Here is a 57,671-nt window from a genome sequence, read left to right as displayed (position 1 = left end):
TTTTCGGCAGAAGAGGGCATTTTCTGGCAAAATCCTAAGAACGGTCAGTTTGAAAAGCTGGACTTCTGGTTTAAGCTGGTGCCCTGGGAATCTATAGCCGAAGATGAGCCGGAACTGATTCAGATCCTGACCGAGATTGTGCGCAAGCGACTGGCCGTTGTGCTGAATCCGGCGTATACATTGCTGTTTCAGTCGAAATACATTCTGAAAGTCCTGTGGGAGCTATACCCAAATCACCCCCTGTTGCTCGAAACCGATACGAGGCCATTAACCGGAAAGCCTTGCGTTGAAAAAGTATTGTTTGGGCGGGAAGGTGCCAACACCCGTATTCTAAACCCGGACGGTAGCGAGCGGCAGACCACTGAAGGTGACTATGGCGATTATCCCAAGATTTATCAGGAATACGTCGATTTCCCGAAAGATTCGGCCGGCAATTCATACCAGGCTGGTGTTTTTTATGCTGGAGAAGGATGCGGACTAGGTTTCCGGCGTGGGGGGCTCATTCTGGACAACACGGCCGGTTTTGTGGGGCATATTGTTGAGTAACGCGTCAAAGTCAAGTTTATCGACTAGCTTAGTACGGCTCTGGCAAGTTTGCCAGAGCCGTTATTTAAACACGCATGTCTAACCTAAGCCTTTACATTCAGGCCGTTGTGTATATCGCTGCCGGGCTGAATCACTTTATTAGTCCCAAAACGTATTTGGCCATTATGCCGCCTTACATTCCGGCACACAACCTGATGGTTATTGTAAGCGGCATTGCCGAAGTCCTGCTGGGCGTTGGCTTACTTTTCCCAGCTACCCGTTCGCTATCCGCCTGGGGGCTTATTCTGCTGCTGATTGCGATATTTCCGGCGAATGTGTACATGGCCACGTCCAGCCGATTCCTTAAACTACCCGCCTGGATTCGCTGGGGGCGGTTACCGCTTCAGGGTCTGCTGATCTGGTGGGCCTATCAATATACGTAAGGACTACAACTTTGTTTGTAACGCTTCAATAGCTGCCGCAAGGTAAACCAGCGGGGCATTCCAGTTAATGGCAATCTCGTTGGAGGCATACGAACATGAATCATCCAGAAGCATTTCGTCGGCCGAAGTGGCGGTGTATCCGGGGCATTTGTCCTGCTTCGGTGCATTGCCGTTCGGTCCGCCCGATAATAGGCCCGGTACCGGTTCGGTGATTCCGTCGGCTACGGACGGCCGGTGGTGCGGATTCATAACCGGCTTATCACCAAACCCTGTTAGCAATGAATAGCCCGTTGCATTACGGCCTAATAGATAGTCGAGGTTGGTTAAGGCAAAGCGCAGGTAGCGGCCATCTTTGGTGAGGTTATACGCCTGAACCAACGCAATACCCTGGTTAGCGGCTACGGCACTACTTCCCCAAATATAATCCCGCGCCGATTTGCCCATTACCGTGCCATAGGCCTGCTGGTCTGTTCCCTGAATAAGGTCATCGGCAAAGGCAAGCAATTGCTTCTTCACCGACTCGCTTCCCTGTTTACCAAGGGGTGTAACCTCATTGGCAAAGCGGGCGAGCGTGTAATACCCCAACAGGCGAACCTGATTCCAGGAGGGTAAGCTCAGCTTCTCATCAAATTTTAGCTTCGCAGCCGTATAATAAGCATCATCTTTTGTTGTCACATACAGTTCAAGCGCGGCCCAAACCCACTCGTCGCTCGCATCGCGGTCTTCGTAACTCCCCGTTACCACATCGGGGTCGAACTGCGTATTCATCTCGTTCTGCCGATAAACGGCGTTGGGGTTTTGCTCAGCCCATTTCCAGGCTTTGACAGCCGCCGTCCGGCAAGAGTCCGACAGGCCGGGCAATGCTTTGTTGTACTGTTTGAATACCCGGCTAGCCTGGGCTAGTACAGCAGCAAAATCAAGGGTTGCGGTAATGCTTTTCTGGATCACATACCGGTCTTTTGTGGCTTTGTCGGGCATAACCATCCCATCGAAGCTTGGATTCGTCAACTTATGGTAAACGCCCCCATCGGCCGGGTCCTGCATGGTTAGCATCCAGCGGAGGTTCCAGAGCACTTCGTCCAGCAGATCGGGAACGGCATTGCCTGTTTCCGGAATATTGGTGTCGAACGATTTGGCATAGGCCGGAAAATCTTCGTACAGGGAAAGCAGCGTCCCCACCGTAATACCCGAATTGACAATATACTTATTGTAATCACCCGCATCGTACCACCCCCTGGGCGACGAAATAACCGTACCCACCGGGCGCCCCGGCGAAACAGCTGACGGATGAATCAACACCCTCGTGTCTGGATGCCCGGCCGGACGGGCCCATTTACCGGCATACCTGGCAGGTAGTTCGGTAGACACACGCTGGTAATAAAATCCTTTCAGGGCACCAATTGCCACGGCCCGGTGTACGTCCGGCCGAATCTCGACCGGATACGAATGACCCAAACCGGGTACGGCTAAAATGTAGGTCCCCTTCTGTTTAAAAGCCGAAAAATCAGCGAACTGGCTTACTTTACCCGAAATCTGGTTCTGTTTAGGGCCACTCAACGTACCCGTAAAGACAACCTTTTTATGGTCGGGAGTCATAAGCTGAAACTTGCCGGGCGCGGTAGATGCCCCTGCATCATGTACGATCACCGCCACTTTTACGGCATTAGGGTAAAACCCAACCTGATTAAGCCTAATATTTGTGGACAGAGATTGTCCATTGACCAGTTTGGTGGCTAATAAGAGAAGTATGATTAGAGAAACTCGCATTCGCTTTGCAAAAAAGAATGTTACACCAATAAATAAATCCTTAACAATGCACAGGCATTTCTAAATAGGGAGCAACATATGGTTCTATTTTACTTGTTTGTCTGCCCTTTATATTGGAGCCATATTTACTTTTTAGACTGAGACACATTCGGTCTCCGTCAAAAGTACTAGTTATAAGCCAGTTAGAACTCCGTTTGTCCTCTTGCTAAAGAAGGAGTTAGAAAAATGCTGATTTACTTATCATTTATCAGAGCTTATTATTGCGTAGAAATAGTAGAATTATATATACCAAATCTAAAATATATTTAATAAAAATTTACACTTATAAAGCACTGTGTCTTAAGTCGAAATCATGCCGCTTTCCATATACAGATACCTATATTCTTAAAATATAAATAGTCAGTTATTTGACTATCGATAAGTAAATAGTACAAAACAGTACATAAGAGCAAACACGCTACACACGCATTTGCCATAGAGCCTAGCCACCTTACTTGTTTAAATAAATAGTTTATAGTTATTTTTTTACTTACAGGATTCCACACTCGACCCAAACAGTGACCTAAAGTGACTTTTCTTACCATCATTAGTCAAAGAGGTGACATGTACTTGAATTACTGAACTATTATGCAGACCCCCATCATGGATAAGGATGAAAAAATTAGACGAAATCGCGCAAAGACCACACAGCGCATTGTCGAAGCTCTAGAAGAAGTCATAGCCGAACGCGGTATAGAGGGCGTAGGCGTAAACCGCGTTGCAGAAAAAGCAAATGTCAGCAAGGTACTGATATATAGGTATTTCGGCGGCATGGAAGGCTTGTTCGAATATTATGTAAAGATGGGGAAACTGTTTCCAATATTCACACCTTCTGTTTTGGATCAGATACGTCCACTACACGAATCGGATATTGCCCGAATCTGGTATCGGCAGGTCATCCAAACATATCGGTATTTCCGTACGTTCAAAGCCGCTCGTGAGATCCTCAAGGCAAGTGTTATCGAGAACGACCCTATCGCCGAAACAACGGCCCGCGCTCAGGATGAGGAAATGACGCGACTCGTTAGCCAGCTTTCTTTTGTAAAGGGAGCTGACACGCAGGCAATCTCAGCTATTATTCTCGGTGCGATGACGTACCTAACCATTATGGCGCAAAATGACCGGACTATGGTGAGTATCGACCTCCGGAGTGAAGAAGGCTGGAACCGCATTGAGAACGCGGTGAAAGCTATCTATATTTCACTCAATAAGATGGCGATCCATACCAAAGACGTTGAACTTGAACTCCAGTCTTCTCATTTCCCGGTAGCCCAATGGTAGTAACCTATAAAGCCGTTTACGGAGAGGCTGCGCCGTTATCACGAACGCCCGGCCCACCTGTAAACGGCTTATTTTTTATTTCAGTTGAATGGGCTTCATTCGTTCAAAGCGATATTCGAGCATTGACTTCGCAATTTCAGGCTTGAGCATCAGAATTGGCGGGTACATCCAAAGCTCGGTATCCCAGAATCCGTGACCATTGTAACCCAGGCCCGACAACCCCTTTGGCAACAGGCTGTAGCCGGTACCTTCCCGCACAAACGAGTAAAGACGATACCGAGCCTACCACGCTAAACCGGTAGGCTTCCTCCGCCTTAAGCCGCTTCTTGAACTTGGCGAGGTGCATGTTGTAATCCCAGTCTTCATGAATTACATCGGGTTCCTGCCCATGTGGTTCTTCGAAGATAAAACTATTGGAAGCCGCCACCGTATGCCGGCCGGATGGACTCTTGGCCACGGATGTCAGCAGGCGGATAGTTACGTGCGACCGATCTATTTCCGAATAGAAATTCTTGACTTCTTTCAGGTTTTCCGGCGTTTCAATTACGCTCATCGGAATGATCTCGCAGTCTTTCCTGGCTGTAATTTCTACCATTGTCAGTTGCGAAAAGGGCAGATGCCGCAGGGCTATCATCGTTTACTGAACACTTACTTTGTCTTTGTAGTCGAAGGTTGTGTGAGAGCAGCCTTCTGCATATCGAGCGTCTGCCGATAGTTGGCAATGTCTTTCGGACCAAGCAGTTGCCCATCGACATTGAGATTCATGTTGGCAAAGTTGAATACTTTCAGAATGTTCGACACTCGTCCGCGACCGTAGGTATCGAACGCGCCATTGAGCACCACATCCTTCACTTTCATGGGCTCCGGCGAAGACACCAGCCCAATCATACCGTTGGCAACGGTAATACCCTAATAATTAGCCGCATTTATATTCTGACCAACGATCTGCCAGGCGGCATTGTCGGGCTGATTCTGCGCTAGCACAGGTAGCCAGCCCGATGCGATGCACAGGCTGAGATGTACTATTCTTTTTATCATAGGTAGTTCTGGTTAAACAAAGACTAAAAATAATTCCATTTAGGCATAACCTATCGGCTGTATCCGCTACCACACGAACTTATTGGTTCTAACATGGAAAGACCTCTGCTAACAGTGTCGGCAGAGGTCTTTCCATGTTAGAACTAATAAACTTAGCGTTGTGCCACGGCTGACTTACGGGTATGTATTTTTTCGAGCACCCACTTGCCGACCTTTTCACCCTCAACCTGACCATTATCCAGTGCTGACCGATAGTGAATACCACCGTATAACCGGCTGATCGATGCTTCGTCAGCAGCGGCCCGGATAGATGGGAACGACCGCACACCGTGTCCATACGGGAACTCCGTAGAATCTGTAAAGGCGATGTTATCCCCCATAAGGCTTGTCAATACAGTAGCGGCTGCGGTAGAAATCACACTGTGCCCGCTTGGATACTCCGGAAACGGGGGCGTTTGCAGAAAAGGGGTCCACTTGGGATCAATCAACTTGTTGATAACCGTTTCGGGCCGGACGGTTTTACTGCGGTATTTTTCATCCCAGCACGAGATGAAGCCGTCGCTCAAGGCAAACGACGTGAGTGCGTAGGCTTCAACCGTTTGCATCATATTCAGTTTTTTCTTGCGGGAGATGGTCTGTGCAATGGCCAGCCAATGTCCGCCGGGTGTCATTTTCTTACTGGCGTACATCACATGCCCGGCCACGTTCATAACAAAGGCGTTATCGTCCCAGAAATAGGCAATATCCTGTTTCTGTTTATCGACGTTCTTTCCTGTCTGGTAAACCTCATCGAGCTCCTTTTCATAAGGGCTCCCCTTAACGAGGCTATATGGATGGGGGCGGGGCGGCATAAACTGGTTGCAGGTGTCCATGGCCCAGCAGCGTAGTTTGTTCCACTGCGGTTCGGCAGCGTCCATGTAAGCGGGCGGAGTAGGCACCCACGATCCTTCTTCGTTGGTCACGGTATGCTTAAACCCACGGGTTTGCTTGTAGCTATCCTTAGCCGCATAGTCCAGAATATGCTTGGCAACCGCTTCGCCATAGGCTATTGAGCGATCATACACCTCATCTGGAACTCCGTCTTTCTTGTACTGCTCGTAAAATGGTTTTTCGAAAGTATCGTAAAAGTCAACCGAGAAGGTCAGCGCACGGGCTACAGTCAGAAAAGCGCGGGTGCTGGCTAGCGGGAAACAATACTCTTTACCCGGCTCTGGCTTCGGCCCGCTCTGGAACCGCTTCAGCTTACCGCCCAGCGACTCATATTGCGCATCGAACGGTACTAATGCCTCGTAGCCAGCCAGATTGGCGTAGGAATAAATTCGACTGGCAACGGGGGGTGAGAAAATGTCGTGAATGACAACTTCCGTCAGTTTGTTCAGCGCCGAATTGTAATATTCGGGATTGGCCGCCTTTGCGTTATACTCAGCCGGGGATGCAGGCTTCTGGCAAGCGGTCAACCCAACCAGCACTACTGCCAGCAGATAGCCAAAGCGAAGCGAAACGTTCATACGATTAAATAGCAAGTTAGAGTAATAAGCAACCGCAAAGCTAATTGCCTAGAATTTACAAAATTAACGGAAAATATCAGACAAAAAGGAGATTAGTATCAACTACAGCGATTTGAATACCTGCATACCGGCGTCGTTCCGCGTTACAACGATGCGAACACCCTGAGCCGAACGTACGGGGCGAATATCCCGTATCTCTCCGTTGAGCAGGAAACCGGAATCTACGGGCGACAACGCACTAAAGTTTCCTTTGCCACCGTTCAGTAGCACCAGCCCATAACTGGCATCGTATCGGCCCTGATAGGTGCTGACCCCGTAAAAATTGCCTCCTCCCAGTATATCCAGATCACCATCCCGGTCGAAGTCGATGGCCTGTAGGGCAAATAACTTCGACACCTGCGCCATCATGGGCAGTTCATGCACAACAAACTTGCCGTTTTTATTCTCTAAATAGATCGAAGCGAACTCGTTAATAGTAAATTCATCGGCTCCTTTCAGCTCTTCATCAGTCAAAACATCATCAAGCGGCTTCCCGGCGAAGGAGACATAGTCGGTAAAGCGTTTGTTGATAATACTAGGCATTTGCTTGCCCAGCTCGTCTTTAAAGGCGAGTGGGTACCAGTCATCTCCGCGATTGTACGAAATGATCTGCTCAATACTCTGGTTGTTGTCCACATCCTTCACCAGCATCCGCAACTGCGAATCAGGCGTTTTACGGAATTTGGTGTTGGTGCCGATGTTCCCTGCTACAAGATCAATATCACCATCCCGGTCGAAGTCGGCGGCAATAAGGCGTTGAAAAAAGCCGTTGAGCGGGGTATCGGTAATGGATTTCACTTCTTGGAATTTCCCTTTGTCGTTGGCGAAAATGCGAATCGGCATCCAGTCGCCCGACACGATCAGGTCCTGGTCTTTATCCCCGTCATAATCGGCCCAAACGGCGTCGGTAACCATACCAACCGTTCGGAGGCCCGGTGCCAGCTTATCGATCTGATCGGTAAACGTGCCCTTGCCGTTGTTGATCAGCAGGTACGAATTAGGTGATTTGCCGTAGCCAAAACCCACTACACGCCCACCCACAAACAAATCCAGATCGCCGTCGTTGTCGACGTCGAAAGGACGAACACAGCTTTTGTTATCGTACATGGCAGGCAGCGCATTCATCGAACGGGTAAAACCTCCTTTCCCGTCATTCAGGTAAATTCGGTCGAACTGCTCCGGCATTTTGTTGTAAAACTCGTTGCCCCCCGACACAACATACAAGTCCAGGTCTTTGTCGCCATCGGCATCGAAGAAAACCGCGTCGACGTCTTCATAAACAGAGTCTTTCTTGAAGTCGGCCTGTACCGATGGCTTGAACGTTCCGTTCGCTTGCTGCACGAGTAAGCTACCGGCCTGCCACTTGGCACCACCGGCGTACAGATCGTCCAGACCATCGCCGTTTACATCCCCAACGGCCAGATGCGGCCCCTCGGTCGACACTTTGAACGGCATCAGCGACTCCCGCACGAAATCGAAATACTCCTTATTCTCCTTATGCTGGTACGGAATTGTATCGGCGGTTGATACATCCGCAAACAAGGGCTTTATGGGCGGATTTGTATAAACGAATCCGGCACCATCGAGTTTGGCATCGGCCTGTTTCAGCGTTATCGACTGATTCGTTTTTACGTTAGTGCGCACCTCCATTTGCTGATTCGGCCAGATAACGACCAGCGAATCAATGCTGGCCCGCTTGCCTAATCCAAACAACAGCTCCGGTGCCACCGACGACTCGAAGCCCCGCGTTGGCATCAGCTGCTGCATCATCAGGCTGTCTTTGCCGTATTTCAGGATGACCTTTGCTCCTACCCCAAAGGTGTTGGGCGAATCGCCTTTCAGCTTTATGGTCAGGTGGGTATTATCGGGAAACAACGTCGTGGCTTCATTGCGGTACAAACTGGCCGGGTCGTTGATGTTGTTGGTAATAAGATCCAGATCGCCGTCATTGTCGAGGTCGGCGTAGGCGGAGCCGTTCGAGTAATTGGGCAGTTCGAAACCCCAGGCCACCGATTTATCTTCGAAGCGCAACGAGGGTGTTCCCCGGTACAGGTAGTTATGCACTTTGCCTTCGGGCATGAGTTTAGTAGCCCGCTCATCGAGCGATTTCGAAGTCTCCATGGCATAGCGCAGGGAATCGTCAGCCGCAAATTTCACGTACTCCAGGTTGTTAGGTCGCCGGACAATGCCGTTCGTGATGAACAGGTCTTTAATCCCATCGTTGTCGTAGTCGGCCAGTAACGGCGACCAGCTCCAGTCGGTGGCCGCTACCCCCGACATGGCGCCGATGTCCATAAATTTTTTACCCGAAAGACTCAGTTGCAAACAATTCCGGCTGTACTGGTTCATGTAGCCGTACGCCAGCTTGTAAGTATAAATATCCAGCGGGTCTTCGCCCAGCGATGATTTCTCGACTGTTTCATCTTCGGGATACATATCGAGCGTGACTACATCAGCAAAACCGTCGTTGTTCACATCCCCAATATCGTTCCCCATCGAGAAGCGGCTGGTGTGCTGAAACGCTTTTTTTACGCTTTCGGTAAAGGTCCCATCGTGGTTATTGACGTAGTAATAATCGTCTTCGTGGAAATCGTTAGAGACGTAAATATCTTCCCAACCATCGTTATTCAGGTCAGCGACCGAAATTCCTAATCCATAACCCATTGCCGCGCCAAAGATACCCGCTCGTTCACTTACGTTCTGAAACCGGGCTATTTTCCCCGCAGGGGCTTTCCCGGATTTGGTTATGCTTTGGTTCTCGTACAGGTAATCGCCTGATTCGTTGTTCCTTAAATTACGGGCCGAGACGCGGTCGTAACTGCGGGAGGTATGAATGGCGTGATTGAGCAGGTAACAATCCAGATCGCCGTCGTGGTCGTAATCGAAGAAGGCGGCCTGGGTCGAAAAACCCGTAAAGTCCAGTCCGTAATCAGCGGCTTTCTCGGTAAACGTATTGTCGCCGTTGTTAATGTACAGTTCATTAGACCCTTCCTGACCCCGAAAATTGCCCACCGCGCAGACGTAAATATCAAGCAGTCCGTCGCCGTTGACATCGGCCATTGTAGAGCCTGTTTGCCAGTCCGCGAACCCTTCAACCCCCGATTTGGCGGTTATGTCTTCGAACTTGAAATTGCCTTTGTTGAGGTACAGCTTATTCTTCCCCTGATTGGATACAAAGTACAGATCGGTGAGGCCATCGTTATTGATATCGCCCGCCGAAACGCCCCCGCCATTGTAGAAATACAGGTAATCTAAAATATTGAGCTTTTCGGTCGGCACCAGTTTATTCACAAACCCTACGCCCGTCTGGGTCGAATCAAGCGACTCGAAAAGGGTTTTTTCCGATTTGAAGGAGTTACAGCCCGTCAACGCCACCGCGCCGACAAAAAGAAAGAGAGCAATTTGTTTCATGTGGTAATAGTGAGGAGTGAGGAACCAGGAATGAGGAGAAGACCACCGGATGGGTCCTGACTCCTCACACCTCGCACCTAACTACTTTAAAAAGAACACTTGTGCCTTGTCGTTATTTTTGGCGAGAATAATTTGCCCCTGTTTTAGTTGGGCGATGTGCCGAACCTGCCCACGGACGAAAAAGCCGGATACCGCCGGATTGACAGATTCGTACCGGATAGTGCCGTTGGCCGCTTTTCCCTTGTTGTGCAGGGTGACGCCATAACTCGCGTCGTAGCGCCCGATTTCGGGGAGTACATCCAGAAAGTTGCCGGTCAGCAGCAGGTCCGTGCGTCCGTCGTGATCATAATCGGTGAAGAGGGCACCACATACGGGCGAAAACTGAGCCTCGGCCGGTAAAGGCTGCAACGTTAGGTTTCCCTTTCCATCGTTCAGCAGAATGACAGTTTCACCCATGAATGCCTGTTTGATAACCGCCTGCTTCCGCTGATCCTCATCCAGCACATCAGTGATTTTCTTGCCCGCGTAGTCGACGTATTTCACATATTTCTTTTTGATCGTCGGCATGGCTTTCTGTAACTCCTGCTTCAGCACCATCGGGTATAAAGCGCCCGTTTCGTCGGCGCAGTTAATGATTTGCTCAACGGTGCCATTGTGGTCGAAATCGCCGGTGTAAAGTTCGGCGGGGATTGTCTGACTGGCTTTTATGCGGGAATTTGTGCCCAGATTGCCGATCACCAGATCCAGATCGCCATCGCCATCGGCGTCACCGGCGGTTACGCAGTTCCACCAGCCATTCGTTTTCAGGACATCACCCTGCGCGTTTTTGATGGTAAATTCGGCATTTTGACTTAGTTTTCCCCGCTTATTTTCGAATACCCGCACGGGTCCCCAATCGCTTACCACCACCAGTTCGGGGTACGAATCGCTGTTGAGATCGGCCCAGGTGGCATCGGTTACCATACCCAGTTGCTCCACGTCGGCCAGCGAGCGTTTTGTATAGTTTTTAAAGTTGCCAGTGCCGTCATTCGACAATAGGTAACTGGCCGGGTCTCGCCCGTACTGGCCGGGAATCATTCGGGAGCCGACAAACAGGTCGATGTCGCCATCCCGGTCGAAATCACCGGCCGCTACGCAGGAGCCGTTGGCTTTCAAATTGGGCAGCGCAGTTTCCGAACGGGTGAAATTCCCCTTGCCATCGTTGAGGTAAAAACGGTCCAGCAGCTCGTCAGTTTCTTCGCCAAACTCGTTGCTGCCCGATACCACATACAGGTCCAGGTCTTCATCGCCATCAGCATCGAACAGGACGGCGTCGACCGCTTCAAAGGTGGTATCCTGACGCATGGCCACGGGCGTTTTATCCACAAATCGCCCGGCGGTCTGCTGCACGAATAAGTGGCCCGAGTGCCCGCTGGCCCCGCCAAAGAACACATCGTCAAGCCCGTCGCCGTTTACATCGCCGGTTGCCAGTGCCGGGCCCTGGGTCGACAGTTGTTGCTTCAGTAAAGCATCCCGGTTGTAGTCGACAAAGGGGCTTTCCTGATGCAGATAGCTTAGTCCCGAAGCGGCAGTATTGTCCTGAAAAGAGGGTGTCTGACTGTTGACGGCAGGTTTCCAGAGCAGATTGGCATCCTGTTGCCGAAGTGTCAGCATCTGGTTGGCCTTCGGCTTACGTACCGTCTGCATTTTATCGTCTGGCCAGATAACAACGAGCGAATCAATTTGAGGGCCGGCCCCTAAACCAAAGAGCAGATTAAGGTCAACCGACGACTCAAAGCCCCGGTTCGGCATTTGCTGAAGCAACTGCGTCTGGCCGGGCTGGTATAAAAACACACGGGCTCCAATGGCGTTGCGGTTCATGCCGGTGCCTTCGAGCTTTATTTTCAGGAAGTTGGTGTTGTTTTTCTCGACGGATTGATTCTGGTAAATGGCCACCGGCGCATTCATGTTATTGACAATCAAATCCAGATCGCCATCATTATCCAGATCGCCGTACGCGGCTCCGTTGGAAAAATCGGGCTCCGACAGTCCCCAGTCGAATGCTTTGTTGGTAAACTGCAAGTTCCCTTCGTTGCGGAATGCGTAGTTCGGTACCCCTTCCGACGGGGCTTTGTCCAGAAACTCTTTGAAGTTAAAGGCCCGCTGCCGGGCAATCTGCGCCATGTTCTCGCGGTCGGCCAGGAAGTTAACAAAGTCCTGATCAGTTACGTCTTTGGCAATGCCGTTGGCTACGAAAATATCTTTCTGGCCGTCGTTGTCCATGTCGAACAGCAACGCGCCCCAACTCCAGTCGGTAGCCTGCACGCCGGCAAAGCGGGCGATGTCGCTGAAAACCGGCAGTCCCCCATTTCCCGGCTGGTTACCCTGATTCAGGTGCAGCATGTTCTGCATGAACTGGTAATGAAAATCCCGGCCCACTTTAATCTGCTCCAGATCGTGACTTTCGTAGCTGGAAGTACGCTTCAGCCGCCGGTCGTTGCCGGGCAGCATATCGGTAATGAAAATATCCAGTCGACCGTCGTTATTCACATCAGCCACATCGGCGCCCATGGACGACAGACTCGTGTGCGGCATCGACTCCTTAATCGACTCCCGGAACGTACCATCGTGATTATTGATGTAGAGGTAATCGCGTTCGTAGAAATCGTTGGAGATATAAATATCCAGCCAGTTATCGTCGTTTACGTCGCCAATGGTGATGCCCAGCCCAAAGCCAATCAAACTCCCATAAATCCCGGCCTTCTCCGACACATCGACAAACACCGGACCAGAGCCTATCTTAGCACTCTTTTTCTCTCCCTCATTCTTTTTACCGCCACCGGATGGCTCCTCGCTCCTATTTTCAAACAACTTATGTCCCCCCAGCGAATCGCGCTGCGACCGTAAGTTGGCATATTGCAGTTTCCCGACGGGCATGAAGCTGTTATTCAGCAAATACATGTCCAGATCGCCATCGCGGTCGTAGTCGAAGAAGGCGGCATGGGTGGAATAGCCCCGATCGTCGAGACCATATTCGGCGGCCCGTTCGGTAAAGGTGGGAATACCACTGGCATCGTTACCGTTGTTGATGAAGAGTTCATTAGCCCGGTCGTCGCCATCGCGGTTACCGGCATTACAGATATAAATATCCAGCCGACCGTCGCCGTTTACATCGGCAAAGGTGGCACCCGTACTCCACGCCCGTTTACCGGCCACACCGGCTTTAGCGGTAATATCCTCGAACTGGACTCCTCCCTGTTCGGCACCCGCTTTGTTCGTCGCTGTTCGGTTCAGATATAGTTTATTATCGCCCATATTGGCGATCAGGAGCACGTCCGACAGGCCGTCATTGTTCACATCGCCGATAGCGACCCCTCCGCCATTGTAAAAATTACGATAATTGAAGACGTTAAAGTCTTTGTCGTCGGTAATGGTATTACTAAAATTAACGTGGGTTTCTTCGGCGGTTAATTTTCGGAACAGGGGGTCTGCTGGTTGTTGCTGTTCAGAGCGGCAACCGACAAGCAGGCCTGTTGCCAGTACTAGTAAACTGATGCGCATTAGCACAGGTACGTGAATTATAAGAAAGTTATCGTTAAGACAAGTTATTTTTCAGGAGGGTTATTTTAGGAAATCGGGACTACAAAGATAACTAATTGGATAAGTTCTTACACGGCACAAATATGATTAATAGGCTTTTAATCAGTCAGAAATGAAACGAGCAGACCCGAATGAGCCTGCTCGTTTTCATTCCATATCAGGAAAATTAGTAACCAGGATTCTGTTTCAGGTTCGGGTTCAGCGACAGCTGATCCTTTGGTATTGGGAACAGTTGACGGAACGCCTGCGAAGCAGGTTTGAAGCGCCATGCCTTGGTGAACTGTCCGAAACGGATCAGATCCTGACGGCGGTGTTGCTCCCACGCCAGTTCACGACCACGCTCAGCGAGAATTTCGTCCAGTGTCAGGGTAGCGCTGGTATAATCCGGCATACCCGCCCGCTTGCGAACAATGTTGAAATCGGGCAAAGCAGCGCCCACATTGCCTAAACGGAAGTTAGCTTCCCCACGCATCATGTACACGTCGGCTAAGCGGTAGACTACGAAATCGTTGTCCTGATCGGTAAATGAGTTGTTCTTCTGGATTTCGTATTTCTGGCTACGAGCACCGGCCAAACGACCATTGGCACCGGCATCGAATGTAAACGATTCGATTTCGGGACGGAATACCATGTCCAGGGCGTCATCCTTCAAGGGTTTACCGGCAGCATCAAATTGCTGACCAACGATCCACTGCTTCTTCCGGACATCCTTATCATCAAACGAGTTATAGAACTCCGTTACCGTTGCCCAGCCGTTCCAGGGAGCTGTACCAATGTTATAGGTCAACTGGTTCAGGTAGTGAAGCGTTTTCATTTGTACGTTCATCCCGCCCCGTTTTGATTTATCAAAAGGAGTTGCCAGAATCGTTTCCTGAGAATTCTGGTTCTGGGTAGAGAAGTTACTGAGGTAGTCTCCGGAAATCTGGAATTTACCCGACGAAATTATGCTCGTGCAGCGCGTGATGGCATCGGCCCAACGAGGGGTACCCGTATATACCTGTGCGTTCAAATACATTTTAGCCAGAATCATATCGGCTACGTACTTGTTCATCCGTCCATAATACGAACCACCTGATACATCACTCAGGCTTGGATAGACCGCCAGCAGCTCTTTTTCGACCCAGGCGAATACATCGGCCCGTGTGCTTTGCTTCGGTGTAGCAGCGCCAACGGCGTCAGAAATAATGACATTACCAAACAGGTCCATGGCCTGATAATGGAAAAATGCCCGCAGAGCCCGCAACTCAGCTTTGGTATTGACATCCGTAACAGTACCTAACTGCTGGTTGATACTGGTGATGTTGTTGTAGCACCAGTTCCAGGGGCCGTTGAACTGACCGTTGTCGGTAATGGGGTCCCAGGTGTGCTGATACAAACGTTTCCAGTTATCACCGTCTTTCCAGTCACCACCCCGGGTTGGCACGATCTGCTCATCCGTGGTTGTATTCAGGTTGGACATGTTTCCGTAATAATCACCCAGTCCGTTGTAGAGAGGACCAATCAGTGCAGCCGCCTGTGCGGGTGTGCTACCGAAGGTGCTGCTGGTTGGAATAACGTCGTAGGTTGTCTCGGTCAAATCCGTACAGGACTGGCCTGCGAGCATCAGCGCCGAGCAGCCCAGAAGCAATTTTATATTTATTTGTTTCATAGAAGTTTTTGATGGTTAACTAGTTACAGCGTCAGTATATAAATAGGTACTAACGATGAGTCTACGCAAACAGAGTTAATAGACTGGCCATTTCTTTCACATAACAGCCAGCCTATTAACGGATTAACTTAGAACGTCAGGTTAACGCCTAACTGGAATGTGCGTGTTTTTGGATAAACGATGTTTCCATATCCACCCCCATCCATACCAACTGAGTTAGGGGCCTGCTGAATGACACCGGCATTATTCGTTTGCAAATCGGCCTTCACCTGTAGTTCAGGATCAATGCCTTTGTATTTGGTAATGATGAACAGGTTGTTACCACCGGCATAAATCCGGGCGTTCGTGATGTACTTGCTGGCTGGCAGAGGAATGTTGTAGCCAATCTGCCAGTTATCGAAGCGAACAAATGAACCGTTTTCCAGCCAGTTGGTCGACAGCACGTTTACGCCGTAGTTTTTAGGATAATCCGTTACACCTTTCAGCATGTTGGTTTCCAGAATCGAACCCGGAATGAGCAGGTTAGACCGGATGGCATTCAGGATCGTATTCCCAAACGTACCACGCACCTGGAAGTATACGTCAAATCCTTTGTAACGGAAGGTGTTGATAAACGAAGCGTTCAGGAACGGCTGTGGGTTACCCTGCTTCAATGGGTTTCCGGCCGTTACAGCGGCAGCGGCATCGGCTTTCGACACGTCCGTTACCGGTGTATCGCCCGAGGCAGCTTTCAGCAGGGGCTGGCCATCAGCCGAGTAAGCGCCCGTAAAGGTAGGCACGTTGTTGAACTCGCCCAGCGACTGACCCGGTGTCAGGTAAGATGCAAACACATCGGACAGACCACGACCGTTGAACGCGTTAAAACGAACCTGTCCATTGTTAAACTGATCATTCGAGAGCGAAACGATTGTGTTTTTGTTGTAAGCACCTACAACCCGTGAGTTCCAGGAGAAATTACCCTTCTGGATTACATCACCGCCGAAAGACAACTCAAATCCGCTGTTACGCATCGACCCTACGTTGGCCAGGATCGTGTTGGTGAAATAGGTAACACCATCTGCGGGTACCGAGTAAGGGTATAGCATGTCTTTGGTCAGCTTGTTGTAGTACTCAACCGTACCCGAGAACCGGCCACCCAGCAATTGGAAGTCTAGACCAATGTTCGAGGTGGTCAGTACTTCCCACTTCAGGTTGGGGTTAGCATTCTGGGTAATACCATAGCCTGGCAGAAAGTCGCCCAGCGTACCATCGTAATAGGTACCTTTCTGACCATACAACTGAATGGAGTTATAGGCCGCGATACCTTCCGAGTTACCCGTTTGTCCCCAACCGGCACGCAGTTTCAGGAAGTTAAGTGTGTTGCCTTTTGGGAAGAACGACTCGTTGGTGATGGTCCAACCAGCACCAACCGATGGGAATACGCCCCACTTGTTGTTGGCACCGAATTTAGAACTGCCATCCCGACGAATCGTAGCGGTTACGTTGTATTTATCGTTCAGATTTAACGCAGCCCGTCCAAAGAAGGAAATCAGCTTCGAGTTGTTGCGGTAAGACGTAGCGTAGTTGTTACCAGGGTTCACCAGCGTACCCGAACCTAAGCCCAGGTTGCTATAGTTGATATCGCTGGTTACAAAGCCTGAGTTAGCCGCCGTAAAGCCATCGTTATCAAAGTTTTGGAACGAGTAGCCACCCAGTAATGAGTAGTTGCTGTTTTGATTACCAAATCCTTTGGCGTAGTTAGCCGTTAACTCCAACAATTTTGTATTGCTTTCTTTAAAAGTCCGGCTTGCACGACCATTGTTGGCGGCATAGGCTTTGATTGCTGGATTGGTGTAGAAGTTATCAACGGTATTGTCCCGCTGTATCTGACCGTTTACGCCCACCGTCAATCCGTCCAGAATCTCGTAGCGCAGGTTCATACCACCCTGCAGATACCGTTGTACGCCGTTGTTGATGACATTTTCCAGCATAGCCACCGGATTGAAGAGGTCAAAGCTGCCGCCTACTTCATAATATGAGCCATTGGCATTGCGTACAGGCAAGGTTGGCAGGAACGTAACGGCACGGCCAATGATACCGCTGTCATACTTCTTGTTGGTTTCTGAGTACGACAGGTTATACTGAACGTTCAATCGGTTGTCGAATGCCTTCTGGTCGAGGTTGATACGCCCCGTTAAACGATCCAGACCCGTTTTTTTGATGATACCGTTCTGGTTGATGTAGTTGAGCGATCCCCGGTAGCTGAACGTTGGTGAACCACCCGCAATCGACAGATCGTGGTTGTTAACGGTTCCGTTCTGCGTAACTTCCTTCGTCCAGTCGGTATTGTAGTTACCGTCCGGAAAACGCTGCTTATCGTTTAACGAAGCCGCGCCTTTGATTTGCGAAACAGCATCCCGATATCCCTGGGCGTCCAGCATTTCATACCGGCGGGAAATAGTCGATACACCTACGTAGTTATTGAACGAAACCGTTGTTTTACCCGACTTACCACGCTTGGTGGTGATGAGGATAACGCCGTTAGCCGCCCGTGAGCCATAAATAGCGGCTGCAGAAGCGTCTTTCAGTACGTCCATCGACTCGATGTCGGAAGGAGAGATGGTGTTAATAGGTACACCAATCATACCATCCACTACATACAAGGGGTCCGAACCACCCGCCAGCGAGGTATAACCGCGCAAACGAACAGTTGGCTGCTGGTTGGGGTCGCCCGAAGGTGACGTAATAACCAGGCCGGCCACTTTACCCTGAATGGCTTGCAGTGGGTTAGGGTTAACGCCTGCGTTAAAATCTTTTGCTGATACCTGCACCACAGAGCCGGTCAGGTCTTTCCGTTTAGCCGTACCATAACCCACCACGACAACTTCGTCGAGTGCTTTGGTGTCGTCCGATAATTTTACGTCAACCGTTGACCGGTTTCCTACAACAACCTCCTGCGAGGTATAACCAATAAAGCTCAGAACAAGCGTTGCATTGTCTGGCACGTTGGCCAGCGAATACTTGCCATCAGCGTCGGTGTTGGTGCCACGCTGCGTACCTTTCAACTGCACACTCACACCGGGCAACGCTGTACCCGCCGGATCGGTCACTTTACCCGTAACAGTACGGCCTTGTGCCCATGCTGCCGAATTGCTCAGCAGTAGCACCATTACCAGCATCGACAGAAAGCTAACCAACGCTTTCCGTTTGACTGACTGGGGTTGGCGTTCACCAACCTGACCTACGTAGCCACAAAAGTGGTTCATTTTGTAGGAGTTGTTCATCATAGGTTTTTTGTAAAAATGAATGGATTGTGATTCCTGATTCAGGAGAAGCATATTCTATAAACACTGTTTAGTTAGTAGTATAAACTCCGAGGCATTTGATGAATTTGCCATCCTATTTCTATCAACTTGGCTAGAAATTATAGAACTAATCCTTAATCAATCTGCGAATTACATCATGTTAATACGGAAATACAAATCTAAGTAGTCAATATTAGCTCAGACGACGTTAATATTGAGTCATAAATAATGTTAAAAATTATAACATAAACAGGATTATGCTTATATTAAATATCTTTTATATGCTTGATTAACAAGAATAACTATAGATTTTAATAAATTTTATTTTGTGTTTTTTATATAAATATCAGAGCCTTATATTTTAAGTATTTCCTGTAAACTTTTTTTAGGGTTTACCCTAAAATCAGCTCACTGTATACGTATACGTTTATTATGAGTCTAAATCACAATAAATGTATACCATCCGCTATTTTTCAGTGGAGCGTAGTTTCGGTCAATTCTACGCTGATAGTGAATTGGTAAGCATAACATATCACTGGATACAAACAATGGTTACACCTGCTCATGACAGGCTCCAGAACATCACCCACATACCATCGATTCTAGTTTCCTTTTAAGGGTACAAAAATTTGCGCTTTATCGTTATTCTTCGCCAGTACAACAAAGGATTTTCCATTCGCACCGCGCCCGGCGGTCATCCGGCGAACTTGCCCTCGTACAAAAAAGCCGGTCTGAGCGGGTTTTGTCGCCACAAAAGCACCTTTACCATCACCGGTTAAGAGCAAGCCATAATTGGCATCATAGCGCCCTACTTCGGTCAGTACATCGAAGAAATTACCGGCCAGCAGAATGTCCTGTTTGCCATCGCCATTATAGTCGCCGGTGAGAATGGCATGAATCGGCGAGGTTTGCGCCTGCACGGGTAACGCCTTCCGTGTAAAGTTTCCCTTACCATCATTGATCAGCACCGATGTTTCGGCCGTTTGTACCGTTCTTACAGTCATTCCCTGCCGTTGCTGAGCAGAGAAAATATCGTCAAAACTTGCTTTGGCGTAATCAACATGCTTGAGGTATTTGGTTTTAATGGATGGAATACGCTTCTGTAAATCTGGCTTTTGAACCATTACGCATTCGCGGGTTTCTACTGTTCCATCGCGGCCATCGGTAGTAGGTCTAAAGCAGGTGATGATTTGATCGTACGACCCATTCTGATCAAAATCATTGCTGTACAAGTGAGCCGGTTCAGCGACCGAGGCCACCATACGGCTATTAAGGCCCAGATTTCCAACTATGAAATCTGTATCGCCGTCATTGTCCAGATCGGCCGCATGTATGGTATTCCACCAACCACCCGAATTGGCCAACGTTTCGCTATCAACCTGTTCGAACCCTTTTCCTCGCTTGTTCCTCAGAACGGTGATGGGCATCCAGTCACCCACCAGTACTAGATCTGGGTAGCGATCATGATCAATATCGGTCCAGACAGCATCCGTAACCATACCGATGTTCGCCGAAAAGGGCATCAGCTCCCTGGTTGCTTTTCGAAAGTTGCCCTTGCCATCGTTTACCAACAGCAACTGGTCTGGACTTTGGCCGTATCGACCCGAATTCATACGCGCTCCCACAAACAGGTCCTGATCGCCATCGAGGTCAAAATCTGCCGCAACCACGCAGGAGTTATTAGCCAGGGTTCGGGGCAGGGCCCTGTTCCAGGTAAGATTCCCTTTTCCATCGTTGAGGTATAAACGGTCGGCCGTATACGTCGAGTCGGCAAATTCATTACCCCCAGTGGCTACATACAAATCCAGGTCTTTGTCGCCATCAGCATCGAAGAAAGTGGCGGCTACATCTTCGGTATAAATGGCGTCCAGTAAAAAGGGCTGTTTCTGAAGATAGAATGTTCCATCAGCCCGCTGAACATACAAGGAACGGGGCATATCGACGGCTCCGCCCAAGAATACGTCATCGAGCCCGTCGCCATTGATGTCGCCAACGGCCAGCGCAGGGCCTTCGCGCGATAGCATCTGCTTTAATAAACCGTCGCGGTCATAATCGACAAACTCGTTTTCTTTATGCACGTAATTCAGCTTCGATGACTCTGTTATGTCCTGAAACAGCCGTTCTCCCGGTATGGCTGGTGCGTTGAATAACGCTCGTTGATCGGCATTTTTATACGCCAGCGACAGGGTCGTGTTGACTTTAGGCTGCCGGATGAGTTGTTTCATATCGTCCGGCCAGATAACGACCAGCGAGTCAATAGCCGGGTTATTATCCAGTCCAAAAACCATCGTCAAATCGACCGACGATTCGAAGCCCCGGTTGGGCATTTGCTGCAAAAACTGCGTTTGTGGCTTTCCGTCAGCCCCTTTCTGATACACGTAAACTTTGGCACCAATGGCATTCCGGTTGTAGCCATAGCCATCAAGTTGTACGCGCAGAAAGTTTTTATGATTCTTCTCAACCGACGTATTGGCGAAGATGGACACGGGCGAATCGTTATTATTGACAACCAGGTCCAGATCGCCGTCGTTATCCAGATCGCCATAGGCTGACCCGTTCGAAAATGAAGGTTCACCTAGTCCCCAGTCGGCAGCTTTGTTTTCGTATTTCATGCCGTTACCCTCATTCCGGAAGGCGTAGTTTGGCAACGGACGCGACCCCATTTTATCGACATATTCTTTATAGTCGAATTTTTTTGTGCCTTCGATCATGGGCTGCAAATCGGGGTTACTAGCCAGAAACGCCATGTAATCCTGATCGGTCAGGTCTTTCAGGATACCATTAGCCACGAAAATATCCTTCCGGCCGTCCATATCCATATCGAACAGTAAAGCCCCCCAGCTCCAGTCGGTAGCCGATGTGCCCGCCATTCGTCCGATTTCCGAGAATGTACCGTCGCCGTTATTCAGGTGCAGCATATTGCGCGAATCCTGATAAAAGAAATCGCGTGACTCCTTGAGTTTACCCAACTCATAGCTCTCAAAAGCGGTAGTCGTTTTGAGCCGGTAATCGTCATCGGGCAGCATGTCCGTTACAAAAATATCGAGGTTGCCGTCGTTGTTCACATCGGCAATATCGGCGCCCATAGAGGCCAGACTAATGTGGCCCATTTCGTTCTCGATATCTTCCTTGAATGTGCCGTCGTGGTTATTGATGTAGAGGTAATCGCGTTCGTAGAAATCGTTGGAAATGTAAATATCCAGCCAGTTATCGTTGTTCACATCACCGATGGTAATGCCCAGCCCAAAGCCAATCAAACTCCCGTAAATCCCAGCCTTCTCCGACACATCCACAAACAACGGACCAGAGCCTATCTTGGCACTTTTCTTCTCACCCTCATTCTTTTTACCGCCGGATGGCTCCTCACTCCCGGAACGCCGGCCGCTAACTCCTAACTCCTCACTCCTGTTAAGAAACAACTTATGCCCTCCCAGTCGATCCCGTGTTTCGCGCGTATTGGCGTACCCCAGCCGATCCATTGGTGTGAAGCTGTTGTTGAGCAGATACATATCCAGATCACCGTCGCGGTCATAATCGAAAAAAGCCGCGTGAGTCGAAAAACCCCCATCCCACAAACCGTATTCCTTTGCTTTTTCGACAAAGACGGGAAGCCCATTCTTCACGCCCTCATTGATGTACAACTGATTGCCCCGCTCATCGCGACTGCCGGAGTTGCAGACATAGATATCGAGTAGCCCGTCGCCGTTCACATCGGCAAAGGTGACGCCCGTTGACCAGAATTTCTTGCCGATAATACCCGCCTGCTTCGTCACATCGGTGAACTTCATTCCTCCTTTGTTTAGATAAAGTTTGTTCTCCTCAAAATTGGAGGTCAGAAACAGGTCGGGCAAGCCGTCGTTGTTCACATCGCCAATAGCCACCCCCCCACCGTTGTAGAAGTTGCGGTAGTTGAAGATATTGAAGTTCTTCTTATCCAGACTCCGGTTCACAAAATCGACACCCGTTTCTTCGGCGGTCAACTTCACAAACAGTGGGTCCGGTTGTTTGTGGCAGGCGATCAGGGTAAAAAGGGTGATGGTGAGTAGAATGAGTTTGTTGATCATGGGTACTGTAATAACGAAATTTTGGGGTGAATAGATTACCCCGCTACGAAAAGCAAACAGCAGCCCACAATCAGGCTGCTGTTTAACAATGTATGTAACAACTAACCCGATCAATAGCCCGGATTCTGTGGTTGCAGGTTTGGGTTGCTGTCGATAGCCTGTTGCGGGAATGGGAACAGTACAGCCGTGGCGGGTGACGTCGTTGGACGCTGATCGACCGGGTTCAGGAACGTACCAAAGCGAATCTCGTCGCTCCGGCGCCAGCCTTCCCAGTATAACTCACGACCGCGCTCAGCCAGCACCGTGGGCAGATCAACTGTTGCAGCAGTCGAAGCTCCACGCGTTGTCCGGAGGTCATTGATGATCGTAGCCGCTGTTTGACTTTGTGGATCGGTTCCTCCGCGCAGAATAGCCTCCGCTTTCATCAGCAGCACGTCCGCATAACGCAGGAATACATAGTCGTTGGTAGGGTTATTGTACGTCAGCGGGTTAGGCAGGTACTTAACGACCCGGATACCCTGCACCTCGTTCGCCAGCCCAAGGTTAACTTGTGGTGTGAACACCAGCGGATTACCACTGCGGTCTTTCAGGGCGACAGGACCGGCAGGACCAGTAGGACCATATTGCTGACCAACCTGAAAACCAGCTGTAATACCCGTTTTGGGCGTTAAATCGGAAGGTTGAGCACCCCGACGTTCATCCGTTGCTTCGAAGCTATTGTAGAAATCAGCCAATGTCGTGAAGCCGTTCCAGGCACCAATGTACTGGTTGTAGTGCTCCGTCATGAAATAACGGTTCTGCACACTGCCCGGCTGCGCCGTTGACGTGTTCTGAATGGTGAAGATCAGCTCTTTCGACCGCTGGTCGTTATCCCAGTGAAAGTTGTCGTAGTAGCTGCCTCTTGGCGTCAGCGCAAACTTGCCGGAAGCAATCACCTGATTGGCAAAGTATACGGCTGAGTCCATATCAGTTTTCACAAACGTGAATGGCCCTGCCGGAGTCGTTGGCGTTTGGTTATATACCGCCCGGTTCAGATACACTTTCGCCAGCATGGCCGCAGCTGCTTCCTTGCTGGCTACGTTTGCCGTTGTTGGCGTAACGGATGGCAATACATTGAAAGCAGCCCGTAAATCGCTGATGACGAAGTTGGTAGCTGCCTGCCGACTCAACACTGCCGGATTGGCATCGGCCGCATCCGTCACCTGACGAACGGGCACGCGCCCCCAAAGGTCAACAATCTGCGAAGTAAAAAAACCGCGTAAGAACTGTGCCTGAGCGACTAACTGCGCATTGGAACCCGCTGCGAAAATAGCCTGCGAGGACCGGAAAGCACCCGTATTCAGGTCATTCCATGCATTCAGGATCTCCACGTGCTGAGAGTCCCAGGTATGTTGGTGCAGCTTACGCCATACGCCAAAATCGTCCCAGTCGGTACCACGGGTTGGCCCCATCATCTCGTCGGATGGGTGTTCCTGCAAGGCGTACGCATGGCCCTGGTTGGTAGCAATGGGGTTAAGTGCCTGATAAGCACCCTGAAGGGTAGCCACCGGGTCGAGCCGAATAGAACCCTGTGTAGCATCAGTTGATGAGAGCGACCCGAACACCTTGTCGTCCAGGTTGGTACAACCATTGATGCCCACACTACCCACCAGCAGCGTAGCGGTCAATAGGCCAATAGTCTTATAATTAAATGAATTCATGTCGTTGAAAATTGTAAGTAGTCTGTTGTCTTCGGCCCGTGTTTACGCTCGAAATGGTGTAAACACGGGCAAGACGCCTGATGGTTGATTAGAACCCAACATTTAAGCCTAAAGTCACTGTGCGGGGCGTTGGATACGGCGTGTAGTCGATACCCAGCGATGGAATTCCGTTTCCGTTTCCGTTATAAGTCACCGTATTTACATCCGGGTTCAGGCCGGTATAGCCCGTAAAAATGAACAGGTTCTGACCCGTGAGCGACAGCGATAACGACTTGGCAAATCCGCCCTCCGGCAGGTTGAACCGGCGCGAGATGGTCAGGTTTGTAATCCGTACGTAATCACTTTTCTCCAGGAAGCGGGTCGATACTGATGCCGGATTCAGACCATTTTCCGTGCTGTTCGCTACGTCGTAGGTCACGTTGCGGGCATTTTTGAGGGCACCTTTCGCAAACAGGGCGTTGGCCGTGTTGTTGTAGATTTTGCCGCCAAACTGACCGTTTACGAACAGACTCGCCGTCCAGGCACCAAACGTAAAGTTGTTGGTCAGCCCTAAACGTAATTTGGCAAACGGGCTGCCCTGATAGCTCGACCGGCTATCATCCGCATAAGTCGAGTAGCCATTGGCATCGTAGCCCGTGAACTTGGGAACGAAGAACGCAAACGGTGGATAACCGCTGGTGATCCGTTCGGCATAAGCACCCGAAAGACCCTGACCGCTAATGGCACCCACGGCCTGATCTGTACCAATGTTCTGTGCCTTAATATCAAGCGTAGTTAGGTTGAATACAGCCTCCCAGCCAAACTGCGGCTTCTGGAAAACCTGATAGATCAGGTTCAGTTCAATTCCCTGACTTACAATCTGACCCGGCAGGTTGATCCATTTGTAGTTTACCGGAGCAGGCTGGGCATAGAACACCTGTAGCAGAGTGTTCGTACCAGACCGGTGATAGTAGTCGATCGAACCGGATAGATGGCCTTTCAGGATGCTAAAGTCAATCCCCGCACCAGTTGTGGTGTTTTGCTCCCACTTCAAGTCCGGGTTTGGGTTGTTCTGCTGAATCTGTGAGCCGGAGCTGTTGTAGGTATAAATAATTTTGGATGCGCCCCCCGTAAAATCCTGGTTACCTACAATACCGTAGTTTGCCCGAATTTTGAGGTCATCGAAAATATTCTTCGGAATAAAGCTTTCCTGCGATATCCGCCAAGCACCCGCCACCGATGGGAATGTACCGTATTTATTGTTTACCCCAAAACGCGATGAGCCATCTACCCGAACGGTTGCCGTTAACAGGTATTTCTCCTTGAAGTTATAGTTGGCCCGGGCAAAATAGGATTGTAAATCATTTTGCCCGCGCGACGAACCGCCCCCAATGGCCGTGCCGGTTAACGTATTGGCCGCTCCGATGTTATCCGTGTACGAAATTGCCGATTCATTAAATGGGAAGCGGCTTGCGGCTACATAACTGGTTCGGGTACCAAATGTCTGGTATGCAAAACCGGCTACAGCCTCCAGCTTACCGGGACCAAGATCCCGGTTGTAGTTGGCCGTATACTCAACCAGTTTAGACAGTCGGTTCAACGAATTGATATAGGCAGCGCCACCCAGTCCCGTGGTCGCATCGGCGTAGACCTGGTTGGTTACCGAACCCAGCGGTACGGTGAACTGACCATTCAGCCGTGAGTCAATGGACGTTGAGCGGGTAGACGTCGAGTTGTCGACACCAAAGTTTGCTTTGAGTGACAGGCCCGTCAGGATGTTCCAGGTAGCACTGACGTTTGCCAGTGTCCGGTTGGTTACGCCCTTGTCGTGGTAGTAATCGAGCATGGCCCGTGGATTCCGGTACGAACCACCCGCCAACTGATAGTACGATGCCGTATCGCTCGTGTTCGTAAATACAGGATAGGTTGGGTTAGCCCCGATCATTGCGCCAAACAGGTTACCCAAAGCACCAGCCTGGTTACCCGTCATAGCATACTGGTCGGTTACCGACGAGGTTGTGGCATTGACAGCCAGCGTTACTTTTTTGTTGAACAGATCCTGCGATGCATTGATACGCCCCGTGACCCGCTGCTGTCCTGTACCTTTTACCAAACCCTGTTGATCCTGGTAACCCAGCGAAAACAGGTACCGCGTATCGTTTGTACCACCGCCAAAGCTGGCGTTGTAAATCTGCGAAACGCTGGTGCGCAAAATCTCATTCTGCCAGTTGGTATTGGCTCCGGCATTCACCGTAGTGAGGGTTGGGTCACCACCGGCGGCTTTCACACCTGCCAGAAAATCGGAAGCCGATAGCAGATCGTACCGTTTTAACGACGATGAAACAGCTCCCGACGCCGAGAAATTGAACTGCGGAGCACCGGCACGACCTTTCCGGGTCGTAATCAGCACCACACCATTGGCACCCCGTGCGCCATAAATAGCTGCTGCCGACGCATCTTTAAGCACCGAAATGTTCTCAATATCGCTTGGGTTCAGGAATGACAGCGGGTTCCGGGCAGTGGTTGTACCCGTACCGAAATCCGGTGTACCACTGCTGAAATCGCCCCCATCGAGTGGTACTCCGTCAATTACGTACAACGGCGTGTTACCCCCGCGCAGCGAAACGGCACCCCGAATTTGAATGTTATTGGCTGCACCCGGCTCACCGCTGGCTGGTGTAATCTGCACACCGGCTACGCGTCCCTGCAGGAGTTGCTCCGGCGAAGCAATCACCCCCTTGTTGAAATCCTTCGGACCAAGTGTTGCCACCGAGCCGGTAACGTCTTTTGCCCGTTGCGTACCATACCCAACAACAACCACCTCCTGAAGAGCTTTGGTGTCGTCGGCCAGCTGTACATCAACAGTTGTGCGGTTACCCACAGCCACTTCCTGCGTAGTGTAGCCAATGAAGCTAAGAACCAGCGTTGCGTTGTCGGGTACATTCGTCAGCGTGTAGACCCCCTCTCCGTTTGTGTTGGTACCGCGTTGGGTACCTTTCACCTGAATACTCACACCCGGTAAAACGGACCCTGTAGGGTCTGTTACTTTACCTGTCACCGTGCGCTCCTGTGCCCATGCTGCTGAATTGCTCAACAGCAACAACACGACCAGCATCGACAGGAAGCTCGAAAAAGCTTTCTGTTTAACTGACTGGGGTTGGCAAGCTCCAACCTGACCTACGTTGTTACCGGATCGGTTAATTTTGTAGGATTTATTCATCATAGGTTTTTTATAAAAATGAATTTTTTATAGATCCCTGGCCGCTGTTTAGGGTCTATTTTTCCCTCAAGGTTGTACCCATTTGGAGCTGAATTGAACGAGTCATATCCACCTCCAACTGTATTAATCTGATGAGAAATTATAGTACTAAAATCAAACCAGTTGGCGAATTACATCAGCTTGGAATAAAAATACAAATGACTTTAGGTTAAAATCAGAATAATAAAGATCAAAATTGTATCATAAAATTTCTTAAAAAATAAAACCAATATTATACTATTAAAATAAAAACAATCAAATATTTAACATAAACTATTATTTATCAGATCTTTAGAATTATGTTGTTTATAACTTTTTCAATTTTCATGAAACACTATTCATTTGTAAGTAGTAGAGGATGAACAGTCTGTATTTATAACTAAGTCTATAAGTTTAATCAATTTCAAAAAAAAATAGGGTAACGGGCGATATTGTTAGCATTTTTATACTGTTTTGGAAGTCTTATTATCAATTATAAAAAGTATTCAAGAGGTCAACTTAAAAAAGCAAAAATTACTAAATCATCATTATACTTAAATGCAATATCTGTTTACTAAGTAGTTATACTTAAGCCGGAGCAGATCAACTTATTTTTGAAAAAGAACTCAATTTTCTGATTGTATAGCCCTATTATTTCGAGTATATATCCTTCTCTTTAGCTACCAACAAACAGGCAAGTCTAGAACATGCTACATCATGAATAACTGTTTATAATTTCATAAAACACATCTAACCAGAACGCTGGCAGCCCTTTTTTTCCAATGACGTTGCACTCGGCACGCATGTATTACGTGAACTTGTATCGGCGACTTTCGCTATCTTTACTGTCCGATTCTTGCCCGTTTGCCAATCATGTCTATACGAGTTTCTCCTCCCTTTAATGAATTGAAAGTTCGCCTGACAGGTGACCTTTTTACGGATACAACCTACCGAACGCTGTACGCAACGGACGCTTCGGCCTACCGGGAAATGCCAATGGCTGTGGCCGTTCCCAAAACAGTCGAGGATCTAAAGACCCTGATTGCCTTTGCTAAAGAGCATAAAACATCCCTGATTCCCCGTACGGGCGGAACATCCTTGGCGGGTCAGGTGGTTGGCAGCGGCATTGTAGTCGACGTATCGAAGCATTTCACCAAAATACTGGAAGTGAATCCCGAAGAGCGTTGGGTGCGTGTTCAGCCGGGCGTTATCCGGGATGAGTTGAACCAGTTCCTGAAGCCGTACGGACTTTATTTTGGCCCAGAAACCTCCACCGCCAACCGGGCTATGATTGGCGGCATGGTGGGTAACAACTCCTGTGGGTCCAACTCGGTGGTGTATAGGGCCACAAGAGAGCATACACTATCAGTAAAAGCACTGCTGGCCGATGGCTCGGAAGCGGAGTTTGGCCCGATAAATGGTTGGGACTTTACTAAACAGGTGGGCGAAGCAAGCCGCAGAAATGGCTCAGCTACCCTGGCCGATAAAATTCTGCTGACAACAAACGCTATCCTGTCGGACCCAGCCAACCAGGAAGAAATTCGGCGGAATTTCCCAAAGAAATCCATCGAACGACGCAATACAGGCTATGCGCTGGACGCCCTGCTCGACATGCAACCGTTTGAACCGGAAGGGGAGCCGTTTAATATGGCCAAGTTCATTGCCGGTTCGGAAGGCACACTTTGCTTTCTGACTGAGATCAAGCTGAATATTGTACCCTTACCACCCAAAGAAAACGGGCTGGTATGTGTGCATTGCCACTCCATCGATGAGTCGCTGCGGGCTACGCTGGTGGCCCTCAAATACAAACCCTATGCCGTCGAACTGATCGACGATATTATTCTGGAACGGGCCGACACCAACCCGGAACAGCGTAAAAACAGCTTCTTCGTTCAGAAAACGCCGACAGATCACTTCCCGATTATTCTGGTCGTTGACCTGTCGCGTGATACCCGAGCTGAAATCGAGCAGCTCGCTACAGAGATGATCGCCGAAATGCAGGCCGCCGGGATGGGATACCATTATCCGCTGCTGTTCGGCGATGATTCCAAAAAAATCTGGACTCTCCGCAAAGCTGGCCTGGGTTTATTGGGCAACCTCCCCGGCGATGAAAAAGCGGTAGCCGTCATTGAAGATACGGCCGTAGACGTGCACGACCTGCCCGACTATATCCGCGATTTCAACGAGATTCTGGCAAAGCACCATATGCACTCCGTCCATTACGCGCATGCGGGGTCGGGGGAACTGCACCTGCGGCCAATCATAAATCTGAAAACAGAAGAAGGCCACCGGCAGTACCGGATGATTGCCGAAGAAATCGCCACACTCGTCAAAAAATACGACGGCTCGCTATCGGGCGAACATGGCGATGGACGGCTACGGGGCGAGTTTATTCCGCAAATGGTAGGTCCGCACAACTATGAACTGATGCGGCAAATCAAGCATACCTGGGACCCCGACGGTATTTTCAACCCCGGTAAGATTGTGGAAACGCCCCCTATGGATACGTTTCTGCGCTACGAAGCCGGGCAGCAGACCCCAGATTTCAAGACCTACTTCCGCTACAAGGATCAGAACGTTTTGCAACATGCCGAGCAATGCAACGGCTCGGGCGATTGCCGCAAAACGGAAGCGTCGGGCGGTACCATGTGCCCAAGCTACATGGCCACCCGCGACGAAAAAGATACAACAAGGGCTCGGGCCAATATTCTGCGCGAGATGCTAACGCGCTCGACGAAAGAAAACCGGTTCGATCACGAAGAAATCAAGGCGACCTACGATCTCTGCCTGTCGTGCAAAGGGTGTAAAAATGAATGCCCTTCCAACGTCGATGTAGCGAAGTTAAAAGCTGAGTTCTTACAGCACTATTACGACTCGCACGGTATTCCTGTACGTTCCAGATTGATCGCCAACTTCGCCCGTCTTTCCAGTCTGGCATCCCTGGTTCCCTGGGCCTGGAATGGCGTTTTGGGCACTCCATCGCTCCGGCGTATTGCCAACCGACTCGTCGGCTTCCACCCCGACCGGACGATGCCCATGATGGGAAAGACGACGTTACGGAAATGGTTTTCTTTGAGAAGCGAGGAGCGAGGAACGAGGAGTGAGGAGTTGCTGACCGCACCGGCGGACCGGCGTGTTGTGCCACCGGATGGCTCCTCGCTCTTCCTCTTCTGCGATGAATTTACCAATTTCAACGACGTTGAGGTTGGGCAGAAAGCAGTTCAGTTATTCCAAAAGCTTGGCTATAACGTCGTTATTCCAGAGCATGGCGAAAGTGGCCGGGCTGCCTTGTCGAAGGGAATGCTGAATTACGCAAAGACGCTAGCGGAGAAGAATATTCGTCTGCTCAAAGACGTCGTTACGTCCGAAACGCCGTTGGTTGGACTGGAGCCTTCGGCTATTCTGACTTTCCGCGATGAATATCCTGATCTGGTCGATGAGTCGCTGGTTGCCGATGCGAAGCGAATTGCGGAAAACGCACTGACCTTTGAAGAATTTATTGCGCGCGAAATGGAAGCAGGCCGCATCAAATCGGAGCAGTTTACGACTGAGACGCGACTCATCAAACTACACGGTCACTGTCAGCAAAAGGCGGTATCATCCCTAGTGCCGGGCAAAAAGGCGTTGTCGTTGCCCAAGAACTACACGGTTCAATTGATTCCGTCGGGTTGTTGCGGCATGGCCGGTTCTTTTGGGTACGAAGCCGAACATTACGAGGTGTCGATGAAAGTTGGTGAACTCGTTCTTTTCCCCACGGTTCGCCAGCAGCCCGATGGCGTGATCATTGCGGCCCCCGGCACATCCTGCCGTCACCAGATTAAGGATGGCACGAAACGTACAGCCCAACACCCTGCCGAAATATTATTCGACGCGCTCGTATAAATGGCTATGAAAGATATAGCCTAAGGCATACTTCATACCCACCCTGTTTATTGATGGAGAAACGACAGCCTGATAACGTGGTTATCAGGCTGCTTCATGTAGTATACGCACTGAAGCCAGTAATGAAATGGGATATTTCGTTGAACGCTCCAGCCGCCTACATCGGACTTTTATGCCCACCGGGGGCGTAGGCTCCAACACGAGTACATTTACAGACCCAAAAACGACTCTTTCAACTGTCTGCTACTATCGCATTCGGCCATCCAACGCCACAACATCAGGAGTTAGCCAAACCGTTAGTTTACGATCCTATTCCTGTCGGCCAGCATATGCTTACTCCTGTATGTACATCGATTTAAAGGTCCGCTGATGATTGGTTAATGGTTATTGAGTTATTTGTTACTGGCTTTCAAATAAGACGTTACTACTCATGAGCCTAACCAATAACCACCAACCAATAACCAAACTCTACTTCTCAAACGGCCACTGTTTCCGGACACCGGCCGACACGAGGAAGGCGATGATGCCCAGCACAATAACTGTTAGCCCGGAAAGCATGAACTTTGTTCCCGTTGAAAAGAAGATGAACAGCCATATACCAATGACCAGAATAACCGGCAACGGATAAAGCGGCATCCGAAACGGAAACTCCGAGGCTACCCGCCTGCGATGTAGCAGCATCAGCCCGATTGCCTGACCAACAAATTGTACCACAATCCGCATGGCCAGAATAGCCGTAATAACGTCGCCCAGCCGGAATAACAGGCTGAATACAAATCCAAGCCCGCCCAGAAACAGAAGCGAGATGTACGGAAACTGCCGGGTAGGATGTAGTTTAGCGAAAATTCGAAAAAATTGTCCGTCGGCAGCGGCAGCGTAAGGCACCCGCGAGTACCCCAGCAAGACGGCAAACAACGATGAAAAAGCAACCAGCAGAACAAGTCCCGTTGCCAGCCGGGCAGCCTGGGGGCCATACAAGGTTTCTACGAAGGTACTCACAATAAACTCACTATTCTGAGCAATCTGCCAAGGCACGACACTCACGACACTCAGGTTCATCAGCAGATACAAACCAGCAATCCCAACTATAGAGATAAACATACTGGCCGGAATATTACGGGTAGGCCGCTGAATTTCACCGCCCAGATGACAAACATTATAATATCCTAGATAGCAGTAAATGGTCTTGACAGAAGCCTGCCCCAGACCAGCGGCCAGTAAGCCTCCACTGACGGAACCAATGGACTCAAACGTTTCGGCCAATGGAATACGGGGGTTGCTCAGTCCGCCAATAATAATCCAGCCGAGGGTTACCAGAACAGCACCCCACATGATCAACCCTATTTTTCCAATTGAGTCGATCTTTCGGTATAGCAGCACGATGATTACCAGAACGACCCCGCCAGAGACAGCTTTTCGCTGCCATTCGTCGAGGGGCATCAGGTACGACGCATACTGAGCAAAACCAATAGCTCCGGACGCCATCACCAAAGGGGCCTGAATAAGCGTTTGCCAGACATAGAGAAAGGAAAGCAACCGGCCCCATTTTCGTTCACCGTATGAAATTTTCAGGAAATTGTAGCTGCCTCCTGCCTGCGGAAACGAAGCGCCCAGCTCCGCCCAGACGAAAGCGTCGATCAGGGAAACAAACGCACCCAACACCCAGGCCCATAGGAAAAGCGGGCCACCCAAGGTTTTAATGACCAGAGGAAGTACAACAAAGGGGCCAATGCCCACCATGTCGATCATGTTCAGTGCCGTCCCTTGCAGAAGGGTAAGCCGACGGGGTAAAGCAGCCGATGCAGCATCGGAAGGTTGATCGGTAGAGGTTGCGTTACTCAATAGCGTACTGGCTACAGGGCTTAAAACAGGGTATTCGCTTAAGAAAGGTTAGAAGTTCTTTAAAAGTTCGACAGATGGATTATCTACCAAAACAAAAGATTCCCCATGAGTGTACCAGGCGGTCAGCCTTGATACGACTCACGGGGAATCAGCAGATACAACGTACCAGCCTAATTCATCAGTTGATCGAACGTCAGGCTGATGTAGTACGTCGAACCAACGTACGCACTACCATACGCCTGAAAGTAAGGCTTTCCAAACAAGTTGGTTGCACCCACTTTCACAATCGACTTTAGGCTGGATACCTTATAATTGACCTGCGCATCGAAGTTACTGATAGCCGGTACAATTGTTTTCTCGTACAGATTCGGAACCAGTTCGGTAGGTACGGCAAAGCCCTCCCAGGTGAACGCATCCTGATGTTTGAAGGCAACGGCAAAGCCAATATTCGAGTTAACCATAGGCCGTTTGGTGAAGCCCAAATTCCAGCGATATTCCGGCGTGTTAAAGCCCGATGTCTGTAGCTCCGCCGTTGGCGTGAAGTTATTAAGCTTGTTGTTGGCCAGATTACCTGATATGCCATAGCCTTTTGGCAACTGGTAGTTCAGACCCAGCGCCCAACCCGACGTATTGATTTTTTCGCTGCTGTTTGCAGGCATCGAATACGCATTCCGCGTTCCTCCGCTCAGCACACCGGATGTCAGCGGCAGACCTGCAGCTACGGGAGCCGTTGGTTGAAGCAGGATAACGCTGCCAATGAAGTTTGTGTACACACTATAATAATAATAGGCATCGACAAACAGGCGCTTACCAAGTACGCTTCGGTAACCAATTTCATAACTCGCCACACGCTCCGGCTTGAATGCCTGCCGCTGGTAGGGCTTCAGGTTACCAATGTTGCTGTTAATGGCTACAGCCGTTACTGCATTGTTGATGTTAGCGGCAATCTGACCGGGCAATACCGTTGGTAAAGTAGTAGCAACACCATTCTGAATAGCGGCTGCGGCTGCACTGGCCGGAATCTGGCCAGCGGCAACGGCGGCATTGACCTGGGCGGTAACAGCGGCCGTTACCTGAGCCGTTACCTGTTGCGTAATGAGTTGCACAGCGGCCTGCTGTACTGCAGAGGTAGAAGCACTGGCGGTGATGGCAGCGCCGAGGGCAGTTACATCAGTACGGGAGTAGGAGTTGGCCAGATTGTAACGATCCGTAAACTCCGGTAAACCACCAATCAGCCGGGCTAGTGGCGTTTTCAGATCGATATACTGATTCTGTGTGGTTGGAATACGGAAGCCAGTCTGGTACGACAACCGGATGTTGTGTTCTCCAAAAGTTGTTACGGCCGATACGCGGGGCGTAAACTGCCCGTCGAAATTCTGGTTTTTGTCGTAACGGGTCGACGCCGTCAATTTGAGGTGTTCGTTGAACAGCGATTTACTAGCCTGAATAAACCCGCCAAACTCCGTAATACCAATGGTACCGTTACGCCCGGCCGCCTGATCGGCAAAGAGAGTTCCTTCCGAAGCCAGCTGGTATTGACGGTAGTTGGCTCCTACCAGCACATCGGCAAACTTGATCTGATTCTTGAAATTGTACAGCCCTTCTACATGATACAGGTTCGACTTGTCGGAGAAGGCCCCGCCCCCCTGGCTGATGGGTGTCGAGCTTAGTTTATCATACAAAGCCTTGTACGCTTCCGTGCCGGGTATCGGGCGACCCTGATCGGCTATGCCACGAGCTGACAGCTGGGCGGCATCATCTCCCTGACCGGCTCCCCGGGCGGCTGCATACGCCCCAACATATTGCCCAAACCAGGTAGCACTTGGTTTCCAGGCCTCGTTAAAGCCAATACTAGCCAACCCTGCCGTAAATGATTTACCCGACCGCTCCTGCGTTGTGTAGGCGCGTACCATAAAATTATCGCCCCGCAGTTCGAGCTTAGCCTGTGCTATGCTGAAATCCCGTAGCGAATATCGACCGGTAGCGGTGTAAACGGTTGTTCCCGTGCCGTAATTCAGCTGACCGATGGCTTCAACTTTATCCGAGATTCGGTAATGCAGCGCTCCGTTGAACTTAAAGCTTTTAGTATTGTAATCAACCAGATTCACTTCAGAATAACCCGTACGGCTGATGTTTACGTTAGGCAATATATTCAGGGCAGCAGCAGGCAAAAGGCCAGCCCCGATTAATGCCTGACCTACGGTTCGCATATTTTGCTGGTTCTCATCGCCGTAAACGTTTACACCATCGTAGTTGACAGCCGTACCCGCTCCCCGGTTGGGATCAGAGCTTCCACCACCATTCAGATTCGTGTAATTCGTTGCTTCCCAATCTTTTGCCTTTGTGTATGACAGGTTCACTTTAAAAGCAAACTTGTTATTGAATGCTTTGGCGTACCGAATCGACGCATCATAAAAACCTGTCGTAGACGTTGTCCGGTTCGACGCATCCATAACACCCGTTTTCACGTTAGCACTCAACCCCTGATACAGGAATGGGCTTTTACTATTAATCAGAATCAACCCCTGAATAGCATTGGGTCCGTAGAGGGCAGAAGCCGCGCCAGGCAAAATCTCCACGCTTTCAACATCCTGCTCCGGAACACCCACGATATTATCGACCGGGAAGTTTAGACCCGGTGCCGAGTTGTCCATTCCATCAATCAACTGCACAGTTCTCGGATTACCCGTTGCGCCAAAACCCCGCAGGTTTATCGACTTGAACAGCATTCCCTGAGTGGCCACATCAACGCCTTTTACGTTGGCTAAGCCATCATAAAAGTTAGCGGAGGGTGTAGACTGAATAGCCCGAATATCCATTTTTTCAACGGATACCGGCGATTTCAATACACTTTCTTCGACCCTGGAGGCTGATACGACCACTTCCTGACCAATCGTTACCTGTTCTTTCAGACTTATGTTCAGGTCCGTACGGTTACCATTGATCACATATTCCTGCGTTTCGAAACCAACCCCGGAGATAGCGATCGTGAAGGGAGTCGGCGTATTGGTTGTAAAGGAAAAATTTCCTTTCTGGTCCGTAATGGTGCCAATAACCTTACCTTTTACAGCGATACTTATGCCAGCTAACTCCTCTTTCTTATCATCGGCAATCACTTTCCCGGCCACTTTCGTTTGAGCTACTGCGCTGAAACTCATCACGCAAAATAGTCCCATAAACAGAAGTAAATAAGTAGTAAAATGTTTCATAGGTTTCCTTTTGTCAATTACGTGTCTTTTTTTGCTTGCTACTTTGCCCTAAACTTACGCATAAGCCTTCCTTTAGTACAAATTTTTCTTTTAATTATTAATTGTCTGTTTATCCTATATACATGACTATATAAAGTGATAAACATGCCGTTAGTAAATTATAAGCCTTAGTTACTTTATAATCAGACCACTTACCCTGCATAATCTTTCTTCTATATGACAACGGAATCGAACCAGGATCGACGGAATTTTTTAAAAACTTCCGGATTACTAACCGGTAGCGCTCTGATGGGCAGCTTACCATTTCAGGCACAAGCTTTTAGTAAGGGGCCGGGCTATCACTTTTCGGTAAATGACACCATCAAAGTGGCACTCATCGGATGTGGCGGACGTGGTACCGGTGCAGCGCAACAGGCTCTCAATACTAAGCAAAATGTAAAAATCGTGGCGCTGGCCGATGCTTACCGCGATCGGTTAGACGATGCCTATAAAGCATTGACCGAACGGGGTCTGAAAGCAGCCGATGGCACACCGAAAGTAGATGTGCCGGAAGATCATAAGTTTGTGGGTTTCGACGCATACAAACAGGCGATGGCCCTGGCCGATGTAGTTATTCTGGCGACTCCTCCCGGTTTCCGACCAAGCCATTTCGAAGAGGCCGTTCGTCAGAACAAACAGGTGTTTATGGAGAAACCCGTAGCCACTGATGCGCCGGGTGTTCGGCGGGTACTGGCCGCTGCCGAAGAGGCCAAGCGGAAAAAGCTGAACGTTGTCGTTGGTCTACAACGGCGCTATCAGCCCAGCTACCGCGATATGATCAAGCGTATTCACGATGGTGCTTTAGGCGAAATTGTAGGCGGGTCGGTGTACTGGGTCAGTGGTGGCGTATGGCAAAAGCCGCGCAAACCCGGCCAAACCGAAATGGACTACCAGATGCGCAACTGGTATTACTTCAACTGGCTCTGTGGCGACCATATAACGGAGCAGCACGTTCACAACATCGACGTGGCGAACTGGGTAAAAAATAGTTATCCGGTTTCCTGCCAGGGCACGGGTGGCCGTCAGGTACGAACAGGTAAGGACTACGGCGAAATCTTCGATCACCACATTGTCGATTTCGTTTATGCCGACGGTACAACCATCAACAGCCAGTGCCGTCACTACGAAGGTACCTACAGCCGGGTCGACGAAATGTTCCTCGGTACCAAAGGCAAAGTTGAAGGTATGGAGAAGAAAAGCAGCGCCCTGATGAGCTACAGCGGGCAGGCGATGTATACCCACAACGCAAAAGACGATGGTAACCCGTACCAGATCGAACACGATGAACTGTTCGACGCCATTGCCAAAGGACAGTATAAGTTCGCCGATGCCGAGCGCGTTGCCAAAAGTACAATGACTTCCATCATGGGCCGCATGGCAACCTACTCCGGCAAAGTTGTGAAATGGGATGAAGCGTTAAACTCGCAAATCGACTTGTTCCCAACAACGCTCGCTTGGGACGCGATGCCCAAGAGCCTGCCCGACGCCAATGGGTTATATCAGATAGCCGTACCCGGCAAAACGGTGACGGTGTAATTTCCTTCTACCTGAGTGCAAAAAAGACGCAAGGTGCTGCGTCGCTACAAAAAAGGTCAACTACTTTAGAGTGGTTGACCTTTTTTGTTTTTACCCGCCATATGCAACCTCACTATCGGGTAATGCATCATGGGTATATACCTTATCCTGTACTCCCTTTCAGATGGCCCCCCTTCAGCCCCAGCGACAATATTATATAGACTGGATTCGAGTAATCGCCTTTATGATTCTCATCCTCTTTCATTGTTCTATGCCATTTGTGCAGTTTGGCTGGGAAGTAAAGAACGTGGAACATTCCATTTTTCTTGACCGGCTGATTATCTGGCTGCATCAATGGCGACTGCCCTTACTTTTTTTCATTGCCGGTGTAGGCGTTAGCTTTTCACTGCGAAAACGCTCAATACTTTCTTTTATGGGCGAACGGGTTGTTCGGCTGTTTGTGCCGCTGTTATTTTCCATGTTCTTCGTCATTCCCGTACAAGTGTATGTGGAGCGCCTGCAAAAAAAGGAAATTGACGAAAGTTACTGGAGCTTTTACCCATCCGTATGGGATATGGTGCCCTATCCGGAAGGCACGCTGACCTGGAGTCACTTGTGGTTTGTCGTTTATCTGTTCGTCTTTACAATCCTGTTGACACCCTTTTTTGCCTTGTTTAAGATCAAGCTCCTGCAACGGTGGAAACAACGGCTCAACCCCGTATTCACGCATCCCGTGGCTAACCTGTCACTTGCCATTCCGTTTATCCTGTTCTACTTTGCCTTTTATATCCGGTGGCCTATTCAGGGAAGTTTGCTCGACGACTGGTTCCTCTTTAACTCATCCATTACGTTTTATTTCGTCGGCTATTTCCTTGCCGACTTACCGGCCTTCTGGAATACGTGTGAAATCTATCGAAAACACTTTCTGACGGTAGCTGTCGTTTGTGTGATTGTCTTGTTCTGGAAGTACTACTGGACGATTACCTTACCCACCCAACAAAACGAAGCCTTGTATGTATACGGCTTTTTTGACGGGCTTCATATATGGGCTGTTGTTCTTACAACTATCGGTTTCGCCAGACGGTATCTTAATTTTTCAAACTCAGCGCTGGTGTATCTGACCACCGCTGTTTACCCCTTTTACATTCTGCACCAAACGATCATCGTTGCCAGCGGGTATTACGTGGTTCAATGGAACAGTCCAATTTGGGTGAAGCTGCTGGTGCTGATTGGCATCTGTTTCATTCTGCTGTTTGGGCTGTATCACTTCCTGATCCGGCCATTTGTCCTTACGCGCATTCTGTATGGGATAAAGCCAAAACAAATCAGACTACCCAAAGGCGAATCTTTCCTGGACCAGGTCTCGGTTGCGTCAACTTTATAAAACTTAATTAAACACAGAAGCACGGAGCACACAAAGTTTTAACATGATTAACGCTCTGTGTGCTCCGTGCCTCTGTGTTTAATTAAAACGGGGCCGACTGCCAGGCATGCATCTTTCCCTTCTTATTTTCCAGAATGAGCAGTTTCACGCCCGGAAAGCGGCTCAGCAGTCGGCGGCTTTTTTGAAGACCCGCTACACTGAATACTTTGGTCAATGCGTCGGCTTGATAGCCGTCCGGTGCCCAAACTGTAGCCCGAACAAAATGCCGTAGGCCCAGGCCCGAGCGGGGGTCCATAATGTGCGAGTAACGTCGGCCGTTGTGTTCCAGATAACGGTAGGTGTCGCCGGAAGTAGTAATAGCTGCGTTTTTGAGTAGAATCGTGGTAGTGTCGGCATCCCCGGCTTTACCCGAGCCTATGTCAACGCGCCACCCAGGCTTATCGGGCGGTGACTCATCGGCCAGGATATCGCCACCAATATCGACCAGCGACGACTGAATTCCGAACCGATGAAAGACCGCCAGCGCTTCGTCAACGGCAAACCCCTGGCCTATTCCGCCCACATCAAGTCGCATTCCTTTACGGCGTAATCGTACAGAGCGCGTTGTACTATCCAGTTCCATAAGCTTATAACCGACGGCCCGTCTGGCCCGACGCCGTTCTTTATCCGTCGGAAACTCCTTCCGCCGAACGGCCCGACGCCAGAGTAGTGATAATGGCCCAACGGTTGGATCGAAGCGGCCATTAGAAAGCCGGGCAATTGCCTGCGCCTTCTTTAATACATTGAACAGATCTGCCGATGCAGGCACCCATTGTCCAGACCCCGCCGTTGCAGACAGTTGGTTTATTTCGGAGCCGTCCATGTAATCACTCATTATCTGGTTCAGCGAATCCATCCGGGCCGAAACGGCCGCGTTGGCCCGTTGCGCGGTCAGGCTGTCGGGGGCGTAGAAGATGACGTTGAACTGAGTGCCCATCAGGCCTCGTCGAAAGACAAAGCGAGCCGTACCCGGTTGAGCAACTGCACAGGATGGCTGAAGAAAGGCTACCAGGATTATACCGAGTAGAAAGCAGAAAGATAAACGCGTATTCAACGTATTTTTGCGGGGCAGTCTGATTTAACCAATTCACCCGTGGTTACTATAAAAAATAAATACATCCTGCTGGCGGCTGGATTCTGGCTATCGGGCCTGGCTCTGACGTTACTGGGCGCTTATGGAAAAAGTCATCAGTGGGCCTCCACCGGCACTTTACTGACAATTGGCATTTCGGGGCAGGCCATTGGGTTTGCTTTTCTGGGATTCGCCATCATGCAGGCGGTTTTCAGGAAGAAGTAGCCCGCTGATGATGTTGATCACACCAGCGGGCCAGTTTCCTTAAGACTGGAACAAATCCCGAATAACAAACTGAAAGTCGGGCACTATGGGTGCCGCCGAACAAACGTCTTCACTTATACCTGGGCCACTTTACCACGCAGATACATGTCGGCTAGTACCAGCGCGGCCATCGCTTCTACGATGGGAACGGCGCGGGGAACCACGCAGGGATCGTGCCGCCCCTTGCCCGACACCGTTACCGGCTGGCCGTTCACATCCACGCTGTCCTGGTCCTGCATAATAGTGGCAACGGGCTTGAAAGCGGTTCGAAAATAGATGTCCTCGCCGTTGCTGATGCCGCCCTGAATACCGCCCGACTGGTTGGTTTTGGTACGCACCCGCCCCAACTCATCGGTGTAGAACTCATCGTTATGCTGGGAACCGCGCAGGGCAACACCGGCGAATCCGCTGCCGTATTCAAAGCCCTTTACTGCATTGATACTGAGCATCGCTTTACCCAGTTCAGCATGGAGTTTATCGAAAACGGGTTCGCCCCAGCCAGCCGGTGCGCCCGTAATGACACAGTCGACAATGCCGCCAACAGAATCACCCTGCTTCCGGATGTCGTCAATGTACTGAAACATCTGCTCGGCCGTTTCGGGGTCGGGGCAGCGAACGGCGTTTTCTTCGGCAAGTGTTAGATTTAATTCTGTATAACTTTTCTCAAGTTTAAGGGTACCGACCTGCGAAACGTATGCTTGAATCCGGACGCCCTGCCGGGCGAGGAGCAGCTTGGCAACGGCACCAGCCGCCACCCGGGCTGCCGTTTCCCGCGCCGACGACCGGCCGCCACCCCGATAATCGCGGGTACCGTATTTGGCCTGGTAAGTGTAATCGGCGTGCGACGGACGAAACTGTTCGGAAATATGGCCGTAATCTTTACTGCGCTGGTCGGTGTTGCGGATAACCATCGCAATGGGTGTTCCCTGCGTATGCCCGTCAAACACACCAGACAGCACCTCAAATTCATCGGCCTCGCGCCGTTGGGTCGTAATGCGCGACTGTCCGGGCTTACGCCGATCTAGTTCGTGCTGAATAAAATCGGTATCGAACGGTAATCCCGCCGGACAGCCATCAATCACAACGCCAATGGCTGGCCCGTGCGACTCACCGAATGTAGAAATCTTAAACTGAACTCCGTATGTACTACTCATGCTGCTGACTGGGGAATGTGCCCCCGATTTTAATTAACTCAAGATGCTGACCTTCCGGAAACACCATCTTTGGACCTATCCTTCTTTATTTTCTGCTATCGCTTAATCAACACAAACACCATCCCCACTAACATCAATATAATTAATACGTTAGCAACAGACCGGATCAAGACAGACACACTAACCGGCTGTTGTGTACTGTCCATCAACTCGATACCCGTATACAGCGATTTGCCAACCGGGGCACCCGGAATAACCTCGCCATTGGCAAGCGCTTCTCCGTTCGGCATGTTAACGGCGCTGGTTACAGCCTCCTCGGTACCACCAGCCTCAAGCGCCAATCGGGGCCTGAGGGTATCATAGCGGGCTCTTTGCGGGTCGAAGTAAATCCATTGAAAGTGATTTGCCAACGAAACGGTCCCATTTTGATGAGGGACAATGAAATAGGTAAACGTTTTGCGCCCCTTTATTTCATCGCCAGCGTGGTTGATCGTGTGTCGTTCTTCGGGTGGGAATATAGCTATTTCCCTACCTCCATTTTGTATTGACGGCCCCGGCAGGGTCGCGATATTTCCTCGCCCAGTGATGGAAAATGTATACCGTACACTCTTCCCCACCAAAACACGTTTTTTCTCCAGACCTTCTTCCAGTTGAAAGGCACCCACAGCTACACGGCCCCGCAGTGGATGGACAGGCAACGGCCGAACGCCTACCGTAAGCGGCTGACTGGTAAATACAGCTTGCTCGGGCTGCAACGCGGGAGGGCCAACAACCGGCCGACGACTCAGTTGAAGCGACACAGCGGGTAACCGCATGGTTTGACTCGACAATGGAAAAAAGACGGACTGGAAGAGCCGGTATTCCCGAAACTTCTTCTTGTTGATGACAACAGCAATCGGTTTCAGGTCATTAATGGGCAGATTTTCCTCCCAGGAATTGGCCGGGCGAATTTTCCGGGTGATGCCCTGAAGCTGCTTGTCAAGTGCCTGAAAACTGAGTTCGTAGGGATAGTTGTCAGCTACGAAAAATGATAAAGTCAGGGCCACGCCATCGCCTGCATAAATTGACGGTTTCGACGCACGAACGGACAGGAATGCCGCCCCGGCGGGTGCTATGTCGACCGTAGTTACTGTGGTGGTGGCAGGCGCAGTAAGGCCCGGTGTTGGCAATACGGTAAGCATAGCCCCTTCGGAGTGAATAGTCTCACCGTTTACGACGACCGAGAAGGGTACCAGCCGGAAACGGCCGGGAGCACGTGCCTTATAATTCTGCGTAATTACTTGACTGGTAACTGATTTACCGTTTATTTCCAGCGGTGTTACGCTGGTGGAGGTACCCCTTTTTATAAAGCCCGGTATATCTGGAAAGGCGATTGTGGCACGGGTTTCGCTGTTTGGGATGATGAGCGAAATAGTAAAGGTCCGTTCAATCGGAAAATTAGTTTCGCCTAGTTCAATAGAGGCAACATTATCAATAGATTGTGCAAATCCACAGAAGACTACACAATAAAATAATACAAGAAAATTTCGGAATATTGCAAAGAACATTCTTATTTTTGAACAACAAATGTATGAGGTAAGCCGTTACGAGTTGAGGGATCAAAGTTACTAACGAACCATCTATCCTCTTCTAATACCCTTGAGCTTCTTTAAACGAAAAAAATGTTAAACCTATGCTCTCTATGCTTGAGTATATCAAGACGATCCTTCAGAAGGTGAGTTTTGATAAAGGTCTTTTTGAGAAAGAGCTGGCGAAAGCCATAAAAATGCTCATCCCCAAAGAATTGAAGCAACTTAAACGCTGGTGTTATGTCCAGTTTGGTAAAATGTATCGTGCTGTTTTAAATCGTCGTTTTGCCCGGGTACGGTTTACCTGACAAGGGTAGCCGTTTTCTTCGACACAAAATCCCCCGGCTGACAAGGCCGGGGGATTTTGTGTTTTATACATGCTTATCAGAGTGTTACCTTCTGCCGCATGTCGGGAATGTCTATATGCTGAAAACCGGCTTTGGTTAAGTGTTCTTTCCAGATCAGCTGCTTGTCGTACTCACCATGAACCAGAAACAGGGCTTTAACCCGCGAGGCATCTTGGCAGCTCAACACCTGAAGCATTTCCCGATAATCGGCGTGCGCCGAAAACGAATCCATAATGGCTACTTTAGCCAGAACGGGAAACCGCTCGCCAAAAATAGTTACTTCTTTGTCGCCCCGTTTGAGTGCCCCGCCCAGGCTGGATGGCGATGCATAGCCAACCATCAGTATGGTCGTGTTGGGTTTGGTGATATTGTTCTTGATGTGGTGTTTGATACGTCCGGCTTCGGCCATACCCGATGGCGCAATAATGATACACGGCTCTTTGCTGTCGTTGATGGCTTTCGAGTCTTCGACATCGGTTATGTAATGCAGGTTGGGAAACTGAAACGCATCACCGTCTTTTTTGATGTACGATAGAATGTCCGGGTTGAAATCTTCCTCATGATCGCGCATTACATCGGTCGCTTTCACCGACATAGGACTGTCGATATAAACGGGCAGACGAGGTAACCGTCCTTCGCTCGAAAGCTGGTCGAGCGCGTAGATAATTTCCTGCGTGCGGTCAACGGCAAAAGCCGGGATAATAAGTTTGCCCTGACCCTCAATGCAGGTCTCCTGCACAATTTGCAGCAAATGCGCCTTCATATCGGGCTCTGCTTCGTGAAGCCGGTCGCCGTAGGTCGATTCGCATATGATGTAGTCGGCCTGCGGAAAAGGTTGGGGCGACCGCAGAATTTTGTCGTCAGGGCGGCCGATGTCTCCGCTAAAGAACAGGTGTTTTTCGACGGTATCTTCCCGAATTGTCAGGCTAATAGACGCGCTGCCGAGCAGATGGCCCGCGTCCGTCAACAAGCCCGTTACTTCGTCGCAGATAACGAATGGCTTGTTGTACTCGACAGCCTGCATATGGCCGAGCGCCTGCTCAACATCTTTTTCGTCGTACAGCACCTCCAGTTCGGGCTCACCCCGTCGGGTACGTCGTTTATTGACCCGTTCGAGGTCTCGATCCTGAATACGGGCACTATCCATCAGCATGACTTCGCACAGATCAATGGTGGCCGATGTCGTATAAATGGGTCCGCTGAACCCTTGCCGCACCAGCCGGGGAATTAAGCCTGTATGGTCGATATGGGCGTGAGAGAGAACCATGTAATCGACCTGGGCCGGATCGAACCCAAACTGCTGGTTCAGCTCGTCTGTATTAATTCCCTGAAAGAGTCCGCAGTCGAGCAGAATCTGTTTTCCTCCGATGGTGGTAATGAGGTGTTTGCTGCCGGTTACTGTCCGGGCGGCACCGAAAAATTGGATGGTCATTGGCTACCTGCGATTTCGTTGATTAAGGGATTTAGCTCATTTTTACACCGACAAACGGTTCTTTTCGGACCGCATAAGCACGAAAAAACATGCTAACGGCTGGGTCAATATTCAGAAACGTTGGCGGTATTGCCAAACGGTTGTGGCGATACCGTCTCGTAAAAACGTTTATCGCAGCGGTATTGATTTTTTTTGGGCTCGATTTCTCTTTTCCCATCAACACCTGCGTTCCCTATTCAACCCTGATCACTGCCCGCGACGGCTCCATTCTGCACGCCTTCCTGAGCCGCGATGATAAGTGGCGAATGTACGCGGAGCTGGATGAGATTACCCCTACCCTGCGCGACGCCATTCTGTTCAAGGAAGACAAATACTTCTGGTATCATCCCGGCTTCAATCCCATAGCCATGCTCCGGGCCGCTGGCCGAAACTTGCTGACCGGTCGGCGAACGTCGGGAGCATCGACCATCACGATGCAAACCATTCGCCTGCTCGAACCTCGTGAACGGACTTACACCAGCAAGTTTATCGAGCTATTCCGGGCGCTACAACTGGAACTGCACTTATCTAAAGAAGAGATTCTCCAGCTTTATCTGAATCTGATTCCCTACGGCGGCAACATCGAAGGGCTGAAATCGGCCTCGTTACTTTACTTTGGCAAATCACCGGATTTGCTCAGTCTGGCCGAGCTAACCACGCTGACCATTATTCCGAATCGGCCGTCGAGTTTGCGGCTGGGGGTTCATAATGCGCTGGTTGTTCAGGCGCGCAACCGCTGGCTAACCCGCTTCCGCACGAGCCACCTGTTCGACGAAACCGTCATTGCGGATGCCCTCAACGAACCCCTCAGCGCTTATCGTCGGGAGGCTCCACAGTTGGCACCGCACCTCGCACGTCGGCTTAAATCAGAGAACCCGAACACTCCCATCGTTAAGTCGTCACTAAATCCATCCATACAAACCACCACCGAACGACTGATGCAGCAGTACGCCAATCGCATTCGAGCGTATGATATCCACAACGCAGCGGTGTTAATTGTGGATAACTCATCCTGGGAAGTGCTGGCGTATGTTGGTTCAGCCGATTTTACGAATACACTTGATGGCGGGCAGGTCGATGGCATTCAGGCGGTACGGTCGCCGGGGAGCGCGTTAAAGCCGATTTTGTACGGACTGGCCTTCGATGCGGGCATAATCACACCGAAAACGAAACTAGCCGATGTACCAACCAATTTCAGCGGTTACCAACCCGATAACTACGACCGGCGTTTCAATGGCCCCGTTACGGCCGAGTTCGCCCTCGCTAATTCGCTCAACATTCCGGCGGTGGCGCTACTAAAGGAAATCGGTACGCCAGCCCTCGTCTCGACGCTCCGGAAAGCGGGCTTCTCGACCGTCAAAAAACAAGCAAAAGAGTTAGGGTTGTCCATGATTCTGGGCGGCTGTGGTGTTACACTGGAAGAAATGACGAAGCTATACACCGGGCTGGCCAATGGCGGGATGGTTAGGGAGTTGGAATTCACCCCACCGGATCGCCGGACCACCCCGGCATCTTCCCTGCTCTCGCCCGAGGCTGCTTACCTGGTTACTCACACGCTCACGCAAATCACTCGTCCTGATTTGCCGAACAACTTCGATAATAGTTATCACCTGCCGCGAATCGCCTGGAAAACAGGCACATCCTATGGTCGGCGGGATGCGTGGAGTATCGGGTATAACCAGCGGTACACAATTGGCGTGTGGGTGGGTAATTTTTCGGGCGTGGGCGTGGCCGAGCTAAGCGGAGCCAATACAGCCACACCGCTGCTATTCCAGCTTTTCAACGTACTGGATTACAACTCATCCTTGGGCTGGTTCAGGGCCCCGGATGCTCGCTCGAAATTAAGTACCCGGCTGATCTGCCCCGAAACGGGCGATGTGCCGGGCGAGTTCTGTAGCAATCCCGTAACCGACTACTGCATCATGGGCGTTTCGCGGTACAGACGCTGCCAGCATCAAAAGGCCGTCTTTACCAATTCGGCGGGCACAATTTCTTACTGCGCCTACTGCCTGCCGGATACGGGCGCGGTTCGACGTGCTTACCCGAATGTATCGCCGGAAGTAATGGCGTTTTACCAAAGCCATCGTATTCCGGTTCAGCCCCCGCCCCCCCATAACCCGTCCTGCGAACGGGTATTTGAGCGCACCGGCGGTAACCATCTGGGGCCGCGCATTACAAGCCTGAACGACGGTAGCGAGTATTTCATCAACCCCAAACAAGCCGCTGAACTGGAGCTTAGTTGCCAAACTTCTGCGGACGTGCAAACGGTATTCTGGTATTTGAATGACAAACTATATCGGCGGGCTAAACCAACCGAAGCCGTGTTTTTCAAACCCCGGCCGGGGGCGTTAAAAATTTCCTGCGCCGACGATAAAGGTGGCAGCAATGACATACGAATCCTAATCAAACCGGAATAACAAGTAATGACTTTGCCCTCTCGAAATTTATTCACAGCTTCCGGTCAGAAAACTCAACTTTACTCATTATGAAAAACGTCGTTCTATTCCTTATTCTTTATTTACTGCCTACAATCGCCTTTGGACAGCAAAAGGTGACTCCCGCTCAGGACCCAACGGCCATCGGTAACGCTTTTTTCAAGGCTTTGCTCGATGAAGACGATAAAGTTTTGGGTACTATTATCTCAGACGATCTGGACGTAATTAGTTTTGACGGGCAATCGATCGATGGTAATTTATTTATCCAGAACATTGCTGGCGGCATTTTCACTGTCGAAACCGGCGTTGTCACAGACGCCGTTACCCGCCAGTATAACAACGATGCCGCGGTGATGACGGGCATCTGGCAAGCCAAAGGCAGTATAGATGGCCAAGGATTTGACAGCACCGTTGCGTTCTCGGTCGTGAGTGCCAAACAGGCAGGAGTTTGGAAAATTGTTACTGTTCAGTTCACACCTGTCAGCCAGTAACCGTTTACTAAGTCGCTACCGGGGTGTTGTCCGCTGCCTAAATCGAGTGAGATTTTTCGTCTATATTCGGCCTCTTACAACGACATCTATGTACACCCGTCCGTACTTGGCCAGCCTGCTGACTGGCCTCTTTTTCTTGTTCGCGTTCACCCATTGTTCGCGACTGTCTTTCAATGAAGTATCCGTGGTGGGCCGCAATTTCAGCGATGAAGTCCAGCAGACGCAGAACCTTACGTTTACGTTCAATAAAAACATCGGTCCAGTTGGCCACCTCGATGAGTGGGACTCAACCCAATACGTGCGTTTCATTCCGGCCGTTCGCGGCAAATTCAAATGGGCGGCTCCCAACGAACTCGTCTTTTCGCCCGCCCGCGCTTTCGATCAGGCCACCGATTACCGCGCCGAATTGACGGATAACCTGGTTCGTTACGCCGACAAAAAAGACCTGAAAATATCGGGCGAGGTAATTGCGTTCCACACGCCCTATTTGCAGCTAACTACCGTCGAAAACTGGTGGTCCCGCGATCGGGCAACCGGACAGCCTGTAGCCCGAACCCGGCTTAACTTCAATTACCCGGTATCGTCAACGGAAGTGATTGAAAAACTGGCCGTTGCCGCTGATGACAAGGTGCTTGCAGTACAAAGTGCCCCCAGCGATGCGCCTAATTCCGTAGCGCTGTCGCTCACCAATGCCCCGGCCCTGAAAAATGAGCAGCCGCTGTCTCTAAAAATAGACAAGGGAGTGAAGGTCCCGAAAACCGCTTTCGTTAGTAAGGATGCTATTAATGAAACCAGTACACTTCCCTCCCGCTACACCGTTGACATAGCTGATGTTCAGACAACGTTCGAGAATAACCGGGGCCTCATAAAGGTTATTACGACTCAGGAACTTCAGCCTCAGTCCGGCGGGGCAGCGGGTAATCTAAGCGCCTATTACACGATTCAGCCATCGGTAGAAACAACCGCTGAACTAACGGAGAACGGGTTCATTATTCGGGGCAATTTCAACGAAGCCGATACCTATGTATTGACCCTTACCGACCAGATCCGCGGGGTGTTGGGCACCAAACTGGCCGAGCCTGTAACGCGCGATCTGTTTTTCGGGAAGATGCCCGCCAGTATTCAGTTTGCCAACAAAAAGGCGTTATACTTATCCTCGAAAGGAGCGCGTAACGTTGGCCTCAACATTGTTAATGTGCCGAAAGTACAGGTCAAAATCGTAAAAATATACGAGAATAACCTCCTGAACTACCTGCGGTCGAACCGCTACGAAGAGTATACCGAAAAGGCCAATGGCGAATGGGGACCATCGGGCTCGTTCAACTACAGCGCCGATGAAACCGGCGAGTTGAGCGATGTACTCGTCGACAAAACCATTGAAACGACCGATCTGCCTAAAGTTCGGGGCGTATCGGCACTGAACCTGGCCTTGCCGGATCAAAACAACGACTTTCGGGAACATCCATTCCGGGGTGTTTATCTGGTGTCGGTTAACTCAAAAAATGAAGCCTATTTACAGGCTTCTCAATTGGTTTCCGTGTCGGACATTGGCCTTATTGCGCGGCATACGAACGATGAGGTGCTGGTTTGGGCGAACTCCATCCGCACCGGCGAGCCCCTGCAAAGCGTGGAGGTTACGCTGATCAGCAGCAACAATCAATCCGTGTATACGCTCAAAACAGATGGTACGGGCTTTGTGAAATTCGATAAGGTAAGCGAGAAAGCGCCGGGCTTCAAAATAGCATTGTTAACCGCCCGTACAACCACCCCGGCTACCGCCAGTCAATCGAATCAGGACGACTTCAACTTTCTGTTTTTGCCCGATACGCAGGTCGAAACATCCCGTTTCGAGGTAGATGGCAAACGTGATAATCCCTCCGGCTTCGATGCGTTCGTGTACGGCGACCGGGACATCTACCGCCCCGGCGACACCCTTCATTTTAATACCGTCATTCGCTCCCAAACCTGGCAAAGTGTTGGTCAGATTCCTGTTGTAGTTCGGGTACTGATGCCCAACGGGCGCGAATTCCGGGCATTTCGCAAAACGACAGACACTCAGGGATCGGTTACGACAGATGTGCCCCTCGACCCAGCTGCGGTAACGGGTTCCTACACGATCGAAATCCTGAACGCCAACAATGTGCTGCTGGCATCGGAATCAATCAGCGTGGAGGAATTCGTCCCCGACCGCATCAAAGTCGACGTACTCACCGACCGGACGAGTTACAAGGCAGGCCAGACAATTACCCTGTCGGCTACGGCCATGAACCTGTTCGGGCCACCCGCTTCCGACAGGGCTTATGAAATGGAACTCCAGCTAAAGCGAAAAACCTTTGCGCCCAAAGGTTTCGGCGAGTATGCGTTCGACATGACCAATGGGGCCGCGCCAGGGAGCGAGCCCGCCAAAACGGATCTGTTTCCTAAAGAACTCCGGCAGGGACGCACAAACGCCAACGGGCAGGCTACCGAACGCTTCCCGATTTCTCAACTGTATCAGGACATAGGTCTCCTGGAAGCAAAGATGTTTGTGACGGTCTTCGACGAAAACGGCCGACCGGTCAACCGGCTCCGTCGGCTGGATATTCTGACGCAGGATACCTTCTACGGTCTGCGCTTACCCGACCGATACGTAGCCACCAATGCCCCGCTCGCTGTCGATCTTGTGTCACTCGACCCGGCCGGGCAACTGCGGGCGTCGGCCTCGGCAGTCGTTGAGGTGATCCGGTTCGATTATCAGACGGTTATCGAAAAAGTCGACAACAATGTGAAGTACACCACGAAACGTCGGGAAAAATCCGTTTATACCAACACCCTGCTGTTCAAAGGCGGCAAAGCGTCGTTCCGCTACGTGCCTACAGTTTCGGGAGAGTATGAAGTCCGCGTTCGTCGGCCCGATGCGGCTGCGGACAAGTACGCAGCCACGGGTTTCTATGCCTATGGTTTCGGCAACACCTCGGCTTCCTCGTTCGAGGTGAGTCAGGAAGGGCAGGTACTCATTGAAACGGGACAGTCTACCGTACAAACCGGCGACAAGGTTAAAGTGCTGTTCAAAGCGCCTTTCGAGGGCCGGCTGCTCGTTACGGTAGAGCGCAACCACGTTCTGGAACAACACTGGCTCACCACCACAAACAAATCGGCCGAGTGGAGCTTTTCGGCTGGTGTCGATCACCTGCCAAACGTTTACGTGACGGCTACCCTGATTCGGGCAATCGACGCAACGAATTTACCACTCACTGTAGCGCATGGCTTTGCCTCTATTGCCGTTCAGGACCGGTACACCCGGCTGCCCGTAACCCTTACCGCCGTTACGCAGTCGCGCTCAAAAACGAAGCAAACAATTCGGGTTAAAACAGCCGGTAATGCTCAGGTAACGATTGCCGTTGTGGACGAAGGAATCCTGCAACTAAAGAACTTTAAAACGCCCGATCCACATGGATTCTTTTACCAGAAACGGGCCCTCGAAGTAACCAGCCACGATTTATACGCCCTGCTATATCCCGAACTTTCGCTTCAATCGAAGTCGAGCGTGGGGGGCGACGGCTACGACCTGGAACGGCGTGTCAACCCGCTGAGTAACGGCCGAGTAAGGCTGGTGGCTCTCTGGAGCGGAATCAAGAAAGCGGATTCGGATGGCAACGTGGAGTTTCCGATTGACATTCCACAGTTTTCGGGCGATCTGCGCGTAATGGCCGTTGCCTACAAAAACGAGGCATTCGGGTCGGCAAACAGCAATATAAAAGTTGCCGACCCCATCGTGATCAGTACGGGCGTACCCCGTTTCCTTACTCCCGGCGACCGGGTTGAGCTACCCGTCAATCTGAGCAACACGACTAAGGAAGTAGCCACTGTTACCGCCCGTCTGAATTTAACGGGGCCACTGGCAGTGGATAGTATCAGTACGCAAAAACTCACCATTCAACCCGGTCGCGAAAGCCGGGCCATCTTCCGGGTAGCCGCCCAACAGGCCATTGGCGCGGGAACGATTTCGGTGACGGTTAATGGCCTGAACGAAACCTTCACCGAGAAAACCGAAATCACCGTTCGTCCGGCGGCATCCCTGCAAAAAACGACCCAGTCGGGAGCAGTTGCCGGTGGGAAAGCACAAGTATTTCAACTGGCGGGTGGCTTTTTGCCCGGAACAGCGCGGGCCAACGTAACCCTGAGCCGCTCGCCGGTGGCGCAGTATGGACGGGAGTTATCCTTCCTGCTGGGGTATCCACACGGGTGTCTGGAGCAAACAATATCGAAGGCGTTTCCTCAGTTGTACTTCGCTGATCTGGCCAAACAAGTATCGACCAGTACCTACTTCGTCCGAGCAGGCGAGAGCGACCTAAACCCGGCCACGAATATTCGGCAAGCGGTTCAGCAGGTAGAAGGGTTGCAGGCGCAAAACGGCGGCTTTACGATGTGGCCCGGCATGGCGGCCGTGGCTGGAAAATCCAACGTAGATGCGTGGGCTACGGCCTACGCCGTTCATTTTCTGGCCGAAGCGCAGGAGGCCGGGTATGAAGTTCGGTCATCGATACTCAGTTCGGCAATGGATTACCTGACAACGCTTACCAATAGTCCCGCTACGGAGAACTCTGTTACGTTCGATGAAGCCGGTGGACGAACTGTGAAACAGGTGGCAAGCCGCACAACGATCTATGCCTTGTACGCCCTGTCTGTAGCCGACAAACCGAACCGCTCGGCCATGAATTATTACAAGCAGAACGCCGGTTTGCTAACGAACGATAGTCGCTACCTCCTAGCTTCGACGTTCTTCCGCGTAGGCGATACCCGGAGCTATGAAGCCCTGCTGCCAAAACGGTTCAGCGACAATACGACCGGGCGGCAAACGGGGGGTAGTTATGCCTCGCCCCTTCGAAATCTGGCCCTCGTTCTTGATGCCCTTATCGAAACCGACCGAAATAATATTCAAATTCCGACGCTGGCAAGGCAACTGTCGGCGGCTCTGAAGCAGTCTGTTTATCTGAACACGCAGGAAGCGGCTTTTGCCTTCCTGTCGCTCGGCAAACTGGCTCGACAAACGGCAGGCAGTACAGCAACGGCTACCCTTACAGCCACGGGCAAACCGCTTGGCACCCTCAATAGTAGTCTGCTGACAATTAAGCGGGTACCGACTAATGCTCCGCTTACCCTGAGTGCCAACGGTACCGGCAGCGTTTATTATTATGCCCAAAGTGAAGGCATTCCGGCCAGTGGCAAAGTAACCGCCGAAGACAATGGCCTGCGGGTTCGTCGGCAGTACCTCAACCGCGATGGTAAGCCGATCGGCGATATCCGGCAGAATGACCTGGTGGTTGTCAAAATCACCCTGGCGAGCCAGAATGGTCTTACCGTCGAGAATGTTGTGGTAACAGACTTGCTCCCGGCGGGTCTGGAAGTAGAGAACCCGCGCCTGACCGGAACACCCGGCCGCGAAGCCAGCGATATGCCGTGGATCAGTAAATCTAAGTCGGGCGTAACGGACCAACCCGACCATTTCGACCTGCGCGACGACCGGATCAACTTTTACACCACGGCAACGGGTACCGAACGAACGTTTTATTACCTGGCCAGAGCCGTGTCGAAAGGTCGGTTTGTGCTAGGGCCTGTATCTGCTGATGCCATGTACAATGCGGAGTATCGCAGTTACAACGGAGCGGGTGTAGTAACCATTCGGTAGCGGACGTATGTCCCTTAGCCATCCCACTAAATTCCTAACATTTGTAGTCACTTATTGGTTATACAGGTCAAAACAGCACGGATACTCAACACACGCTGATTTTAGTATATCAATAAAAGATACAACGTTATGAAAAGGAAAACATGGGTAGTTGGTGCGCTGTTGGTAGCCATGGCTGGGCTATCATCCTGCGCGTCCACAGAACGCCTGATTTACGGAAACTCAGACAATAGCCGCGAAGACATCGTTCGAGCCGACCGCAGTAGTTCGCAAAATAGCCGGGATTCACGCAACCGAACCTACAGCGACGATGAAGGGGGTATTTTCAACCGCCGGAACAGAGATAAAGATCGGGATGATAATCGCATGAGCCAAAATAGCTCGCGCGACAACAGTTCGTACCGTAATCCTTATCAGTCGTCGAACGATCGGATGAGCTACCGAAGTGATGACTCGGATCGGTCAAGCCGGATGTCGGGTGGCGATAGTTACAATAACCGATATAATCGTTCGGACGACCGTCGGGATTCGTACAGCGACCGCAATGACGATTATAATGATCGCTCGTACAACCGACGCGACTCGTACAACGACCAATCGAACAGTGATCGTTATTCGTACGACGATCGGTCATCTAATCGCCGGGATTCGTACAACGACCGGTACGATGACCGCTCTGGCAGCAACCGTAATTCCTATAACGACCGGTACGACGACCGCAACAACAGCAATCGTAACTCGTACGATGACCGGTATGACAGCCGTAGCTCCAGGGACTCCCGCGACTCTTATAATGACCGGGATCGGGACAGCCGCCGGAATGACGACCGAAATTCGTATAACGACCGGGATAGTCGGGATCGCAATGATGATCGCTCCGGTAATAATCGCAATTCCTACAATGATCGCGATAATCGAGACAACGACCGCGATCGGGATAATCGGAACATGAACGACGATCGCCGGTATGACAACCGGGACCGCAACAACGATGACCGCAATAACGACCGCGACCGGGACAATCGATCCGACGATCGTTCGAACAACAACTCGAACAATAATCGGGACAACCGCCGGAACGACGACCGCAACAACGACAGCCGCGACAATCGCTCGATGAGCAATAACAGCGACAGCCGTAATAATGACCGTGACAACAACCGGAACAGCAATAACAACGATCAATCAGGTGATCGGGACAAGCGCGAATTGAGTGACCGTATTTCGGAACAGATGGACAAAATCGACAAACAGCTCGACGGAGCCAAGACCGAAGTAAAGAATGAAAGCAAGCGCGATCGTCGGAAACGGGAAGATCGGGTCAAAGATCTGGAAGACAAACGCCGTCAGCTTTCCGACTCGTTTTACAAAGTGCAGCGGTCCAGTTCGGATGACTTTGATAAGGTGAAGAAAGAAGCCGGTAAAATGGTTGATGATATCGGCAAGGACCTGGACAAGGCAGCCGAGAAACTGGAGAAAAAATAACGATGTAGTTCCGCTACGTAAAGGCTGATTCTTTGAATCAGCCTTTTTTTATGCGTAAACGGCAGAAAAAAGTACAAACCATCCCACTCGGATTATATTTGTATCATGGCACTAATAAAAGCTGTTCGGGGTAATCACCCCACCTTCGGCGACAACTGCTGGTTTGCCGATAATGCAACCATTGTTGGCGACGTACTTATGGGGCGGGATTGCACCGTCTGGTTCAACGCTGTGGTTAGGGGCGATGTCAACTCCATCGTCATCGGCGACCGGACCAACATTCAGGATGGCGCTGTTATTCACTGCACGTACCAGAAGTTTAAAACGACCATTGGCAGTCGTGTGTCGATTGCCCACAACGCCATAGTTCATGGCTGTACCATCGAAGACGACGTACTTATTGGTATGGGTGCCATTGTTATGGATGGGGCGGTGGTGGGTAGAGGTAGTATTATTGCCGCCGGAGCCATTGTTACCCAGCATACCCAGGTGCCATCCGGTTCAATTTATGCCGGTAATCCGGCCCGGCTGCTGAAAGCCGTTTCGCCGGAACAGGCTGAAATATTCAGTCGTACGGCCAATAATTATGTCATGTATGCCGACTGGTTCAACGAATAAGCATGGATGATTTCTTTATTTATCTTGGTTTAGGTTTCGACCATATTACAGACCCACGCGGATACGACCATATTTTGTTCGTTGTTGCGCTTTGTGCAGTATACACCCTTCAGCAGTGGCGGCAGGTGCTGATTCTGGTAACAGCATTTACGATAGGGCATTCCATTACGCTGGCGCTGGCAACGTTGCAGGTTATCCATTACAAAACTGCGCTGATTGAGTTGCTCATTCCCATTACTATTCTCGTCACCGCTATTACCAACTTCTTTTTTCAAGAACCCAAATCGTGGCTGACGACCGATAAACCACCAAAGCGCTCCTGGCGTTACGGGCTGGCACTGCTGTTTGGCCTTATTCACGGGATGGGCTTCTCCAATTACCTGCGCAGCTTACTGGGCCGTGAGGCAGAAATTATAAAACCCCTGCTCGCGTTTAATATTGGCCTGGAGATCGGTCAGTTATTCATTGTGGCCTTTGTCCTGGGCGTCGCATTCGTCGTCATTGAACTTGGCAAAACCAGCCGGCTGCGCTGGACACTCGTTATATCCGGAATCGTTGCCGGCATGGCCCTGGCACTAATCTTCGATAATGCGTATTTAAAGGAACTACTGGGGTGATTGCCCAGGCCTTGTCGGCCCGATTACCCTGCCTTTTACATTTTACCTTTCAGAGGGTACCCGCTCATCATTATGCGCAACGCATAAACTCTTTTTTCGTACTTTTACCTCTCTTATCAACAACTACAATCTTACTTATGCAAAAGATAGTTTTGCTGTTGGCGAGTTTGGCCATCCCGTTCGGGCTGGTACAGGCGCAAGCCCCAACACAGCATGCTAACACACGCTTTGAGCAGTTAGGGCCCTTGCTTCCTACGCCCAATACGTTCAGAACGGCCTCCGGCGCACCGGGAAAGGACTACTTCCAGAATCGCGCCGACTATGATATAAAAGCCACGCTCGATGATACCAAACAGAAAATAACGGGCTCCGAAACCATCACTTACCACAATAATTCGGGCGATGTGCTCCCGTATCTATGGCTTCAACTGGATCAAAACCTGTTTCGGCCTGATGCCAACGGTAATACGACCGAAACCAACAGCATCAACGCCCAGCGGGGTACGACCCCAGAGCAGCTCGACCCCAGCTCAGTATTAAAGGGTAAAGATTACGGGCATAAGATCACGGCAGTGCGCGATCAGACCGGCAAAGCCCTCAAGTATACCATCAACCAGACCATGATGCGCATCGACCTGCCTCAGCCCGTTGGCCCCGGCAAATCGGTCACTTTCTCCATCGACTGGAACTTCAATATCGTTGATGCGAAAGCCACGCACGCCCGGTCGGGTTACGAATATTTCCCAAAAGATGGTAACTACATCTACGAGATAGCCCAATGGTTTCCCCGGCTCTGCTCCTACAACGATGTGACGGGCTGGCAGAACAAGCAGTTTCTGGGACAGGGCGAGTTTACCCTCATCTTCGGCAACTACAAACTAGCCCTTACCGTACCCAACGATCACATCGTGGGTGCCACCGGTGAGTTACAGAACCCGGCCCAGGTGCTGACCCCAACCCAGATCAAACGCTGGAACGAAGCCAAAGGCAAAGGCGATAAGCCCGGCGAAAACCCCACCCTCATCGTC

29 protein-coding genes and 2 pseudogenes (1 of these 31 running past the window's edge) are annotated in these 57,671 nt (G+C 50.6%); 15 read left to right on the top strand and 16 right to left on the bottom strand.

Annotation, left to right across the window (positions count from 1 at the left end; translation table 11 throughout):
* Nucleotides 1-546, top strand: partial view of a glutathionylspermidine synthase family protein gene (locus NT073_RS05925; protein ID WP_297370232.1) — the 3' portion only. The gene continues 627 nt to the left of window position 1, outside the view; 546 of the gene's 1,173 nt are visible here — the last part of the coding sequence; the start codon falls outside the window, past its left edge; the stop codon is at nucleotides 544-546.
* Between the two features lie 74 nt (nucleotides 547-620).
* Nucleotides 621-968 carry a DoxX family protein gene (locus tag NT073_RS05920; RefSeq protein WP_297370229.1) on the top strand — a complete coding sequence of 116 codons (348 nt, stop codon included), beginning with the start codon at nucleotides 621-623 and terminating at the stop codon, nucleotides 966-968.
* Nucleotides 969-971: 3 nt separating this feature from the next.
* Here NT073_RS05920 and NT073_RS05915 read toward each other — a convergent pair whose 3' ends face one another.
* Complete coding sequence (locus NT073_RS05915) at nucleotides 972-2,735, bottom strand: glycoside hydrolase family 9 protein (RefSeq protein WP_297370225.1); 1,764 nt, start codon at nucleotides 2,733-2,735, stop codon at nucleotides 972-974.
* 627 nt (nucleotides 2,736-3,362) lie between these two features.
* Here NT073_RS05915 and NT073_RS05910 point away from each other — a divergent pair.
* Nucleotides 3,363-4,055, top strand: coding sequence for a TetR/AcrR family transcriptional regulator (locus NT073_RS05910; RefSeq protein WP_297370223.1), 693 nt, complete (start codon nucleotides 3,363-3,365; stop codon nucleotides 4,053-4,055).
* A gap of 93 nt (nucleotides 4,056-4,148) precedes the next feature.
* On the opposite strand, the pseudogene NT073_RS05905 reads toward NT073_RS05910, so the two are convergent.
* From NT073_RS05905 to NT073_RS05865, 9 genes and pseudogenes are all read right to left on the bottom strand, one after another.
* Nucleotides 4,149-5,093 (bottom strand): annotated as a pseudogene (locus NT073_RS05905) (glycoside hydrolase family 65 protein); the annotation flags it as partial.
* A gap of 152 nt (nucleotides 5,094-5,245) precedes the next feature.
* Nucleotides 5,246-6,601: a vanadium-dependent haloperoxidase gene (locus tag NT073_RS05900; RefSeq protein ID WP_297370220.1), complete on the bottom strand. Its 1,356-nt coding sequence runs from the start codon at nucleotides 6,599-6,601 to the stop codon at nucleotides 5,246-5,248.
* Between the two features lie 102 nt (nucleotides 6,602-6,703).
* A complete protein-coding gene (locus NT073_RS05895; protein ID WP_297370217.1) occupies nucleotides 6,704-10,051 on the bottom strand; it encodes a VCBS repeat-containing protein in 3,348 nt (1,115 codons plus the stop codon).
* A gap of 81 nt (nucleotides 10,052-10,132) precedes the next feature.
* Nucleotides 10,133-13,591 carry a VCBS repeat-containing protein gene (locus NT073_RS05890; protein ID WP_297370207.1) on the bottom strand — a complete coding sequence of 1,153 codons (3,459 nt, stop codon included), beginning with the start codon at nucleotides 13,589-13,591 and terminating at the stop codon, nucleotides 10,133-10,135.
* Nucleotides 13,592-13,796: 205 nt separating this feature from the next.
* Entirely contained in the window at nucleotides 13,797-15,278 is a 1,482-nt protein-coding gene (locus NT073_RS05885; protein ID WP_297370198.1) for a RagB/SusD family nutrient uptake outer membrane protein, read from the bottom strand.
* Nucleotides 15,279-15,406: 128 nt separating this feature from the next.
* A complete protein-coding gene (locus tag NT073_RS05880; protein ID WP_297370195.1) occupies nucleotides 15,407-18,595 on the bottom strand; it encodes a TonB-dependent receptor in 3,189 nt (1,062 codons plus the stop codon).
* Nucleotides 18,596-19,164: 569 nt separating this feature from the next.
* On the bottom strand, nucleotides 19,165-22,626 hold the full coding sequence (locus NT073_RS05875) for a VCBS repeat-containing protein (protein WP_297370191.1): 3,462 nt from the start codon (nucleotides 22,624-22,626) through the stop codon (nucleotides 19,165-19,167).
* A 110-nt stretch (nucleotides 22,627-22,736) separates the two neighbouring features.
* The gene (locus NT073_RS05870; RefSeq protein WP_297370188.1) at nucleotides 22,737-24,326 is read right to left on the bottom strand and encodes a RagB/SusD family nutrient uptake outer membrane protein; all 1,590 of its coding nucleotides are present in this window, start codon (nucleotides 24,324-24,326) and stop codon (nucleotides 22,737-22,739) included.
* Nucleotides 24,327-24,414: 88 nt separating this feature from the next.
* The gene (locus NT073_RS05865) at nucleotides 24,415-27,528 is read right to left on the bottom strand and encodes a SusC/RagA family TonB-linked outer membrane protein (RefSeq protein ID WP_297370185.1); all 3,114 of its coding nucleotides are present in this window, start codon (nucleotides 27,526-27,528) and stop codon (nucleotides 24,415-24,417) included.
* Nucleotides 27,529-28,416: 888 nt separating this feature from the next.
* Between NT073_RS05865 and NT073_RS05860 the strand changes: the two genes are divergently transcribed.
* Nucleotides 28,417-31,425 (top strand): FAD-binding and (Fe-S)-binding domain-containing protein, encoded by a 3,009-nt coding sequence (locus tag NT073_RS05860; protein ID WP_297370181.1) that lies wholly within the window; start codon nucleotides 28,417-28,419, stop codon nucleotides 31,423-31,425.
* Between the two features lie 468 nt (nucleotides 31,426-31,893).
* Here the strand turns inward: NT073_RS05860 and NT073_RS05855 are convergent, their stop codons facing one another.
* Both NT073_RS05855 and NT073_RS05850 read right to left on the bottom strand, forming a co-directional pair.
* Nucleotides 31,894-33,267, bottom strand: coding sequence for an APC family permease (locus NT073_RS05855; RefSeq protein WP_297370178.1), 1,374 nt, complete (start codon nucleotides 33,265-33,267; stop codon nucleotides 31,894-31,896).
* 170 nt (nucleotides 33,268-33,437) lie between these two features.
* Nucleotides 33,438-36,443, bottom strand: a complete 3,006-nt coding sequence (locus NT073_RS05850) for a carboxypeptidase-like regulatory domain-containing protein (RefSeq protein ID WP_297370176.1) — start codon at nucleotides 36,441-36,443, stop codon at nucleotides 33,438-33,440.
* 249 nt (nucleotides 36,444-36,692) lie between these two features.
* Here NT073_RS05850 and NT073_RS05845 point away from each other — a divergent pair, with 249 nt between their 5' ends.
* Together NT073_RS05845 and NT073_RS05840 are read left to right on the top strand one after the other, a co-directional pair.
* The gene (locus tag NT073_RS05845) at nucleotides 36,693-38,051 is read left to right on the top strand and encodes a Gfo/Idh/MocA family oxidoreductase (RefSeq protein WP_012929543.1); all 1,359 of its coding nucleotides are present in this window, start codon (nucleotides 36,693-36,695) and stop codon (nucleotides 38,049-38,051) included.
* A gap of 250 nt (nucleotides 38,052-38,301) precedes the next feature.
* Complete coding sequence (locus NT073_RS05840) at nucleotides 38,302-39,414, top strand: acyltransferase family protein (protein WP_297370170.1); 1,113 nt, start codon at nucleotides 38,302-38,304, stop codon at nucleotides 39,412-39,414.
* An 82-nt stretch (nucleotides 39,415-39,496) separates the two neighbouring features.
* Here the strand turns inward: NT073_RS05840 and NT073_RS05835 are convergent, their stop codons facing one another.
* On the bottom strand, nucleotides 39,497-40,507 hold the full coding sequence (locus NT073_RS05835; RefSeq protein WP_297370167.1) for an FAD:protein FMN transferase: 1,011 nt from the start codon (nucleotides 40,505-40,507) through the stop codon (nucleotides 39,497-39,499).
* Nucleotides 40,508-40,546: 39 nt separating this feature from the next.
* Here NT073_RS05835 and NT073_RS05830 point away from each other — a divergent pair, with 39 nt between their 5' ends.
* Nucleotides 40,547-40,750: a hypothetical protein gene (locus NT073_RS05830; RefSeq protein ID WP_297370164.1), complete on the top strand. Its 204-nt coding sequence runs from the start codon at nucleotides 40,547-40,549 to the stop codon at nucleotides 40,748-40,750.
* A 113-nt stretch (nucleotides 40,751-40,863) separates the two neighbouring features.
* Here the strand turns inward: NT073_RS05830 and aroC are convergent, their stop codons facing one another.
* Both aroC and NT073_RS05820 read right to left on the bottom strand, forming a co-directional pair.
* Nucleotides 40,864-41,943, bottom strand: a complete 1,080-nt coding sequence (gene aroC / locus NT073_RS05825; RefSeq protein ID WP_297370161.1) for a chorismate synthase — start codon at nucleotides 41,941-41,943, stop codon at nucleotides 40,864-40,866.
* A 95-nt stretch (nucleotides 41,944-42,038) separates the two neighbouring features.
* A complete protein-coding gene (locus NT073_RS05820) occupies nucleotides 42,039-43,490 on the bottom strand; it encodes a BatD family protein (protein ID WP_297370158.1) in 1,452 nt (483 codons plus the stop codon).
* A 125-nt stretch (nucleotides 43,491-43,615) separates the two neighbouring features.
* Here NT073_RS05820 and NT073_RS05815 point away from each other — a divergent pair, with 125 nt between their 5' ends.
* Nucleotides 43,616-43,819, top strand: a complete 204-nt coding sequence (locus NT073_RS05815) for a hypothetical protein (protein ID WP_012929550.1) — start codon at nucleotides 43,616-43,618, stop codon at nucleotides 43,817-43,819.
* A gap of 76 nt (nucleotides 43,820-43,895) precedes the next feature.
* Here NT073_RS05815 and NT073_RS05810 read toward each other — a convergent pair whose 3' ends face one another.
* Nucleotides 43,896-45,290 (bottom strand): MBL fold metallo-hydrolase, encoded by a 1,395-nt coding sequence (locus tag NT073_RS05810; RefSeq protein WP_297370152.1) that lies wholly within the window; start codon nucleotides 45,288-45,290, stop codon nucleotides 43,896-43,898.
* Between the two features lie 89 nt (nucleotides 45,291-45,379).
* Here NT073_RS05810 and pbpC point away from each other — a divergent pair, with 89 nt between their 5' ends.
* From pbpC to NT073_RS05775, 7 genes and pseudogenes are all read left to right on the top strand, one after another.
* Nucleotides 45,380-47,746, top strand: coding sequence for a penicillin-binding protein 1C (gene pbpC / locus NT073_RS05805; RefSeq protein ID WP_297370150.1), 2,367 nt, complete (start codon nucleotides 45,380-45,382; stop codon nucleotides 47,744-47,746).
* 68 nt (nucleotides 47,747-47,814) lie between these two features.
* Entirely contained in the window at nucleotides 47,815-48,255 is a 441-nt protein-coding gene (locus NT073_RS05800; RefSeq protein WP_297370147.1) for a nuclear transport factor 2 family protein, read from the top strand.
* 88 nt (nucleotides 48,256-48,343) lie between these two features.
* Complete coding sequence (locus tag NT073_RS05795; protein WP_297370144.1) at nucleotides 48,344-53,923, top strand: MG2 domain-containing protein; 5,580 nt, start codon at nucleotides 48,344-48,346, stop codon at nucleotides 53,921-53,923.
* Between the two features lie 129 nt (nucleotides 53,924-54,052).
* Entirely contained in the window at nucleotides 54,053-55,408 is a 1,356-nt protein-coding gene (locus tag NT073_RS05790; protein WP_297370141.1) for a hypothetical protein, read from the top strand.
* Between the two features lie 105 nt (nucleotides 55,409-55,513).
* Entirely contained in the window at nucleotides 55,514-56,026 is a 513-nt protein-coding gene (locus NT073_RS05785) for a gamma carbonic anhydrase family protein (RefSeq protein ID WP_297370138.1), read from the top strand.
* Nucleotides 56,027-56,028: 2 nt separating this feature from the next.
* A complete protein-coding gene (locus NT073_RS05780) occupies nucleotides 56,029-56,643 on the top strand; it encodes a HupE/UreJ family protein (RefSeq protein ID WP_297370135.1) in 615 nt (204 codons plus the stop codon).
* A gap of 137 nt (nucleotides 56,644-56,780) precedes the next feature.
* Nucleotides 56,781-57,671: pseudogene (locus NT073_RS05775) on the top strand (M1 family peptidase); the annotation flags it as partial.

It is taken from the genome of Spirosoma sp., from assembly GCF_026391055.1.
Lineage (GTDB): Bacteria > Bacteroidota > Bacteroidia > Cytophagales > Spirosomataceae > Spirosoma.
Note: the sequence above shows the minus strand (reverse complement) of the source record. Positions and strands in the feature narration are given on the sequence as shown.

Coding starts and splice junctions, on each gene's coding strand:
- NT073_RS05785 (WP_297370138.1), top strand. CDS start 55,514: ATGGCACTAATAAAAGCTGTTCGGGGTAATCACCCCACCTTCGGCGAC.
- NT073_RS05895 (WP_297370217.1), bottom strand. CDS start 10,051: ATGAAACAAATTGCTCTCTTTCTTTTTGTCGGCGCGGTGGCGTTGACG.
- NT073_RS05885 (WP_297370198.1), bottom strand. CDS start 15,278: ATGAAACAAATAAATATAAAATTGCTTCTGGGCTGCTCGGCGCTGATG.
- NT073_RS05860 (WP_297370181.1), top strand. CDS start 28,417: ATGTCTATACGAGTTTCTCCTCCCTTTAATGAATTGAAAGTTCGCCTG.
- NT073_RS05850 (WP_297370176.1), bottom strand. CDS start 36,443: ATGGGACTATTTTGCGTGATGAGTTTCAGCGCAGTAGCTCAAACGAAA.
- NT073_RS05815 (WP_012929550.1), top strand. CDS start 43,616: ATGCTCTCTATGCTTGAGTATATCAAGACGATCCTTCAGAAGGTGAGT.
- pbpC (WP_297370150.1), top strand. CDS start 45,380: ATGCTAACGGCTGGGTCAATATTCAGAAACGTTGGCGGTATTGCCAAA.
- NT073_RS05870 (WP_297370188.1), bottom strand. CDS start 24,326: ATGAATTCATTTAATTATAAGACTATTGGCCTATTGACCGCTACGCTG.
- NT073_RS05800 (WP_297370147.1), top strand. CDS start 47,815: ATGAAAAACGTCGTTCTATTCCTTATTCTTTATTTACTGCCTACAATC.
- NT073_RS05840 (WP_297370170.1), top strand. CDS start 38,302: ATGCCATTTGTGCAGTTTGGCTGGGAAGTAAAGAACGTGGAACATTCC.
- NT073_RS05875 (WP_297370191.1), bottom strand. CDS start 22,626: ATGATCAACAAACTCATTCTACTCACCATCACCCTTTTTACCCTGATC.
- NT073_RS05890 (WP_297370207.1), bottom strand. CDS start 13,591: ATGCGCATCAGTTTACTAGTACTGGCAACAGGCCTGCTTGTCGGTTGC.
- NT073_RS05865 (WP_297370185.1), bottom strand. CDS start 27,528: ATGATGAATAAATCCTACAAAATTAACCGATCCGGTAACAACGTAGGT.
- NT073_RS05900 (WP_297370220.1), bottom strand. CDS start 6,601: ATGAACGTTTCGCTTCGCTTTGGCTATCTGCTGGCAGTAGTGCTGGTT.
- NT073_RS05810 (WP_297370152.1), bottom strand. CDS start 45,290: ATGACCATCCAATTTTTCGGTGCCGCCCGGACAGTAACCGGCAGCAAA.
- NT073_RS05910 (WP_297370223.1), top strand. CDS start 3,363: ATGCAGACCCCCATCATGGATAAGGATGAAAAAATTAGACGAAATCGC.
- NT073_RS05795 (WP_297370144.1), top strand. CDS start 48,344: ATGTACACCCGTCCGTACTTGGCCAGCCTGCTGACTGGCCTCTTTTTC.
- NT073_RS05820 (WP_297370158.1), bottom strand. CDS start 43,490: ATGTTCTTTGCAATATTCCGAAATTTTCTTGTATTATTTTATTGTGTA.
- NT073_RS05780 (WP_297370135.1), top strand. CDS start 56,029: ATGGATGATTTCTTTATTTATCTTGGTTTAGGTTTCGACCATATTACA.
- aroC (WP_297370161.1), bottom strand. CDS start 41,943: ATGAGTAGTACATACGGAGTTCAGTTTAAGATTTCTACATTCGGTGAG.
- NT073_RS05845 (WP_012929543.1), top strand. CDS start 36,693: ATGACAACGGAATCGAACCAGGATCGACGGAATTTTTTAAAAACTTCC.
- NT073_RS05880 (WP_297370195.1), bottom strand. CDS start 18,595: ATGCTTCTCCTGAATCAGGAATCACAATCCATTCATTTTTACAAAAAA.
- NT073_RS05915 (WP_297370225.1), bottom strand. CDS start 2,735: ATGCGAGTTTCTCTAATCATACTTCTCTTATTAGCCACCAAACTGGTC.
- NT073_RS05920 (WP_297370229.1), top strand. CDS start 621: ATGTCTAACCTAAGCCTTTACATTCAGGCCGTTGTGTATATCGCTGCC.
- NT073_RS05790 (WP_297370141.1), top strand. CDS start 54,053: ATGAAAAGGAAAACATGGGTAGTTGGTGCGCTGTTGGTAGCCATGGCT.